The sequence below is a fragment of the Streptomyces sp. NPDC085944 genome, assembly GCF_040686295.1.
Lineage (GTDB): Bacteria > Actinomycetota > Actinomycetes > Streptomycetales > Streptomycetaceae > Streptomyces > Streptomyces salinarius.
Window position 1 is genome coordinate 95,381 of the sequence record NZ_JBFBJX010000004.1, and the last position, 57,671, is coordinate 153,051.

At 72.3% G+C, this 57,671-nt stretch carries 46 protein-coding genes and 2 pseudogenes (1 of these 48 cut by a window edge); 25 read left to right on the top strand and 23 right to left on the bottom strand.

Annotation, left to right across the window (positions count from 1 at the left end; translation table 11 throughout):
• Window positions 1–536: 536 nt before the first annotated feature.
• Window positions 537–1,784, top strand: a complete 1,248-nt coding sequence (locus tag AB0P07_RS09150; protein WP_365547276.1) for an aminotransferase class I/II-fold pyridoxal phosphate-dependent enzyme — start codon at window positions 537–539, stop codon at window positions 1,782–1,784.
• Window positions 1,781–2,842 (top strand): MBL fold metallo-hydrolase, encoded by a 1,062-nt coding sequence (locus AB0P07_RS09155; RefSeq protein ID WP_365547278.1) that lies wholly within the window; start codon window positions 1,781–1,783, stop codon window positions 2,840–2,842. The genes AB0P07_RS09150 and AB0P07_RS09155 overlap by 4 nt, the downstream gene beginning before the upstream one ends.
• A gap of 37 nt (window positions 2,843–2,879) precedes the next feature.
• On the opposite strand, the gene AB0P07_RS09160 is transcribed toward AB0P07_RS09155, so the two are convergent.
• Together AB0P07_RS09160 and AB0P07_RS09165 are read right to left on the bottom strand one after the other, a co-directional pair.
• Entirely contained in the window at window positions 2,880–3,506 is a 627-nt protein-coding gene (locus tag AB0P07_RS09160; protein ID WP_365547281.1) for a VTT domain-containing protein, read from the bottom strand.
• Window positions 3,503–4,276 (bottom strand): MBL fold metallo-hydrolase, encoded by a 774-nt coding sequence (locus AB0P07_RS09165; protein ID WP_365547284.1) that lies wholly within the window; start codon window positions 4,274–4,276, stop codon window positions 3,503–3,505. Before AB0P07_RS09165 ends, AB0P07_RS09160 begins: the two co-directional genes overlap by 4 nt.
• A 93-nt stretch (window positions 4,277–4,369) precedes the next feature.
• Here AB0P07_RS09165 and AB0P07_RS09170 point away from each other — a divergent pair, with 93 nt between their 5' ends.
• From AB0P07_RS09170 to AB0P07_RS09190, 5 genes are all read left to right on the top strand, one after another.
• On the top strand, window positions 4,370–4,771 hold the full coding sequence (locus tag AB0P07_RS09170; protein WP_365547287.1) for a hypothetical protein: 402 nt from the start codon (window positions 4,370–4,372) through the stop codon (window positions 4,769–4,771).
• A gap of 108 nt (window positions 4,772–4,879) precedes the next feature.
• Entirely contained in the window at window positions 4,880–7,021 is a 2,142-nt protein-coding gene (locus AB0P07_RS09175) for a phage holin family protein (protein ID WP_365547290.1), read from the top strand.
• Between the two features lie 81 nt (window positions 7,022–7,102).
• A complete protein-coding gene (locus AB0P07_RS09180; RefSeq protein WP_365547293.1) occupies window positions 7,103–8,503 on the top strand; it encodes an amino acid permease in 1,401 nt (466 codons plus the stop codon).
• Between the two features lie 80 nt (window positions 8,504–8,583).
• The gene (locus tag AB0P07_RS09185) at window positions 8,584–8,769 is read left to right on the top strand and encodes a hypothetical protein (protein WP_365548162.1); all 186 of its coding nucleotides are present in this window, start codon (window positions 8,584–8,586) and stop codon (window positions 8,767–8,769) included.
• A gap of 86 nt (window positions 8,770–8,855) precedes the next feature.
• The gene (locus AB0P07_RS09190) at window positions 8,856–9,281 is read left to right on the top strand and encodes an OsmC family protein (RefSeq protein ID WP_365547296.1); all 426 of its coding nucleotides are present in this window, start codon (window positions 8,856–8,858) and stop codon (window positions 9,279–9,281) included.
• Window positions 9,282–9,355: 74 nt separating this feature from the next.
• On the opposite strand, the gene AB0P07_RS09195 is transcribed toward AB0P07_RS09190, so the two are convergent.
• From AB0P07_RS09195 to AB0P07_RS09225, 7 genes are all read right to left on the bottom strand, one after another.
• The gene (locus tag AB0P07_RS09195; protein ID WP_365547298.1) at window positions 9,356–9,685 is read right to left on the bottom strand and encodes a hypothetical protein; all 330 of its coding nucleotides are present in this window, start codon (window positions 9,683–9,685) and stop codon (window positions 9,356–9,358) included.
• 117 nt (window positions 9,686–9,802) lie between these two features.
• Window positions 9,803–10,525 (bottom strand): respiratory nitrate reductase subunit gamma, encoded by a 723-nt coding sequence (gene narI / locus AB0P07_RS09200; protein ID WP_365547301.1) that lies wholly within the window; start codon window positions 10,523–10,525, stop codon window positions 9,803–9,805.
• Window positions 10,522–11,016: a nitrate reductase molybdenum cofactor assembly chaperone gene (narJ, locus tag AB0P07_RS09205; RefSeq protein ID WP_365547304.1), complete on the bottom strand. Its 495-nt coding sequence runs from the start codon at window positions 11,014–11,016 to the stop codon at window positions 10,522–10,524. The genes narI and narJ overlap by 4 nt, the downstream gene beginning before the upstream one ends.
• Window positions 11,017–11,020: 4 nt before the next feature.
• Complete coding sequence (narH, locus tag AB0P07_RS09210; RefSeq protein ID WP_365547306.1) at window positions 11,021–12,616, bottom strand: nitrate reductase subunit beta; 1,596 nt, start codon at window positions 12,614–12,616, stop codon at window positions 11,021–11,023.
• A complete protein-coding gene (locus AB0P07_RS09215) occupies window positions 12,616–16,311 on the bottom strand; it encodes a nitrate reductase subunit alpha (RefSeq protein ID WP_365547309.1) in 3,696 nt (1,231 codons plus the stop codon). The genes narH and AB0P07_RS09215 overlap by 1 nt, the downstream gene beginning before the upstream one ends.
• Window positions 16,312–16,414: 103 nt before the next feature.
• The gene (locus tag AB0P07_RS09220) at window positions 16,415–17,230 is read right to left on the bottom strand and encodes an SAM-dependent methyltransferase (RefSeq protein WP_365547312.1); all 816 of its coding nucleotides are present in this window, start codon (window positions 17,228–17,230) and stop codon (window positions 16,415–16,417) included.
• A gap of 71 nt (window positions 17,231–17,301) precedes the next feature.
• Complete coding sequence (locus AB0P07_RS09225) at window positions 17,302–18,165, bottom strand: helix-turn-helix transcriptional regulator (RefSeq protein WP_365547315.1); 864 nt, start codon at window positions 18,163–18,165, stop codon at window positions 17,302–17,304.
• A gap of 274 nt (window positions 18,166–18,439) precedes the next feature.
• On the opposite strand from AB0P07_RS09225, the pseudogene AB0P07_RS09230 reads away from it, so the two are divergent.
• Window positions 18,440–18,864, top strand: a pseudogene (locus tag AB0P07_RS09230) (hypothetical protein).
• Here AB0P07_RS09230 and AB0P07_RS09235 read toward each other — a convergent pair.
• Window positions 18,846–19,664, bottom strand: a complete 819-nt coding sequence (locus AB0P07_RS09235) for a helix-turn-helix transcriptional regulator (RefSeq protein WP_365547318.1) — start codon at window positions 19,662–19,664, stop codon at window positions 18,846–18,848. The pseudogene AB0P07_RS09230 and the gene AB0P07_RS09235 overlap by 19 nt on opposite strands.
• A gap of 102 nt (window positions 19,665–19,766) precedes the next feature.
• Here AB0P07_RS09235 and AB0P07_RS09240 point away from each other — a divergent pair, with 102 nt between their 5' ends.
• The 3 genes from AB0P07_RS09240 (at window position 19,767) to AB0P07_RS09250 (ending at window position 22,789) form a co-directional block, all read left to right on the top strand.
• A complete protein-coding gene (locus AB0P07_RS09240; RefSeq protein ID WP_365547321.1) occupies window positions 19,767–20,072 on the top strand; it encodes a 4a-hydroxytetrahydrobiopterin dehydratase in 306 nt (101 codons plus the stop codon).
• A 4-nt stretch (window positions 20,073–20,076) separates the two neighbouring features.
• Window positions 20,077–20,817, top strand: a complete 741-nt coding sequence (locus AB0P07_RS09245; protein WP_365547324.1) for a class I SAM-dependent methyltransferase — start codon at window positions 20,077–20,079, stop codon at window positions 20,815–20,817.
• 76 nt (window positions 20,818–20,893) lie between these two features.
• Window positions 20,894–22,789 carry a rhamnogalacturonan lyase gene (locus tag AB0P07_RS09250; protein ID WP_365547327.1) on the top strand — a complete coding sequence of 632 codons (1,896 nt, stop codon included), beginning with the start codon at window positions 20,894–20,896 and terminating at the stop codon, window positions 22,787–22,789.
• Between the two features lie 3 nt (window positions 22,790–22,792).
• On the opposite strand, the gene AB0P07_RS09255 is transcribed toward AB0P07_RS09250, so the two are convergent.
• From AB0P07_RS09255 to AB0P07_RS09265, 3 genes are all read right to left on the bottom strand, one after another.
• Complete coding sequence (locus AB0P07_RS09255; RefSeq protein ID WP_365547330.1) at window positions 22,793–23,038, bottom strand: hypothetical protein; 246 nt, start codon at window positions 23,036–23,038, stop codon at window positions 22,793–22,795.
• 138 nt (window positions 23,039–23,176) lie between these two features.
• A complete protein-coding gene (locus tag AB0P07_RS09260; RefSeq protein WP_365547333.1) occupies window positions 23,177–25,840 on the bottom strand; it encodes a cellulose binding domain-containing protein in 2,664 nt (887 codons plus the stop codon).
• 250 nt (window positions 25,841–26,090) lie between these two features.
• Window positions 26,091–29,012: a glycoside hydrolase family 48 protein gene (locus tag AB0P07_RS09265; RefSeq protein WP_365547336.1), complete on the bottom strand. Its 2,922-nt coding sequence runs from the start codon at window positions 29,010–29,012 to the stop codon at window positions 26,091–26,093.
• A gap of 522 nt (window positions 29,013–29,534) precedes the next feature.
• Between AB0P07_RS09265 and AB0P07_RS09270 the strand changes: the two genes are divergently transcribed.
• From AB0P07_RS09270 to AB0P07_RS09280, 3 genes are all read left to right on the top strand, one after another.
• Entirely contained in the window at window positions 29,535–31,286 is a 1,752-nt protein-coding gene (locus AB0P07_RS09270; protein ID WP_365547339.1) for a glycoside hydrolase family 6 protein, read from the top strand.
• Between the two features lie 160 nt (window positions 31,287–31,446).
• On the top strand, window positions 31,447–32,361 hold the full coding sequence (locus AB0P07_RS09275; RefSeq protein WP_365547342.1) for a methyltransferase: 915 nt from the start codon (window positions 31,447–31,449) through the stop codon (window positions 32,359–32,361).
• A 91-nt stretch (window positions 32,362–32,452) separates the two neighbouring features.
• On the top strand, window positions 32,453–33,154 hold the full coding sequence (locus AB0P07_RS09280; RefSeq protein WP_365547345.1) for an SDR family oxidoreductase: 702 nt from the start codon (window positions 32,453–32,455) through the stop codon (window positions 33,152–33,154).
• Window positions 33,155–33,213: 59 nt separating this feature from the next.
• On the opposite strand, the gene AB0P07_RS09285 is transcribed toward AB0P07_RS09280, so the two are convergent.
• The 3 genes from AB0P07_RS09285 to AB0P07_RS09295 form a co-directional block, all read right to left on the bottom strand.
• Window positions 33,214–34,044, bottom strand: coding sequence for an aldo/keto reductase (locus AB0P07_RS09285; RefSeq protein ID WP_365547348.1), 831 nt, complete (start codon window positions 34,042–34,044; stop codon window positions 33,214–33,216).
• Between the two features lie 82 nt (window positions 34,045–34,126).
• Window positions 34,127–35,953 (bottom strand): AMP-dependent synthetase/ligase, encoded by a 1,827-nt coding sequence (locus AB0P07_RS09290; RefSeq protein WP_365547350.1) that lies wholly within the window; start codon window positions 35,951–35,953, stop codon window positions 34,127–34,129.
• Window positions 35,954–36,178: 225 nt separating this feature from the next.
• Complete coding sequence (locus AB0P07_RS09295) at window positions 36,179–37,693, bottom strand: MFS transporter (protein ID WP_365547353.1); 1,515 nt, start codon at window positions 37,691–37,693, stop codon at window positions 36,179–36,181.
• A 117-nt stretch (window positions 37,694–37,810) separates the two neighbouring features.
• Here AB0P07_RS09295 and AB0P07_RS09300 point away from each other — a divergent pair, with 117 nt between their 5' ends.
• The gene (locus tag AB0P07_RS09300; protein ID WP_365547356.1) at window positions 37,811–38,794 is read left to right on the top strand and encodes an Lrp/AsnC family transcriptional regulator; all 984 of its coding nucleotides are present in this window, start codon (window positions 37,811–37,813) and stop codon (window positions 38,792–38,794) included.
• Here the strand turns inward: AB0P07_RS09300 and AB0P07_RS09305 are convergent.
• A complete protein-coding gene (locus AB0P07_RS09305; RefSeq protein ID WP_365547359.1) occupies window positions 38,773–39,654 on the bottom strand; it encodes a LysR substrate-binding domain-containing protein in 882 nt (293 codons plus the stop codon). The genes AB0P07_RS09300 and AB0P07_RS09305 overlap by 22 nt on opposite strands.
• 154 nt (window positions 39,655–39,808) lie before the next feature.
• Between AB0P07_RS09305 and AB0P07_RS09310 the strand changes: the two genes are divergently transcribed.
• Window positions 39,809–40,849, top strand: coding sequence for a bile acid:sodium symporter family protein (locus AB0P07_RS09310; protein WP_365547362.1), 1,041 nt, complete (start codon window positions 39,809–39,811; stop codon window positions 40,847–40,849).
• 93 nt (window positions 40,850–40,942) lie between these two features.
• Here the strand turns inward: AB0P07_RS09310 and AB0P07_RS09315 are convergent.
• From AB0P07_RS09315 to AB0P07_RS09340, 6 genes and pseudogenes are all read right to left on the bottom strand, one after another.
• A pseudogene (locus AB0P07_RS09315) lies at window positions 40,943–41,158 on the bottom strand (NADP-dependent oxidoreductase); the annotation flags it as partial.
• 133 nt (window positions 41,159–41,291) lie between these two features.
• On the bottom strand, window positions 41,292–42,140 hold the full coding sequence (gene fdhD, locus AB0P07_RS09320; protein ID WP_365547366.1) for a formate dehydrogenase accessory sulfurtransferase FdhD: 849 nt from the start codon (window positions 42,138–42,140) through the stop codon (window positions 41,292–41,294).
• A gap of 32 nt (window positions 42,141–42,172) precedes the next feature.
• Window positions 42,173–43,033, bottom strand: coding sequence for a 2Fe-2S iron-sulfur cluster-binding protein (locus AB0P07_RS09325; RefSeq protein WP_365547369.1), 861 nt, complete (start codon window positions 43,031–43,033; stop codon window positions 42,173–42,175).
• Window positions 43,030–45,015: an NAD(P)H-dependent oxidoreductase subunit E gene (locus AB0P07_RS09330; RefSeq protein WP_365547372.1), complete on the bottom strand. Its 1,986-nt coding sequence runs from the start codon at window positions 45,013–45,015 to the stop codon at window positions 43,030–43,032. Before AB0P07_RS09330 ends, AB0P07_RS09325 begins: the two co-directional genes overlap by 4 nt.
• Complete coding sequence (locus tag AB0P07_RS09335; protein ID WP_365547375.1) at window positions 44,996–46,924, bottom strand: molybdopterin-dependent oxidoreductase; 1,929 nt, start codon at window positions 46,922–46,924, stop codon at window positions 44,996–44,998. The genes AB0P07_RS09330 and AB0P07_RS09335 overlap by 20 nt, the downstream gene beginning before the upstream one ends.
• A complete protein-coding gene (locus AB0P07_RS09340; protein ID WP_365547378.1) occupies window positions 46,921–47,892 on the bottom strand; it encodes a 2-dehydropantoate 2-reductase in 972 nt (323 codons plus the stop codon). Before AB0P07_RS09340 ends, AB0P07_RS09335 begins: the two co-directional genes overlap by 4 nt.
• 220 nt (window positions 47,893–48,112) lie before the next feature.
• Here AB0P07_RS09340 and AB0P07_RS09345 point away from each other — a divergent pair, with 220 nt between their 5' ends.
• The 9 genes from AB0P07_RS09345 to AB0P07_RS09385 all read left to right on the top strand — a co-directional run.
• Window positions 48,113–49,468, top strand: coding sequence for an OFA family MFS transporter (locus AB0P07_RS09345; RefSeq protein WP_365547381.1), 1,356 nt, complete (start codon window positions 48,113–48,115; stop codon window positions 49,466–49,468).
• A complete protein-coding gene (locus tag AB0P07_RS09350) occupies window positions 49,437–49,589 on the top strand; it encodes a hypothetical protein (protein ID WP_164712728.1) in 153 nt (50 codons plus the stop codon). Before AB0P07_RS09345 ends, AB0P07_RS09350 begins: the two co-directional genes overlap by 32 nt.
• Before the next feature lie 160 nt (window positions 49,590–49,749).
• Entirely contained in the window at window positions 49,750–50,700 is a 951-nt protein-coding gene (locus AB0P07_RS09355) for a beta-ketoacyl-ACP synthase III (RefSeq protein WP_365547384.1), read from the top strand.
• 144 nt (window positions 50,701–50,844) lie between these two features.
• On the top strand, window positions 50,845–51,522 hold the full coding sequence (locus AB0P07_RS09360) for a GntR family transcriptional regulator (RefSeq protein ID WP_102929663.1): 678 nt from the start codon (window positions 50,845–50,847) through the stop codon (window positions 51,520–51,522).
• A gap of 263 nt (window positions 51,523–51,785) precedes the next feature.
• Window positions 51,786–52,967 (top strand): ROK family transcriptional regulator, encoded by a 1,182-nt coding sequence (locus tag AB0P07_RS09365; protein ID WP_365547387.1) that lies wholly within the window; start codon window positions 51,786–51,788, stop codon window positions 52,965–52,967.
• A gap of 162 nt (window positions 52,968–53,129) precedes the next feature.
• A complete protein-coding gene (locus tag AB0P07_RS09370; protein WP_365547390.1) occupies window positions 53,130–54,647 on the top strand; it encodes a sugar ABC transporter ATP-binding protein in 1,518 nt (505 codons plus the stop codon).
• The gene (locus AB0P07_RS09375; protein ID WP_061441382.1) at window positions 54,644–55,663 is read left to right on the top strand and encodes an ABC transporter permease; all 1,020 of its coding nucleotides are present in this window, start codon (window positions 54,644–54,646) and stop codon (window positions 55,661–55,663) included. The genes AB0P07_RS09370 and AB0P07_RS09375 overlap by 4 nt, the downstream gene beginning before the upstream one ends.
• A 17-nt stretch (window positions 55,664–55,680) precedes the next feature.
• Window positions 55,681–56,727 (top strand): substrate-binding domain-containing protein, encoded by a 1,047-nt coding sequence (locus tag AB0P07_RS09380; protein ID WP_365547393.1) that lies wholly within the window; start codon window positions 55,681–55,683, stop codon window positions 56,725–56,727.
• 87 nt (window positions 56,728–56,814) lie between these two features.
• Window positions 56,815–57,671: the 5' portion of a Gfo/Idh/MocA family oxidoreductase gene (locus AB0P07_RS09385; protein WP_365547396.1), read on the top strand. It continues 445 nt past the right edge of the window; the window shows 857 of its 1,302 coding nt (coding positions 1–857); it begins with the start codon at window positions 56,815–56,817; its stop codon lies off the right edge, out of view.

A 57,671-nucleotide genomic window follows, 5' to 3' on the forward strand; every position in this document is an offset into this window, starting at 1 on the left:
CCGAGGGATTCGGCGGTCCGGACCGGGGGGCTGGTTGTTCCCGCACGGGTGCCGGTGGCTCCGCTGTGTGTGCCGATGCCCCGGCGACGGGCTTTGGGGGTTCGGCCGCGGGGGCGAGCGGCTTGGTCGAGGGTTTGGTCGGGTCGGCCGAGGGATTCGGCGGTCCGGACCGGGGGGCTGGTTGTTCCCGCACGGGTGCCGGTGGCTCCGCTGTGTGTGCCGATGCCCCGGCGACGGGCTTTGGGAGTTCGGCCGCGAGGGCGAGCGGCTCGGCCGGAGGGGTGGGCGGTTCGGCCGGGGAGTCCGAAGGCTCGGCAGCGGAGGCCGATGCTTCGGCCGGAGGGCATGGTGGCTCGGCCGCCAGCCCCGGCGACTTTGCGACGGGTCCCGGCGGCTCTTCCCTTCAGCGCGGTGGCCCGGCGCTTCGGGGTGGCGTCGGGGCAGGGGCTTTCGGCGGGGCGGCCGGCGGACACGGCGGGTCGGGCAGCGGATCCGCAGGGCACGACCCCGGGGGTCGTTCCGGTAGTCCTTCCGGCGTGAGCCGGGCCGGCGCCGTGGGGCACGGGCCCGTTCGTTACGGCCCGCACTTTCCCGGGGACGGGCTGCCGGTGCTGCCCGAGCTGGCCGCCGTGCTCGCCGCCGCCGCGGGCCGCCCGCACGGCGAACCGGCCGGCGGCGCCCCCGCCCTCCTGGAGGCCGCGAGCGGCTACTGGGACCGGCGCGGTCTGACCACCGACCCGGGACACCTCGCCGCCGCCCCTGGCGCGGGCGCCCTGCTGCTGGCGCTGACCGCCGCGCTGGGCGGCGACGTCCTGGTGCCCCGCCCCTGCGCCGCCTGGTGGGCACCGTACGCGCGCCTGCTGGGCCGGCCCGTCTTCCACGTACCGACGCCGGCCGAGTCCGGGGGCGTACCCGACCCGTACGCCCTCCTGGAGACCGTGCGCCGGGTCCGCGCCGAGGGCGGCGACCCCCGCCTGCTCGTGCTGTCCGTCGCCGACGACCCGACCGGCACCGTCGCCCCGCCCGAGCTGCTGCACGAGACCGTCGAGGCCGCCGCCGGCGAGGGACTGCACCTGGTCAGCGACGAGACCTGGCGCGACACCCTGCACGACCCGCACGCCACCGTCGTCCTCAGCCCCGCCGAGATGCTGCCCGAGCGGGTCACCGTCGTCACCGACCTGGCCGGCGCGCTGCTCCCGCCCGCCTGGCCGGCCGCCGTCGCCCGCTTCCCCGCGTCCGCCGCCGGCAACGGCCTGCACGCGCGCGTGCTCGACGTGCTCACCGCGCTGGGCGCCCGCGTCGCGGCCCCCGTCGCCGCCGCGGCCGGGTACGCGCTCGACGAACCCGAACCGGTCACCACCCGTCGCGCGGCGGCCGTACGCCTGCACGCGCGCGTGGCCGCCGCCGTACACGCGGCCGTCGTCTCCGCCGGAGCCACCGCCCGGCCCCCGCAGGCCGGCCGCCACCTCTACGCCGATCTCGGCCCGCTGCGCGACGCGCTCGGCGCCGAGGGCGTCGGCGACGCCCAGGAACTGGAGGACTTCCTCACCGCCCGGCTCGGCGTCCCCGCCCCCGGCGGCCACCGCTTCGGCGACGACCTGCCCGCCCTGCGCGTCCGGATCGCCACCGGCCCCCTGCTCGACGCGGGCACCGACGAGCGGCGGGCGGAACGCCTTCTGTCGGCGGACCCGTTGGAACTGCCACACGTGCAACGCGCGTTGACCGGTCTGAAGACGGTCTTCGACGGTCTGCGCGACGCTCAGCGATGGGAGCCCCCTCGATGACGCAGCAGCCCCGGTCGACCACGAGCACCCCCTCGTCCGCCGAGAACACCCCCTCGTCCGCCGGGGAGACCGACGCGGCCCCCGCCCATCCGCCGCTCGCCGCACCCCGGCCGCCGGCCGAGCACCGGGTGTGGCCGCGGACCTTCCACGACCGGCTGACCGCACCGCTGCCCGGTCTGAAGGCCCTCGCCAGATTCGCCCGCGAGGGGGCGGTGAGACCCGGCCCCGCCGGACTCGCAGACGTCCCGCGGCTGCCCTGCGCCCCCGGGCCGCTGCCGCGCGTGGACGCCCGCACCGTCGCCGTCACCTGGGCCGGACACGCCAGCTGGGTGGTGCGGATCGGCGGCCTCACCGTGCTCACCGACCCGGTCTGGTCCCGTCGCATCCTCGGCACCCCGGCGCGGATCACCCCCGTCGGCGTCCCCTGGAGCGCCCTGCCCCGAGTGGACGCCGTCGTCATCAGCCACAACCACTACGACCACCTGGACGCCCCCACCCTGCGCAGGCTGCCGCGCGACACCCCCGTGCTCGTGCCCGCCGGTCTCGGCCGCTGGTTCCACCGCCGCCGCTTCACCCGCGTCACCGAGCTGGACTGGTGGGAGGCGACCGAGCTGAACGGGGTCAGGTTCGACTTCGTCCCGGCCCACCACTGGTCCAAGCGCAGCCTCACCGACACCTGCCGCACCCTGTGGGGCGGCTGGGTGCTCACCGACCCCGAGGGCCGGCGCGTCTACTTCGCCGGCGACACGGGATACGGGCACTGGTTCGGTCGCATCGGCCGCCGCTACCCCGGCATCGACCTCGCCCTGCTCCCCATCGGCGCCTACGACCCCCGCTGGTGGCTCAGCGACGTGCACTGCGACCCGGAGGAGGCGGTACGGGCCGCCCAGGACGTGGGCGCGCGCCACATGGCACCGATGCACTGGGGGACGTTCGTGCTCTCCGCGGAACCGGTGATGGAGCCCCTCACCCGGGTACGCGCCGCCTGGCAGCAGGCCGGCCTGCCCCGAGAGCGACTGTGGGACCTGCCGGTCGGCGCCTCCCGGGTGCTGGAATGACGTCCCCGGCCCGCGCCGTCGGGCCACCTCTGCCGGCCTACGCCTTCGCCGGCCCCCGGAACCGTCGCCACAGCCCCGGCGCCCCGCTGACCAGCACGGTCAGGGCGATCGCCGCCGCCACCCCCTCCCACGGCTTGCTGAACAGGGCGCCGCTGAGGACGCCGATCAGCTGATACGTCAGCGCCCAGGCAAGACAGGCGGGCAGATTGCCCCGGGCGAAGCGGCGCAGCGGCCACTTCGCCAGCAGGCAGGCCAGCATCACCGGTATCCGGCCGGCCGGCACCAGCCGGGAGAGCACCAGCACCCCCACGTCGTGCTCGGCGAGCTTCTCCTGCGCCTGCTCCAGGCGGTCCTCGGGCGCCCGGGACCGGATCGCCTCCAGCCAGCGCGAGCCGTTCTTCGAGCCGACCCCGCGCCGGCCCAGCCAGTACAGTGCCATGTCCCCGCAGAACGCGGCCAGCGACGCCGTCGCGAAGACCGTCAGCATGGCGAACGGCACCGGCTGGTGCATCGCCACCACCGCCGCCGAACTGACCAGCGCGCCCGTCGGCACCACCGGCACCAGCGCCCCGATCAGCACCAGCAGGAACAGCGACGGATAGCCGAGCGCCTGCTGCGTCGGCTCCGCCGGTATGTTCAGCGTCGCGGTCCCCAGCCAGCTCACCGCGCGACCTCCACCCGCACACTCTCGCCGTGCCCCAGCCGGTGCACCGCCACCCCCGGCGCGCGCAGCGCCGACAGGCGCACGAACTCCTGGCCCGGCGTGTGGAACTCGTGGGGGCGCACGGCGTCCATCCCGATCGGCCAGTACGTGCCGTAGTGCACCGGCACCGCAGTGCGCGGCGCCAGCCGGGCCAGCGCCTCGGCCGCCCGCCCCGCGTCCAGGTGCTCCGCACCCAGGTACGGGCCCCAGCCGCCCACCGGCAGCAGCGCCGCGTCGATGGGGCCGACCTCCTTCTCCATGCCGTCGAACAGAGCGGTGTCCCCTGCGAAGTACGTCCGTGCCTCGCCCTCGACGACATACCCGAGCGCGGGGGCGCGGTGTCGTCCGACCGGCAGCCGCCGCCCGTCGTGCCGCGCGGACACCGCCCGTATCCGCAGGTCGCCGACGGTCGTCTGGTCGCCCGGCGCCACCTCGGTCAGCTCCAGGTGCCCGAGCCGGCGCAGCCCCGGCACCGCCCGTCGTGCGCCCCGGGGCACGAGCAGGCGCGTGCCCGGCGCAAGCCGCGCGAGCGACGGCACGTGCAGGTGGTCGGCGTGCAGGTGGGACACGAGCGCCACGTCCGCACGCCAGGCCTCCGGCGGCGGCACCGCGCCCCGCCTGCGGCGCAGGTGGGCGAGCCGGCGTACGAACAAGGGGTCGGTGAGCACGCGGACGTCCGAGTCCTCGACCGTGCAGGTGGCGTGACCCCACCACGTGAGCTCCACCGGCACCTCTTTGCCTCCTTCGCGCGACTCCCCGAAGCCTACGTCCAGGAGTAGGGTCGGCGGCGAAAACGGGAGGTGAAGGGAGGCGAGGGGGACACCATGGGGCCGGTGCGGGTGACGGCGATCGCGAGTCTGACGCCACTGGAACAGCTGGACGACGATCCCTTCCTGGTCGACTCCCGCAGCCAGCACGCCATGTGCGCCCGCTGGGCCGCCGAGCACGGCTACGTCGTCGCCCGGCAGCTGCTGGTGCGCCGGCTGCGGCACGACCACGACGCCCTGTGGGACGGAGTGCGCCCCGGGGAGGACCTGTTCGTGGCGCCCAGCCGCCGGGTGCTGGAGAGCGCGCTGTCCTCCGTCGACGACTTCACCGCGGAGTGCGCGCGGCGCGGCGCCCGCGTGGAGACCGTGGGCCACGCCGAACCGTCGTACGACGCCCGGATGAAGGCGTGCGTGCACCGCAGACTGTCGATGCCGACGGCCGGGTACGACGGCCGCTGACCACCGGTGTGAACCGGACCCGGGGGGACAAACGGGCACTCCGGAGCGTTGTGGCAGGGTGGGGAGGCCCGCACGGACGACGGGCCGGGGACGTGAGGTGTGCGGGACGTGAGCGGAGGCCGTTGGCGCCGGGTCGCCAGCCAGATCGGGCGCAGTGTCGCGGTGTGGGCCGTGTCCACCCTCACCATGCTCGTGCTCGCCGGGATCCTGCCGGACTTCCGGCTCCAGTCGCCCGACGGCGACAGCGCGACCGACATCGCCATGACCGCCGCGGTCGGCGCCGGCGCCTTCGGTCTGCTCTCCGCCCTGGTCTGGCCGCTCATGGTCCGCCTGCTGCTCCTGGTGCCGGCCCTGGTCCTCGGCCTGCTGGTCTTCTTCCTCAACGGCGGGCTGCTGTTCCTCGCGATCGACGTCAACCCGGCCGGACGCGGCGGCGTCGCTCCCGAGACGGCGGTCGTGGTGGCCGCCGTCATGTCCGCCGTCGCCTCCGCCACCGGCGGCGCCCTGGCCGTGCGCGACGACGACGCCTACCGGCGCCGCCTCTACCGCCTCGCCGACCGCCGCCGCAGATCCCGGCCGCCCTGCCCGGCCGGACCCGGCACCGTCTTCCTGCAACTGGACGGCGTCGGCCACGAGGTCCTGCGGGACGCCGTCGACCGCGGCGTCATGCCCACCGTCGCCCGCTGGCTCGGCCGCGACGGCACCTCCGCCACCCACCGGCTCGACCCCTGGCGCACCGACTGGTCCAGCCAGACCGGCGCCAGCCAGCTCGGCATCCTGCACGGCAGCAACCACGACGTCCCCGCGTTCCGCTGGTACGAGAAGGACACCGGCGAGGTCATGGTCAGCAACCGCCCGACCAGCGCCGCCGAACTCCAGTACCGCGCCGTCAGGCGCACCGGCGACGGCGGCCTGCTCAGCCTCGACGGCGCCAGCCGCGGCAACCTGTTCGGCGGCGGCGCCGACGAACAGGCCCTCGTGCTGTCCATAGCAGCCCGCCGCCGCAGCCGCGAGACCCGCTCCCGGGCCGGCTACTTCGCCTACTTCTCCGACCCGGCCAACGCCGTGCGCACCGCGATGTCCTTCGTCGCCGAGGTGTGCCGGGAGATCAGCCAGTCCACCCGCGCCCGCCTCCACAAGGTCCGCCCGCGCGTCTCCCGCGGCGGCCTCTACCCCTTCGTCCGCGCCTTCGCGACCGTCGTCGAGCGCGACGTGGTCGTCGCCGCGGTGATGGGTGACATGCTCGCCGGCCGCACCTCCGTCTACGCCGACCTGGTGGCCTACGACGAGGTCGCCCACCACTCCGGACCGGGCAGCCGGGACGCCGCCAAGGTCCTCCAGCGGCTCGACCGGGCCCTCGCCCTGATCGAGAACGTCGCCGAGCACGCCCCCCGCTCCTACCGGATCGTGGTCCTCTCCGACCACGGCCAGAGCCCCGGCGAGACCTTCCGCGCCCGCTACGGCCTGACCCTCGCCGACCTGGTGCGGGCCGGCTGCGGACTGCCGGTGCCGCGCAGCGCCCGGCGCACCCGCAGCGGCGCCGAGGCGCGCAACACCGTACGGGCCGCCCTGCACCGCCCCGTCGAGGAGGGTGCCGAACAGCAGCGGCCCGCCGACACCCCCACCGGACGCCGCTCCGAACCGATCGTGCTGGCCTCCGGCAACCTGGGCCTGGTCTCCTTCCCGGACGTCCCGCACCGGATGACCCGGGAGGAGATCGACGCCCGGCACCCCGCCCTGCTGCCCACCCTCGCCAACCACCCCGGCATCGGCTTCCTGCTGGTGCGCAGCGAGGAACACGGGGGTGTCGTGCTCGGCGCCCGCGGCGCGGAGGTGCCCCTGGACCGGCTCGACGAGGACCCCGGCCCGCTCGCCCCCTTCGGCCCCGGCGCCGCAGACGCCGTACGCCGCACCCATTCCTTCCCGCACACCGCGGACATCATGGTCAACTCCTTCCACGACCCGGCCGACGGCGAGGTCCTCGCCTTCGAGGAGCAGATCGGCTCCCACGGCGGGCTCGGCGGCGCCCAGTCGCACGCCTTCCTGCTCTCCCCGACCGTGCTGTCCGCGCCGGCCGGCCAGGGCGAGGAACTCGTCGGCGCCGAGCGGATCCACCGGGTGCTGCGCCACTGGCTGCGCGAGTCGAACGGCCCCCAGGTGCCGGTGCAGGCGGAGGATCCACGGCCGAACGTCGTCGAAAGCGCACCTTTTCCGGTCACGGACGGGTTCGTACAGGACAAAAGCGCCTGATGTGGAACGGTATGGGACCGTGGCGGACCATGGGCGGGTCCGGCGATCCCGGGCCCCCTTCCATGAGAGGCGCACCACCCCATGCACGTCACCGGCACCGTCCCCCCACCGGCTCCGGAACCGCGGGAGACCCCCGCGGCCCCCGTGTCCGAGAGCACCCGGCACGCCCGTCGCTTCGGGCTCCCCGTCGCCACCGCCCTGGTCATGGGCAACATCATCGGCGGCGGCATCTTCCTGCTCCCGGCCTCCGTCGCCCCGTTCGGCACCGTCAGCCTGCTCGCCTTCGGCGTTTTGACCGTCGGCGCCGTCGCGCTCGCCCTGGTCTTCGGCCGCCTCGCGGCCCGCGACCCGCGTACCGGCGGCCCCTACGTCTACGCCCGCGGTGCCTTCGGCGACTTCGCCGGCTTCCTCGCCGCGTGGGCGTACTGGATCACCACGTGGGTGTCCAACGCGGCCCTCGCCGTCGCCGCCGTCGGCTACCTCGACGTCCTGATCCCGGTGAACGACCACCGCTGGACCGCCTGCCTGGCCGCCCTCGTCATCCAGTGGCTGCCCGCCCTCGCCAACTTCGCCGGCACCCGCTGGGTCGGCGCCGTCCAGCTCGTCTCCACCGTGCTGAAGTTCGCGCCGCTGCTGCTCGTCGCGGTCGGCGGGCTGTTCTTCTTCGACCCGGACAACCTCGGCCCCTTCAACGCGAGCGGCTCCAGCGGCATCGGCGCGGTCTCCGCCGCCGCCGCGATCCTGCTCTTCTCCTACCTGGGCGTGGAGTCCGCCGCCGTCAGCGCCGGCGAGGTCAAGGATCCGCGCCGCACCGTCGGCCGGGCCACCGTCATCGGCACCGCGGGCGCCGCCCTCGTCTACCTGCTGGGCACCCTCTCCGTCTTCGGCACCGTCGCCCACGACCGCCTGGTCACCTCCTCGGCGCCCTTCTCGGACGCCGTGAACGCCATGTTCGGCGGCGCCTGGGGCGGCTGGGCCGTCGCGCTGGCCGCCCTGGTCTCGATGACCGGCTGCCTCAACGGCTGGACCCTGCTCAGCGCCCAGACCCCGTACGCCGCGGCCAAGGACGGCCTCTTCCCGGCCGCCTTCGCCCGCAGGCGGCGCGGGGTGCCCACCGTCGGCGTCGGCGGCACCGTGGTCCTCGCCTCGCTGCTCACCGTCTACAACTACACGTCCGGCTCGGCGAAGGTCTTCGAGGTCCTCGTCCTCGTCACCACCTTCACCGCCACCGTGCCGTACCTGCTGGCCACGGCCGCCCAGCTGTTCCACCTGGTCTCCGGGCAGGGCGAGAAGGTCGACCGGGCGCGCCTGGTCCGGGACGGCGTGATCGCGTCGGTCGCGGCGGCCTTCTCCCTGTGGCTCGTCGCGGGCGCCGGTTACGCGGCGGTCTACCAGGGCGTGCTGTTCCTGTTCGCGGGCGTGCTCGTGTACGCCGTGATGGCGGCCCGCCGGCGGCGCGCGGAGACGCCCGACGCCCCGTAATCCGGCTGCGCGGCACCCCGGCGGGCACGCACACTGGGCCGGTCACCTCCCGCCCCCCTCTCCCGCCAAGGAGCCCCTGCGTGCAGGCAGCAGCCCGGCGTGGACCTGCTGCTGCGCGCCGACGCCTCCCGCCCACCGCGCCGGTCCTCGTCGTCACCGACGGCTGGTGCGACGCGCTGCTGGAGCGGCGCGAGAACGCCTACCTGATTCCGCAGGGCGCGCGGCTGCCGTTCACCGCCCGGGGGCCGGTCTTCCGGGTGAGCTGAGCCGGAGTGTGATCGGATGGGGGTGGGAACCCGGCCGCCGGGCTCCCACCGACCAGCTACAGCAAGAGAATTCGAGAGGAACCGCCGTGGCAACCACGCGCTCCGCACACACCGTCTGGGAAGGCAACCTGTTCGAGGGCAAGGGTGTCGTCACCTTCGACTCGTCCGGCATCGGCGAGCAGCCGGTGTCGTGGCCGTCGCGCGCCGAGCAGGCGAACGGCAGGACCAGCCCCGAGGAGCTGATCGCCGCCGCCCACTCCAGCTGCTTCTCCATGGCGCTGTCGAACGGCCTGGCCGGCGCCGGCACCCCGCCCACCAAGCTCACCACCTCCGCCGACGTCACCTTCCAGCCCGGTGAGGGCATCACGGGCATCCACCTCACCGTGGAGGGCGCCGTCCCCGGCCTCGACAACGACGCGTTCGTCGCCGCCGCCGAGGACGCCAAGAAGAACTGCCCGGTCAGCCAGGCCCTGACCGGCACGACCATCACCCTGTCGGCCAAGCTGGCCTGACTTCCTCGGCCCGCGCCCGCCAGCACGTGCACGTCCCGTGCCGGAGGGCGCGGGCGGTCCGGCGCGGCCGGGACTCAGCGCCCGCCGGTGGTCAGCAGCAACGGGCTGGGAAGACCCGTCGCCCCCTCCTCGTTGCCGACGGCGGTGACGCCCCGCGGGGTCCAGGCCACCGAGGTCAGGTACCGGCTGCCGTCCGTACCGCCCGGCGGCACGGACGGCCGGGACCACCGGCCGTGGCGCAGCCGCATCACGTACGGGGTGCCGTCCGGCTGCTCCCCGGCGACCCGCACACCGGCGGGTGCGAGGGTCAGGTCGTTCTCGCGACCGGCGCCGGCGGGCGTAGGCACCTGCTTCCAGGAGCGGCCGTCCCAGCGTGCGAGCAGTGCGTGGCCCGGGTCCTCCATGGTGGGCTCTCCCGCTGTGTTCTCGTGCCGGACGTCCGTACTCCTTTTCAATGCGGTGGCACGAGCGCGATGTTGCGGCGTCCGCTATTTTTCCCGGCCCCGGATTCGGCGGGCGGGTCAGGAGCCCGCGCGCTCCCAGCCGCGCCGCTCCGGGCGCGGCCCCAGCTGCCTGGGGTCGCGCGAGCGGTAGACCACGTACGGCCGGGTCAGGTACTGCAGGGGCGCGCTGAACATGTGCACGAGACGGGTGTAGGGCACCAGGGCGATCAGCACCATCCCGACCACCGCGTGCACGTGGTACAGCACCGGCACGCCCTCCATCAGCTCCGTCTTCGGGGTCAGCGTGAACAGGCTGCGCGACCAGGGGGCGATGGTGCTCCGGTAGTCGTAGCCGTTGCCGGAGGTGTCGGAGAGTTTGGCGATCATGCCCAGGAGCAGGGCGCCGAGCAGGAAGACGTACATGAGCTTGTCGTTGGCCGTGGTGGCGCGGAAGACCGGCGCGTTGGTGCGGCGCCGGTAGATCAGGACGCCGATCCCGGCGACCGCGAGGACCCCGGCGAAGGTGCCGCCGTAGAGCGAGAACAGGTGGTACGCGTGCTCGTCCATGCCGATGGCCTGTGTCCAGGACGCCGGAATGAACAGGCCGATCAGATGGCCCGCGAGCACGAACAGGATGCCGTAGTGGAAGACCGGTGAGGCGATGTTGAGCAGCTTGGACTCGTAGACCTGCGACGAACGCGTGGTCCAGCCGAAGCGGTCGTAGCGGTGCCGCCAGACCAGGCCCGCGATCAGCAGCGCGAAGGCGGCGTAGGGCAGGACGCCCCACAGGAAGACGTTCATCGGCGGGCTCCGGTGGGTGCGGGCGGCAGGGTGGCGCACACGGCGTCCAGGACGCAGGCGTAGGGCGTGCCGAAGGCGGTGAGCCGGGAGCGCAGCTCGGCGAGGGCGTCGCGGTGCTCGGTGAGCATGATCATGTCCCCGGTGCGGGAGACGAACTCCAGGACCGCCGGCAGGAAGTCCGGCAGCTCCTCGCCGGTGAACTCCAGGCCGTGCGCGCGGTACAGCTCCTTGAAGCGCACCAGGGACATCCCCCGGTTGCGGGTGTCGCCGTCGGTCCACCAGCTCAGGTACAGACTGTGCCGGTTCTTGAAGTCGAAGACCTCGACGTAGTGCGCCTGCAGTGCGCCCTGCTCGGTCGCCGCAGCGTGGTCGGTGAAACCGCGCAGTTGCGGTGCGGCCTCCCGCAGCAGGGGCAGCCGGGCGCGGAAGTCGTCGTCGGGATACGTCAGACAGAGCGCCGCCGCCTGGTACAGCACCTCGAAGCCTGGCATCGGATCAGACCTCCCTCTCGTCGTCGGCGGTCTGCCGCCTGCGCAGCATGTGGAAGTTCTCCACCGGCACCAGCGGCAACCGCCTGCGCCCCGAGTCCTGGCCGAAGGGCCCGTCCCCGCCCATGCCGGGCCCGCCGTCGGTGTCCAGGCTGCACGTGTCCGGCAGCGCGGACGCCTCCAGGCGGTGCGCGTCACCGACGGCCGCCGTCGGGATCACGTACCGCTCCTCGTACTTGGCGAGCGCCAGCAGCCGGTACATGTCCTCGATCTGGGCCGCCCGCATGCCGACCCCCTCGCACACGGCCGGATCGGGTTCCTCCCCGAGGTTGACCGACCGCATGTGGGCGCGCATAGCGGCCAGTTTCTCCAGCGAGGCGCGCACCGGTCCGGTGTCACCGGCCGTGAACAGCTCGGCCAGGTACTCCAGCGGGATGCGCAGCGTGTCGATCGCGCCGAACAGGTTGTCCGCGTCCTCGCCGTCGTGCCCCGTCTCCGTCAGCGCGTCGACGACCGGCGACAACGGCGGGATGTACCAGACCATCGGCATCGTGCGGTACTCCGGATGCAGCGGCAGCGCCACCTTGTACTTGCCGACCAGCGCGTGCACGGGGGAGCGCCGGGCCGCCTCGATCCAGTCGAACGGGATCCCCGCCTCCTCCGCGGCCCGCCGCACCCCGGCGTCCTCCGGGTCGAGGAAGACGCCCAACTGTGCTTCGTACAGATCGCGTTCGTTCGGGGTCTCGGCGGCCGCGGTCACCTTGTCGGCGTCGTACAGGACCACGCCCAGGTACCTCAGCCGGCCCACGCAGGTCTCGGAGCATACGGTGGGCTGGCCGACCTCGATGCGCGGATAGCAGAAGGTGCACTTCTCCGCCTTGCCGGTGCGGTGGTTGAAGTACACCTTCTTGTAGGGGCAGCCGGTCACGCACATCCGCCAGCCCCGGCAGCGGTCCTGGTCGACCAGGACGATGCCGTCCTCCGAGCGCTTGTACAGCGCCCCGGACGGGCACGACGCCACGCACGACGGGTTGAGGCAGTGCTCGCAGATGCGCGGCAGGTAGAACATGAAGGTCTCTTCGTATGCGAAGCGCACCTTCTGCGACGCCTGTTGGCGGGTGCGTTCCACCATCGGGTCGAGGTCGCCGTAGGCGGGGGCGCCGCCCAGGCTGTCGTCCCAGTTGGAGGACCAGCTGATCTTCATCGGCTTGCCGTCGAGCTGCGAGACGGGCCGGGCGACCGGGTAGTCGGTGCCGAGCGGAGCGTCGGTGAGGTTCTTGTAGTCGTACGTCCAGGGCTCGTAGTAGTCCTTGATCTCCGGGAGCCGTGGGTTGGAGAAGATCCCGGCGAGCTTCCTGAACCGGCCGCCCGCCTTCAGTCTCAGCGCGCCGCGCCGGTTCAGCTCCCAGCCGCCCCGCCACTTCTCCTGGTCCTCGTAGCGGCGCGGGTAGCCCTGTCCGGGGCGGGTCTCGACGTTGTTGAACCAGACGTACTCCATGCCCCGCCGGTTGGTCCACGCCTGCTTGCAGGTGACCGAACAGGTGTGGCAGCCGATGCACTTGTCGAGGTTCATGACCATCGCGACCTGGGCCATCGGGCGCATCAGTACTCGACCTCCTGGGAGCGGCGGCGGATCACGGTCACCTCGTCGCGCTGGTTGCCCGTCGGGCCCAGGTAGTTGAACGCCCAGGACAACTGGGCGTAGCCGCCGATGAGATGGGTCGGCTTGAGGAGGAGGCGGGTGAGGGAGTTGTGGACACCGCCGCGTTTCCCGGTCGTCTCCGTGAGCGGGACGTTGACCGTGCGTTCCTGGGCGTGGTGCATGAAGACCGTGCCCGGCGGCATGCGGTGCGAGACGATCGCGCGGGCCACGACGACGCCGTTGCGGTTGACCGCCTCGATCCAGTCGTCGTCCGCGACCCCGATGGCGGCCGCGTCCTCGGCGGACATCCAGATGGTCTGACCGCCCCGGGACAGCGCCAGCATGAACAGGTTGTCCTGGTACTCGGAGTGGATGGACCACTTGTTGTGCGGGGTGAGGTAGCGGACCGTCACCTCGCGGTGCCCGTCGGGGCCGAGCCGCGGTTCGCCGAACAGCCGGTGCATGTCCAGCGGCGGCCGGTACACGGGCAGCGCCTCGCCCAGCTCGTGCATCCAGTCGTGGTCGACGAAGAAGTGCTGCCGGCCGGTGAGGGTGTGCCACGGCTTGAGGTGCTCGGTGTTGAGCGTGAACGCCGTGTAGCGCCGCCCGCCGGCCTCGCTGCCCGACCACTCCGGCGAGGTGATCACCGGCACGGGCGCCGCCTGGGTGTCGGCGTACGTGATCCGTTTGCCCTCGTGCTCGGCGGCCAGGTGGGCCATCTCCCGCCCGGTCCTCGCCTCCAGCGTGTGGAAGCCCTGGGTGGCCAGGCGCCCGTTGGTGGTACCGGACAGGGCCAGGATGGTGTTGGCCGCCTTGACCGCCGTGTCCAGCGCCGGACGCCCGTCGGCCGGGCCGCCGCGCACCGTGCCGTTCAGGTCCCGCAGCCGCGCCACCTCCTCGTCCGGCCGCAGGGTGATGCCCTTGGCGGGCAGCCCCTCGGCCTCCACCAGCGGGCCCAGCGCCGCGAGCTTCGCCCCGACCGCCGTGTAGTCCCGCTCCACGACGACGAGGTTCGGCATCGTCTTCCCGGGCTCGGGATCGCACTCCCCGCGCCGCCAGTCCCGTACGACACCGCCCGGCTGGGCGATCTCGCCCGGGGTGTCGTGCTGGAGCGGAGCCGCCACCAGGTCCTTGCGCACCCCGAGATGGTCCTCGGCCAGCTCGCTCAGCTTCTCCGCGAGGAGTCTGAAGGTGTCGAAGTCGGTGCGCGCCTGCCACGGCGGGTTCACCGCCGGGGAGAAGGCGTGCACGTAGGGGTGCATGTCCGTGCTGGACAGGTCGTGCTTCTCGTACCAGGTCGCGGCAGGCAGCACCACGTCGGACAGCAGTGTGGACGAGGTGTGCCGGAAGTCCAGCGACAGCAGCAGGTCGAGCTTCCCCTGCGGTGCCTCCTCGTGCCAGACCACGTCCCGGGGCCGCTCGCCGGGCGCCGCCTCCTCGGCCCGCAGCGAGGACTGGGTGCCCAGTAGGTGCTTGGTGAAGTACTCGGCGCCCTTGCCGGAGGAACCGAGCAGGTTGGCCCGCCACAGGGTCACGATCCGCGGCCAGTTCTCGGGGGCGTCCGGGTCCTCGCCCGCGAACTTCAGCGTCCCCGCCTGCAGTTCCGCCACCGCGTTGGCCACCGGATCGCCGAAGGTCTCGCCCAGCTCCAGCGGATTGCGGTCGAAGGTCGGGTACGACGGCATCCAGCCCGTGCGCGCCGACAGGGCGAGACAGTCCGCCCCCGCCATTCCCGCGAGCCGCCCCTCGCCCAGCGGTGAGGCGAGGACGTCGGCGCGGAAGCGGTCGTAGCGCCACTGGTCGGTGTGCAGGTACCAGTACCCGGTGCCGATCGCCTGGCGCGGCGGGCGCGACCAGTCCGACGCGGCGGCCAGTGACGCCCAGCCCGTCACCGGACGGCACTTCTCCTGTCCCACGTAGTGCGCCCAGCCGCCGCCGTTGCGGCCCTGACAGCCGGTGAGCTGGAGCAGGGCCAGGAAACCCCGGTAGATCGTCTCGGAGTGGAACCAGTGGTTGGTCCCCGCGCCCATCAGGATCATGCAGCGGCCCTTGGAGCGCTCCGCCGTCCGCGCGAACTCCCGGGCGATGCGCACACAGGCCGCCGCCGGGACCGAGGTGTGCGTCTCCTGCCAGGCCGGGGTCGCGGGCGCGTCGGCGTCCTCGTACGACGCCGGCCAGTCGCCCGGCAGGTCCGGCCGGGTCACCCCGTACTGGGCCAGCATCAGGTCGAAGACCGTCGTCACCAGCGGACCGGTCGCCCCGCCGAGGCGCGTCGCCGGCACCCCCCGGCGCAGCACGTCCCCGCGCCCCTGGCCGTGCGGGCCGCCCTCGGTGTCGAAGCGGGGGAGCAGCACCTCCACGCCCGACGCCATCTCGTGGCCGTGCAGACTCAGCCGGGGGCGCACGTCGCCCAGGTCCAGGTTCCACTTACCCCGGTCGGCCTCGTTCCAGCGGAAGCCCAGCGAGCCGTTGGGGACGACCGCGCGGCCCGTCGCCTCGTCCAGGACGACGGTCTTCCACTGGGCGTCGTCGCCGACCTGCCCCAGGTCGGCGGCGCGCAGGAACTTGCCCGGGACGAACGCCCCGTCCCGCTCGGTCAGGGTCACCAGGAACGGCAGGTCGGTGAAGCGGCGCACGTAGTCGTCGAAGAACGGGGTCGTCCGGTCGACGAAGAACTCCCTGAGCACCACGTGCCCCATCGCCATCGCCAGCGCCGCGTCCGTCCCGGGGTGCGGGTGCAGCCACTGGTCGGCGAACTTGGTGTTGTCGGCGTAGTCGGGCGAGACCACGACCACTTTCTGACCCCGGTAGCGGGCCTCCGCCATCCAGTGCGCGTCCGGCGTGCGGGTCACCGGCACGTTGGTGCCCCACATGATCAGGTACGCCGCGTCCCACCAGTCGCCCGACTCCGGCACGTCCGTCTGGTCGCCGAAGACCTGCGGGGAGGCCACGGGCAGGTCGGCGTACCAGTCGTAGAACGACAGCATCGGCGCGCCGATCAGCGAGTGGAAGCGGGCGCCCGCCGCGTGCGACACCATCGACATCGCGGGGATGGGGGAGAAGCCCGCGATGCGGTCGGGGCCGTGGGTGCGGATGGTGTGCACATGGGCGGCGGCGACCATCTCGACCGCCTCGTCCCAGCTCGCCCGGACCAGGCCGCCCTTGCCGCGGGCCCGCTGGTACCGTCCGCGGCGCTCCGGGTCGCCCTGGATGTCGGCCCAGGCCAGCACCGGGTCCTTCAGCCGGGCCTTCGCCTCGCGGTACATCGTCAGCAGCACGCCGCGCACGTACGGGTAGCGCACCCGGGTCGGCGAGTACGTGTACCAGGAGAACGCAGCTCCCCGGGGACAGCCGCGCGGCTCGTACTCGGGGCGGTCCGGGCCGACCGACGGATAGTCCGTGGCCTGGGTCTCCCAGGTGATGATGCCGTCCTTGACGAACACGTTCCACCGGCACGAACCCGTGCAGTTCACGCCGTGCGTCGACGTCACGACCTTGTCGTGGCTCCAGCGGTCCCGGTAGAAGGCGTCCGACTCCCGCCCGCCGACCAGCCCGATGCTGTGCAGGTCGGGTGCGGCGGTGCCCGGCCGGAAGAACCGTCCCGCCCGCAGCAGCGCAGCGCCCGGCTCGGTGGGCGGTGTCCGCGTCTCGGTCACGTGCGCTCCCTTGCTCGCCCTGGTTCCCGAACCTAGGGGCGGGCGCGGGAGCGCACCCGTTCGCGGCGCCCGTACGGGTCAGGGCGGGGCCCCGACGTCCGGGTCAGGGCTTGCGGGCCACCCCCGCGTACACCGGCACGATGCCCTCGCTCTGGGCCGCCACGTCCTCCGGGTCCGGCCGCCAGCCGGTGACCGGGATGATGCCGGGGCCCAGCAGCTCCAGACCGTCGAAGAAGCGCGCGAAGTCGGGGAGGGAGCGCGGGTGGAACGGCGTGCCGCTCCGGGCGAAGAGCTCCGCGGCCCTGCCCACCGCCGCCGGGTTCAGGTCGGGCGTGACCTGGGAGAGGACCAGGAAGCTGCCCGGCGCGAGCCTGTCCGTGTACCGCTTGAGCAGGCCGTACACGTCGTCGCCGTCGGCCGCGTCGCCGAGGTAGTGGGTCAGGGCCACCAGCGACAGGGCGAGGGGCCGGTCGAAGTCCAGGGACTCGCCCGCCAGCCGCAGGATCGTCTCGGGGTCCCGCACGTCCGCGTGGACGTAGTCGGTGGCGCCCTGCGCCGAGCCGTGCAGCAGCGCCTCGGCGTGCCGGAGGACGATCGGGTCGTTGTCGGCGTAGACGATCCGTGCCTCCGGGGCCACCGCCTGGGCCACCTGGTGCAGGTTCGGCTCGGTGGGGATGCCGGTGCCCATGTCCAGGAACTGGCGGATCCCGGCCTCGGCGAGGGTACGGACCGCCCGGTGCATGAACCGGCGGTTCGCGCGCGCCCCGCGTACCGCCGTGCTGTCCGCCGCGAGGATCTTCCGCGCCAGTTCCTCGTCCACCGGGTAGTTGTCCTTGCCGCCCAGCCACCAGTCGTAGACCCGGGCCGGGTGCGGCCGGCTGGTGTCGAGGGGCGCGGGCACGGGCTCGGATCCGGTCACGCGGTGTCGTCTCCTCGGGGCTGCTGGGCGGACTGCACGGACTGCGGGCGCTGTGTGCGGGGCGTCGCCGGTCAGAAGTACTCGCGGTAGGCGCGCAGGATCTTCTCGGTGCGCTGGGTCGAGGCGGCGCGTGCCGTCATGTGGTCCAGGACCTCCAGGTGCGCCGAGACCTCGGCGCGGGAGTCCAGGTACAGGGCGCCCGTCAGGTACTCGGTGAAGACCATGTCGGGCAGCTCCGGTTCCGCGAACCGGAACAGCGTGAAGGGGGCGTACGTCCCGGGGTGCGGCCCGTCCTCGAACTCGGCGACCTGGAGCGTCACGCGGTCCCGGGCGGCGAACTCCAGCAGCTTGTCGAGCTGCTCGCGCATCACCCGGCCGTGGATGCTCACCGGGCGCTTCAGCACCGTCTCGTCCATCACCACCCACAGGTGGGGCGGGTCCGGGCGCTCGAGGAGGCGCTGCCGCTCCATGCGCAGGGACACGTGCCGCTCCACCGCGTCCCCGCCCGCGTTGCCGATCGTCCCGGCCTCCAGGACCGAGCGCGCGTAGTCCTCGGTCTGCAGCAGACCCGGGACGAAGTGCGGCTCGTACGAACGGACGATCCGCGCGGCGCCCTCCAGACTCACGTACAGGCTGAACCAGTCCGGCAGCACGTCGTGGTACCGCTGCCACCAGCCCGGCTGGTTCGCCTCCTCGGCGAGCGCGACGAATGCCGCGACCTCGTCGGCGCCGACCCCGTACGCCGTCAGCAGTATCTGGACGTACGGTATTTTCAGCGCGACCTCGGCCATCTCCATGCGCCGCACCGTCGCCGGGGCCACGCGGAGCACCTTGGCGGCCTCCTCGCGCTTGAGGCCCGCCGTCTCCCGCAGTTCCTGCAGTCGTCTGCCGAGGACCACCTGGCCCACGGTGGGTGCGGCCCGCCGCTCGCTCACGCCACGCCTCCCCAACGCGCCCAAGTCTCGTCGCAGTCTGTCATGTTCCTCTGTCAGTCTCACAGGGGTGTTCGTGGATCTTTCCCGGACCGGGCGGATCGGCCGGCCGGTACCGGGGCACTACCCGGCCGGTACCGGGGGCATTACCCGGCGGGTAATCGACCCCGCCCGCCGGGGGCGGGATGGTGGAGCCACCGGGTTCCGGTCCGGCGCACTCCGGTCCGGGGCCCGGGCCGCTCCCCAGCATGTCCGACCCGACGGAGGCCGACTCGTCATGTCCACACACCAGCTTGCCGCACTCGCCCGTACGGCCGAGCCGCGGCTGATGCTCCGCCGCTTCCTCGCCCTCGACGCGGCGGTGACCGGCGCCAACGCGCTCGCCTACCTCGCGCTCTCGGCCCGCTCGGCCGCTGGTTCGGCGCCGGCTCCGGGCTGCTCCTCGCCCTCGGCGCGTTCCTAGCTGTGTACGCCGGGGGCGTGGGCCTGCTGGCCGCCCGCCTCCGGCCGCCCGCGCTCGCGGTCCGGGCCGTCGTCGAGGCCAACCTGGCCTGGGCGGCCGTCAGTTTCGTCGCGCTCGCGCTCTGGCTCACGCCCACCACGGCCTAAGCGGTGTGGACGGTGCTCCAGGCCGTCGCCGTGGCCGGGTTCGCGCTGCTCCAGTACGCGGCCCTGAGACAGCTTCAGGACATCAGTGTGTGAAGGTACTCGACCGTCGCCGGGTCGGCCGGGAGCAGCGTCTCGATGGCCAGCTCGGCGACCGTCACGTCCATCGGGGTGTTGAAGGTGGAGATGGAGGAGATGAACGACAGGACGTGTCCCCGGTGCTCTATCTGCATCGGCAGCGCGAAGTACGGCACCGGTTCCTCCGGCTCGCCGTCCGGCGCGGTCTCGGGTACCGGGTAGGCCGCCACCTCGTCGTACAGCTCCCGCAGCGGCTGCGAGCGGTGCAGGGCGATCTGCCGCCCCATCTGTTCCAGCAGGTGGCCGCGCCACTCGCGCAGGTTGCGGATGCGCGGTGCCAGTCCCTGCGGGTGCAGCGTCAGCCGGATGGCGTTCAGCGGCGGCGCGAGCAGATGCTCCGCGACGCCTTCCAACAGCATCGTGATCCCCCGATTGGCCGCCAGCACCCGGTACGTCCCGTCGACGACCAGGGCCGGATACGGTTCGTGGCCCCGGATCAGCCGTTCCATGCCCTCGCGCAGGGCGCCGAGCGCGGGGTCGTCCAGCGGGGTCTCCGGGTAGCGCGGTGCGTAACCGGCCGCAAGCAGCAGCGCGTTGCGCTCGCGCACGGGGACGTCCAGGTGCTCGGCGAGGCGCAGCACCATCTCCTCGCTCGGCCGGGAGCGGCCGGTTTCGACGAAGCTGATGTGGCGGGCGGAGGAGTCGGCGCGCAGCGCCAGCTCCAGCTGGCTGACCCGGCGCCGCTCCCGCCAGGCCCGCAGCAGGGGGCCCACGCCCCGGTCGGTAGCGGGGGCGGTACCGGACATGAGTGCGGTCATGCCCAGCACGGTAGTCGACGCCGGGCCGCGCCGGAGCGGCCGCGCTGTGGCACGCTGGAGCCGATCCGTCCGTCGAGCGCCACCAGCGAAGGAGTGCAGCACATGCCCGTCGCACCGCTGTCGTCGCAGGAGGTCGAGGAGCGCCTGGCCGGGCTGCCCGGCTGGTCGCTCGACGCCGGCCGCCTCACCCGTTCCTACCGGCTCGGTTCCCACTTCGCGGCGACCGCGATGGTCGTCCACGTCGCGCAGGTGCAGGAGGAACTGGACCACCACTCCGACCTGACCCTCGGCTACAACACGGTCGCCCTCGCCGTGCACACCCACAGCGCGGGCGGCGCCGTCACCGAGAAGGACTTCGAGCTCGCCCGCAGGGTGGAGGACCTGGCCGCCGGTCACGGGGCACACTGACGGTGTGCTCGACTACGACAAGGAAGCGGAGCGGTACGACGAGTCCCGCGGCGGGGAGCCCCGGGCCGCGGCGGCCGCGCGGGCCGTACTGAGCCTGGTGCCGCGGCAGGCCCGCCGCCTGCTCGACGTGGGCTGCGGCACCGGCATCGTCACCCGGCGGATTGCGTCCGACCGCGACGGCCTCCGGGTGACCGGCGTCGACCTCGTCCCCGCCATGGCCCGCCGTGCCGACGCCCGGCTGCCCGGGGCCGTCGCGCTCGCCGACAGCCGCCGACTGCCCTTCGCGGGCGGGGAGTTCGATGCCGTCACCAGCGTCTGGCTGCTCCACCTCGCGGGCGGCGCCCACAACGCGCGGGCGATCGTAGGCGAGTGCGCCCGCGTGCTGCGGCCCGGCGGGGTGTATGTGACCACGGTGGGCAAAGGCGCCTCGCACAACGTGGGCAGCGACATCGACGCCGTGCTCGCCACCCGCCCGCCCAGCACCGCGCACGACGCCGCCCACCTGGTCGAGGCGTACGCCCACGAGCACGGCCTGCTCCCCGCGGGCTCGGCCCGCTTCACCGGCCACGGCCAGGGCCGCAGCCCCCGCCGGACGGTGGCGGACCTGCGGCGCGGCTGGTTCGTCACGCTGCCGCCGGGCGAGCCGCTCGCGGAGGAGTTCACCGCGCGGCTGGCCGCCCTGCCGGACCAGGACCGGCCGCGGCCCGACCCGGTCTTCACGCTCGCGGCGTTCCGAAAGCCGTAGGGCGAGGGCGGCAACCCGGCGGCCCCAGGCGGCGACTGGGAGAGGGAATCCGTCCGCCCTCCAGGAGGTTCGTCCCGTGAGGCACCCCCACACCCGCCCCCACGCCCGCCGCACCCACCGCAGACGCCCCCTCGCCGTGGCCGCCGCCCTCACAGCCGCCGGGCTCCTCGGCGCCGGCCTGACCACCCTGGCCCCCGACACCGCCGAGGCCGCCACAGCGCGCCAGGTGGAGGCCCTGGACCGGGGCGTCGTCAGCGTCCACACCGGCGACGGCAACCTGGTCAGCTGGCGCTGGCTGGGCACCGACCCGGACAACGTCGCGTTCAACGTCTACCGGGCCGGCACGAAGGTCAACTCCAGCCCCATCACTGGCTCCACCACCTACTTCCACTCCGGCGCCCCCTCCCACGCCGACTACACCGTCCGCGCGGTCGTGAACGGCACCGAACAGGGCGACTCCGTCCACGCCATCCAGTTCCGCGCCGGCTACAAGGACGTACCGATCAGCCCGCCCTCCGGCGGCACCACCCCCGACGGCGTCTCCTACACCTACGAGGCCAACGACGCCTCCGTCGGCGACCTCGACGGCGACGGCGCCCTCGACATCGTCCTCAAGTGGCAGCCGACCAACGCCAAGGACAACTCCCAGTCCGGCTACACCGGCAACACGATCGTGGACGGCATACGCCTCGACGGCACCCGCCTGTGGCGCGTCGACCTGGGCCGCAACATCCGCTCCGGCGCCCACTACACCCAGTTCCAGGTGTACGACTACGACGGCGACGGCGAGGCCGAGGTCGCCATGAAGACGGCCGACGGCACCAGGGACGGCACCGGCGCGGTCATCGGCAGCTCTTCCGCCGACTACCGCAACTCCGGCGGCTATGTCCTGTCGGGCCCCGAGTACCTCACCATGTTCAACGGCCGGACCGGCAGGGCCATGGGCACCGTCGACTACGTCCCCGCCCGCGGCTCGGTCTCCTCCTGGGGCGACTCCTACGGCAACCGCGTCGACCGCTTCCTGGCCGGCACGGCGTACCTGGACGGCTCCCGCCCCTCCGTGATCATGGCGCGCGGCTACTACACGCGCACGGTGATCGCGGCCTGGGACTGGCGCGACGGCCGGTTCACCCGCCGCTGGACCTTCGACACCAACTCCTCCACCAACAGCGGCAGGGGCTACGACGGCCAGGGCAACCACCAGCTCTCCGTCGCGGACGTCGACGGCGACGGCAGGGACGAGATCGTCTACGGCGCGATGGCCGTCGACGACAACGGCTACGCCCTGTGGACCACGAGGAACGGCCACGGCGACGCCATGCACGTCGGCGACCTCGACCCGTCCCGTCCGGGCCTGGAGGAGTTCAAGGTCGACGAGGACTCCTCGAAGCCCTCCTCCTGGATGGCGGACGCCCGCACGGGCCAGATCCTCTGGTCCACCGGCGCGAGCGGCGACAACGGCCGCGGTGTCTCCGGTGACATCTGGGCGGGCAGCGCGGGCGCCGAGTCCTGGTCGTCCGCCGAGAGCGGCATCCGCAACCCCAAGGGCACGGTGGTGAACGGCCGCAAGCCCTCCAGCGCCAACTTCCTGTCCTGGTGGGACGGCGACACCGTCCGCGAACTCCTCGACGGCACCCGCATCGACAAGTACGGCACGTCCGGCGACACCCGCCTGCTCACCGGCTCCGGAGTCGCGTCGAACAACGGCACCAAGGCCACCCCGGTCCTCGCCGGAGACATCCTCGGCGACTGGCGCGAGGAGGTCGTCTGGCGCACGTCGAACAACACGGCCCTGCGCATCTACTCCACCCCGTACGAAACGGACACCCGCATCACGACCCTCCTCCACGACACCCAGTACCGCACCGCCCTGGCCTGGCAGAACACGGCCTACAACGAGCCCCCGCACCCGAGCTTCTTCATGGGCGACGGCATGCCGACGGCTCCGCGCCCGTCGGTCTTCACGCCCTGACCCTCACGCGGCCTCGTCCACCGGCGGGGGTTTCCCGCCGGTGACCACCGTCCTGACCCACCTCTGCGTCAGCCGTGTCCGGGAGGCGAGCACCTCCACCGGTACGCCCCGCCGGAACGCGGCGCGCAGAGCGGCGTCCCGGCAGTGCTGGAGCCGCCGCTTCGCGGCCTTGCCCGTGACTGTCCGGTCCAGCAGCACCGCCAGCCCGAGCAGCAGCCGCCCTGCCGGACCCTCCCACCTTCGCGCCATACGACGCCCCCGGTCCTCGCCGACCACTCCCACTGACACAACGGTCGAAGAAGCGCAGCAGGGCCACAAGGGCGCGAAAACGGGCGCACTGGTCACGGAGCCGGGAGGGCGCGCCACCGGACGCGCCCTCCCGGACGTTCATGTCCGTCCGCAGACCTGGTCGCCCAGCGCGAACGAGGACGGCTCCGCGTTGGTCCCCGACCAGCTTGCCGTGAAGCCGAAGGCCACCGAGGCGCCGGGGGCCACGCCGGCGTTCCAGACGAGGTTCTTCGCCGTCACCGTGGCACCGGTGCGGGTGTGTTCGGCGTTCCACATCTGGGTCACCTCTTGGTCGCCGGGGAACGACCAGTCGAGGGACCAGCCGTTCCAGCCCGACGTGCCGGTGTTGGTGAGCCGGACGTCCGCCTGGAAGCCGCCCGACCACTGGTGGGTGACCGTGTACTCCACCTCGCAGGCTCCGGTGGGCGTCGGGTCGGGGCCCGGCCCCGGACCGGTGCCGCCGTCTCCTCCCGCCGTGTCGCCGTAGACGACGCCCCGGCCGTTGGTCGCCACGTACACCCGGCCGTAGACCCGCGGGTCGCCGGTGATGGCGGCGCCGGTCCAGCCCCACTGGTGGGCGTCGTCGTTGACGCGGGCCCAGGTCGCGCCCTCGTCCGTGGAGCGGAAGATGCCGCGCACGCCGCCGATCTCCGCACTGGTGAACAAGGTCTGGTAGGTGGCGTCCGGGGCCGCCTTGCCGAAGCCGACGGTGTCCGCCGCGTCGACACCGGGCAGCTTGGCGAAGGTCGCGCCGCCGTCCGTCGAGTGCCACAGACCGTACGGGCCGTCCGCCGCACCGCCCGCCAGCCAGACGTCGCCCTCCCCGCCCGGCAGCGCCTTGAAGCGGACGCTGTCACCGGCGGGCAGCCCGGTCGCCGCCGAGGCGGTGAAGGTCGCGCCGCCATCCGTACTGACGTAGAACTTCCCGGACTTGAAGCCGTAGAAGGTCGCGGGGTCCACCCGGTCGGACTCGACGATCGCGCCCGCCGGGATGCCGGCCGACGCCTGCCACGCGGTGCCGAAGCCCGTCGTGTACTGGACGCCCGTGCCCTGCGGGCTCCACACGAAGCGGCTGCCGTCCGCGCCGGCCGCGACCGTGCCGCCGCCGCTGACCCCCGACGGGTCGGTGCCCCCGAACCAGTTGGCGCCGTTGTCCGTGGAGAAGGCGATGTGGGGGCCCGCGTCGAGGTTGCCCGACCGGACGACGACGTCCGGGTTCTCCTCCGCGAAGTCGAGGCTCGTCGTGGTGGTGAAGTTCGGCGAGGTGTACATCATCGACGGGACCTCGGTCAGGCTGGTGTGCCGGAAGCCGCCGACGTCACCCAGCGCGCTGAGGAGCGGCGCACCGGACGGCGGAGACACCAGGTCGTTGACCGCGGTCTCCTCCAGGCCGCGCACCATCGGTTCGATGGCGAACTTGCCGCCGGAGTCCCAGTTCGTGAGGTTCTCCGTGCCGTAGATCGTCGCTCCCGTGCCGTACATCATCCGGTCCGGGTCGAACGGGTCGATCTCCAGCGCCTCCGTCATCCAGCCCAGCTTCGGCGTCTGCTCGGGCGGCGCCGGGTTCGCACCCCAGGTGAGCCACGGGGAGGAGGACACGTCCATCGTGTAGCGGTTCTCGCGGTCCGGGTAGGACGTGTAGCTCCAGGCCTGCGTCCACGTGCCGCCGCTGTCCGTCGTGCGGAAGATCTGCGTGTCCGGCCACCACGAGCTGTACGCGGTCGCCATCACCGTCCCCGGGTGCTGCCGGTCGACGGTCAGGCCGCTGAAGCCGAAGTAGGTGTCCGCCTCCGCGACCGGGCTGATGTCCGTCCAGGTGCCGGTCGCCGTCGCGTACCGGTACAGCCGGCCCTTGCCGCCGTCGTACGGACCGCCCGTGTCGCTGTACGCGAGGTACAGGTAGCCGTTCTCGGCGTCCAGGACGCCCTTGTGCGCCAGGTAGCCCGTGGGCTGCCCGGCGAGCCGCTCCCACGTCGCGCCCGCGTCGGTCGAGCGGTAGACCGCGTTCTCCTTGTCGGCCACCCCGACGTACACCGTCTTGGTGGCCGTACCCGCACCGCCCGTCGACTCGTCGAAGGTGACCCAGGTGATGCCCTGGTTGTCGGAGGCGTAGCCGGACGTGTCGCCCGGGTCCTGCGCGTAGTTCCCCGGGTTCGGAAAGGCCGTCACCTCGGACCAGGTGACGCCTGCGTCGGTGGACCGCCACAGGCCGTGGCCGCTGGGGGCGCCCAGGTACAGCACGTCGTTGTCGTGCGGGTCGACGGCCAGGCGCTCGCCCATCCCACGGCCGGGCATGTTGCCGCCCAGCTTGAACGGCAGGTCCGTCTTCTCCCAGGTCGCGCCGCGGTCTGCGGAGCGCAGCACCGCGCCGTTCGTCGGGTCCCAGTCGTTGGTGTACGTGCCCACCGCCGCGTACACCCGGTCCGGGTCGACGGAGTCGGAGGCGAGACCGACCACGCCCGTGTGACCCCAGTCGTCCCAGCCGACGTGGTCGAGCAGCGGCGTCCAGGTGTGGGAGGACTCCTGCCAGCGGTAGGCGCCGCCGATGTCGGTGCGGGCGTAGGCCAGGTCCTTCTCGGTCCGGTTGAAGACGATGCCGGGGACGAAGCCGCCGCCGTCGACGCGGGCGTTCTTCCAGGTGTAGCTGTCGGCGGCGAAGGCCGCCCGCGGCGCCGGCTCGGCGGCCAGAGCCGTGGGCGGGCTGCCCGCCAGCAGACCGGCCGCGAGGGCCAGCAGCACGGTGAGTGTCCGGATTCTTCGCACGGTGGGGAGCCGTCCTTCCGTCAGGAACAGAACACATGCGAGGACCGGGCGGCCCCGGCGTGGTCGGGGCCGCCCGGTCAGGTGGTCTCGTCGTCCGGTGACAAGACCGTGCACACGGAGCCGTCAAGCGCACCGAGGAAGGAGCGGTGCCCCCAGCGACCCCGACAGGGGCGCGGGGAACTGCGAGACCAGCCACACACGGCCCGCAGCCGAAATCGAACCGCCCAACCCGCGGAGCGCCCCGCGGGGGCTATTCCAGTAGCTCCGCGTACGAACCCATGGCGAGGGCTATGTCCGCCTGGGCCCAGAACCGGTGGTACGTGAACGTGGGCGCGGCACCGCCCTGGAGGTAGCTCTCGATCTTCGACCAGGCAGGATCGTCCTGGTAGAAGGAGCGGATCGAGGCGAAGGTCGACGACGCGTCGATCGTGTCGCCGTTCGGCATGGTGCCGCTCCAGCCGCTCGGGACGTAGACGCCGTCGTCGAAGCGGTTGTAGTCGGCGCGGGTCTCCGGGACGGCGATGCCGAGCGCGTCCTGGTTGTTCTCCCACATGCCGTCGAGCAGCGCCTTGGCGGTCGAGGCCGCCTCGGTGTCGCCCGAGCGGTCGGCGTAGTACGTCAGGGTCTTGGCGTACGCCGCCGCCACACCGACGTCGTTGGTGTAGTCCGCGACCGTGACGTGCAGGTCGCCGTTGTCACCCGGGGACGCGGCGTTCCAGGTGTCGGGCTGTCCCGACCACTCGAGCGTCGACGGGATCCGGAAGGTGCCGTCCGGGTTGACCGTCGTCTCCGACAGCGCCCAGTCGACCCACTTGTCCAGGACCGCCTTGGCGTCGGCGTCGCCGCTCTGCTGGTAGTACTCGGCGACCCGCTCCATGGACCACGCCTGGAAGCCGAACCACTGGTTGGACGGCGGGTCGTGGTACACCGGCGCTTCGTCGTAGTACATGCCGTAGAACGTCGGCGTCCCGGCCGGCGGGGTCGCGTAGCGGCCCTTCCAGCTGTTGGTCGCGCCGCCGGCGATGGCGCCCTCGTCGGACTGCAGCCAGCGGTAGAACTCCAGCTGCCGGTCGAGGGACTTGGCCCAGTCGGCCACGCCGGTCGCCGACTTCGGCTTCAGGTCGGCGTCGGTGCTCAGCGCGTAGGCCGCCAGCGGGTTCTGGTAGCCGCCGTGGGTGTGGCTGGAGCCGATGCGCCAGGCCCAGCCGGCCGAGGTGTCCACCGCGCCGCCCCAGGCGTAGTACCAGGACAGCAGGTAGTGCGAGGAGTCCTTGCCGTTGCCGGCCGGGCAGCTCGTCGGCCCCGCGCAGTTGCCGATCTTCTTGAAGTACTTGTCGTACATGGCGTAGCGCAGGTAGTCGCCCATCTTCGCGGCCTTGTCGAGGGTCGCGGAGATCTCGTCGCTCCTGCCCTGCTCACCGGCCCAGATGTCGGCCCAGTACGCGGCCTGCACGGCGCGCGCGTCGGCGTCCGGGGCGTTGGTGAACTTCCACTGCTTCGCGTAGGAGGAGTCACCGGTGAACAGGTCCAGGTAGCCGTTCGTGCCGCCGTACTTGAAGGCGTCGCAGGTCGGCTGCGGCACCGTCTCCCACACCGACTCCTGCACGCCGCGCTGGAAGGTGTTGATGTAGGACGGGCCGGTGTCGGAGGGCCCCGCCTCGCACTTGCCGGGCGAGTTGCCGTAGCCGTAGGTGTTGTCGACGTCCTGGAGCCAGTGCATGCCGTAGACGTCGTCCGTGCCGTACGCCGACTTCAGCTCACCGGCGATCGGGTCCGAACCCACCGACACGGTGCCGTCCAGCGGCGCCGGGTACTCGTTCGGCGTGTCCAGCTCGGGCGCGTAGGTCGCCGGCTTCGAGGCGTTGTAGGACGAGTTGGTCGGCTGGTCGGCGTGGGTGGGGATCATGTACGTCTCCATGATCTCCCAGGCGTTGTTGAACTTCTCCCAGTCGCCGGTCACCTTGCCGTACATGGCCTGGAGCCACAGCAGATAGCTGTACGCCTCGGACGTGGTCTCGTGCCCGTGGTCCGGTGCCTCGACGATCAGCGTCTCGACCGAGTGGTACGGGATGCCCTCGGGCGAGAAGTAGCCGTTCGCCGGGTCGGTGATCTTGCCGTACAGCTCCAGGAAGCGGGCGTCGTAGTCCTTCGCCGCCGCCAGCTGGGTCACGGTGACCGTGGCCTTGCCGTGGCCGGGGGCGGTCGACTCGAAGACCGCCGAACCGCTGCCGGAGGCGTCCGCCGAGACGGTCACCTCCTGTGCGGTGTCCCAGTTCGACGGGGTGAAGGTGAGGCTCGCGCCGCCGGTGAGGGTCAGGCCCGTGTTGCCGCTGGCGCGGGAGGTCGTGACGGTCACGTTCGCGGTCGGCTGCTCCGACAGCTTGACGTCGTACGATCCCGACTCGCCCTGCTGGACGCCCAGTTGGCTCGGCGAGGCGACCACGGTCGGTCCCGAGGCGACCGTGATGCCGACCGGTGTCGAGTCCGCGGAGGCGCCCATGCTGTCGTAGGCCTTCGCCACCAGGGAATGACTGCCCACGGTCAAGCCGGAGGCCGAGTACGTGTAGGGCGAGCTCGTGTCGGTGCCCAGCAGGGTGGTGTCGTCGTAGAACTCCACCTTGCTGATCGTGGCGCCGTCGGCCGCGGCCGACGTGGCGGCCAGCGGGACCGCCTCGCCCTGCGAGTACACCGCGCCCGCCTCCGGGCTGGTCAGCACCGTGATCGGCGGCTGGTGGGCGCCCACGCAGGAGGTGCCGTTGACCGCGAAGTCCGTCGGCGCGGCGTTGCTGCCGCTGTACGTGAACTGTCCGCCGGTGGAGACGGCGGCCCCGGCGGCGATCCGCGCGTTGTACGACGCGTTCTTCACGGTGACGTTCTGCCCCGACTGGGACCAGGTGCCGTTCCAGCCGTTGCTGAGCTTCTGGTTGCCCGCGTACGAGTACGTCAGGGTCCAGCCGTCGATGGCGTCGGAGCCCCGGTTGGTCAGCGTCAGCTCGGCGGTGAAGCCGGAGCCCCAGTCGTTGGTCTTGTAGTCCACGCTGCACTGAAGCGCGGCCGCCTGAGCGGGAGTCGAACCGGTGCCCAGCATGGTGAGGGGGAGTGCGAGGGCCGCCAGCGCGGCGGTCCACCAGCGCCGCGCGGTGCGGCGTCTGCGTCTGTGTCCGGGGTGCATGGTGCTGGTTCCTCCTTGCGGCTCGGGGAGGGGGAGTGAGGGAGGAGCAACAAGCCTTGAACCAGTGGGAGCGCTCCCATAGTGGGGAGGGTGCCCGGTGCGGTCAAGATGTGTGAACAGTCGAAAAGATTCGACGGGTTCCGCCGGCAGAAAGTCGGTAACTCCTCTGTTCTTTGCCGTCACTTGGCGCTACCTTCGCTGCACCAGTGGGAGCGGTTCCACCAGTCGACGCGTCCGTCACGGCGCGTCCGAACTGCAAGGAGTCGCTCATGCGCCACCCCCCGCTCCACCCTCCGCGTTCAGGACTTTTAGCCGCTGCGACAGCCGTGGCCGCCATGTGTCCGACGCTTCGCCGGCCCGTGTGCCGGATCGCTCACCCCCCGGGCTGTTCCACTGTGCCCGTGGGCCGTTCCTGACGACCGATCACGACGGCACCCCCAGGCCGATCGGCAGCGGGCCGCGCCGAGCAGCGCGCGGCCCCGGACGACAGCAGCACCCCCACGAAAGAAGGAACCCGCACTCATGACCCGTACCAGAACCGCGATGCTCGCCGCCCTGACTCTGGTCGCCGGCGCCTCCGGCACGGCACTGGCCGCCCAGTCCGCGAGCGCCGGAGCCGCGGCCGCCGCCTGCACCGTCGACTACCAGGTGCAGAACGACTGGGGAAGCGGATTCACCGCCGCGGTGACCGTCACCAACAACGGTGCCGCCACGTCCAGTTGGTCACTGGGATGGACGTTCGCCGGCAGTCAGAAGGTCACCAACGGCTGGAACGCGAAGGTGAGTCAGAGCGGCGCCGCCGTCACCGCGGCCAACGAGTCCTACAACGGAACGCTCGCCACGGGCGGCTCGGCGAGCTTCGGCTTCCAGGGCACCTACAGCGGCAGCAACGCGATCCCGGCGACCTTCACCCTCAACGGCGTGACCTGCAACGTCGACGGCGGGACCGACCCCACGGACCCGCCGACGGACCCGACCGACCCGCCGACCGATCCGACCGACCCGCCCACCGACCCGTCCGGCCGCGTGGACAACCCCTACGAGGGTGCCCAGGTCTACGTGAACCCCGAGTGGTCGGCGAACGCAGCCGCCGAGCCCGGCGGCGACCGTGTCGCCGACGAGCCGACCGGCGTCTGGCTCGACCGGATCGCCGCCATCGAGGGCGCCAACGGCGGCATGGGCCTGCGCGACCACCTGGACGCCGCGCTGGAGCAGAAGGGCTCCGGCGAGATGGTCGTCCAGCTCGTCATCTACAACCTGCCGGGACGCGACTGCTCCGCCCTCGCCTCCAACGGCGAGCTGGGCCCGACCGAGATCGACCGGTACAAGACCGAGTACATCGACCCGATCGCCGAGATCCTCGGCGACTCGAAGTACGCGGACCTCCGGATCGTCACCACGGTCGAGATCGACTCGCTGCCCAACCTGGTCACCAACGTCTCCGGGCGGGACACCGTCACGGAGAACTGCGACGTGATGAAGGCCAACGGCAACTACCAGAAGGGCGTCGGCTACGCCCTGAACAAGCTCGGCGACATCGGCAACGTCTACAACTACGTCGACGCCGGCCACCACGGCTGGCTCGGCTGGGACAGCAACTTCGGCCCCTCCGCCGAGATCTTCAAGACCGCCGCCACCACCGAGGGGGCGACCGTCGACGACGTGCAGGGCTTCATCGTCAACACCGCCAACTACAGCGCCCTGAAGGAGGAGAACTTCAAGATCACGGACTCGGTGAACGGTACCTCGGTGCGCCAGTCCGACTGGGTCGACTGGAACCAGTACACCGACGAACTCTCCTACGCCCAGGCCATGCGCGACAAGCTGGTCTCGATCGGCTTCGACCAGAACATCGGCATGCTCATCGACACCTCCCGCAACGGCTGGGGCGGCGCCGACCGGCCCACCGGACCGGGCGCGACGACCGACGTGAACACCTACGTGGACGGCGGGCGCTACGACCGTCGCATCCACCCCGGCAACTGGTGCAACCAGTCCGGGGCGGGCCTCGGCGAACGGCCGCAGGCCAACCCCGAGCCGGGCATCGACGCCTACGTGTGGATGAAGCCGCCGGGCGAGTCGGACGGTGCGAGCAAGGAGATCCCGAACGACGAGGGCAAGGGATTCGACCGGATGTGCGACCCGACGTACACCGGCAACGTCCGCAACGGGAACAGCATGTCCGGTGCCCTCCCGGACGCCCCGATCTCCGGAAAGTGGTTCTCCGCGCAGTTCCAGGAGCTCATGAAGAACGCCTACCCGCCCCTGTCGTGAGCGGATTCCCGCGCACCTCGCGCGGGTGAGCCGTCGGGGTCCGGTCCTTGCGCGCCGGGCCCCGACGGGCTTCCCTCTGTTGCGAAACCGGCAACATCGATTGCCTCCGGGCGGCGAGTCGTCGCACCCTGGCGGCACCGCGAACGGGAGGCTGACCAGCATGGCGCACGACCACCACCAGGACACGCACGGCTCCGCCCACGAGCAGGGCCACGGACACGCGCACGACCACGGCGACATCGACTGGGCCGAGATGGCCCCGCATCTCGAGGCGCAGGCCGAGCTGTACACGCCGCTGTACCGGCAGGCCCTGGCCTGGCTCGCCCGGGAGGTGACCGATCCGGGCCTGGTCGTCGATGTCGGCAGCGGACCCGGCGTCGTCTCCTGCCTGTTCGCCGACACCTTCCCGGGCGCCCGCGTCGTCGCCGCCGACGGCGCCGCACCGCTGCTCGAGCGGGCCCACGCCCGTGCCGAAGGGCTCGGTTTCGCCGACCGCTTCGGCACCCTCGCCGGCGACCTGCCCGGTGCACTGGCCGAACTGGACTACCCGGCCGACCTGATGTGGGCCAGCCAGAGCCTGCACCACCTCCCCGACCAGCGCGCGGCCCTCGCCGCCCTCGGCGGACACCTCGCACCCGGCGGCACGCTGGCGATCCTGGAGGGCGGACTGCCCGCCCGCTTCCTGCCCCGCGACATCGGGATCGGGCGCCCCGGGCTCCAGGCCAGGCTCCGTGCCGTGGAGGAGGACGCGTTCGCCGAGATGCGCGCCGACCTGCCGGACTCCGTGGCCGAGGCCGAGGACTGGCCCGCGATGCTGACCGCCGCCGGACTGAAGCACACCGGCACCCGCAGCTTCCTGCTCGACCTGCCCGCGCCCGTCTCCGACGCGGCCCGCGACTACGTCACCACGTCCCTGTCCCGGCTGCGCGAGCGGATCGGCGACCGACTGGACGGCGGCGACCTCGCCACCCTGGACCGGCTGCTCGACCCCGCCGACGAGGCGGGCGTGCACCGCCGCCAGGACCTGTTCGTGCTGGTGGCGCACACCGTGTACACGGCGGTGCGGCCGGTCTGAAGGCCGGTCGGCACGAGGGCTTGACTTCGAGAGCGCTCCAAGTGATGGACTCCCCGCGTCCATGAGAAACAGGTGCAGACAAGGGGGAACCATGACCGACACACCGGTCACGCTGATCACCGGTGGCGGGAGCGGCATCGGAGCCGCCGTCGCCCGGCGGTTGCTGGACGCCGGGCAGCGGGTGGCCGTCACGGGACGCGGCGAGGCGAGGCTGCGGGCGTTCCGCGCGGAACTCGGCGACCCCGGGGACCTGCTGACGATCCGGGGCAGCGCCGCCGAGCACGACCAGGTGGCCGCCGCCGTCGAGACCACCCTGAAGGAGTTCGGCCGCCTCGACACGGTCGTCGCCAACGCCGGCTTCGCCACCCACGACTCGGTCGCCGAGGGCGACCCGGCGGGCTGGACGGAGATGGTGCTGACCAACGTGCTGGGCCCGGCGCTGCTGATCAGGGCGTCCATCGACGCGCTCAAGGAGACCCGCGGGCGGATCGTGCTCGTGGGCAGTGTCGCCGGCTTCGTGAACACGCCGGGCAACATTTACGGCGCCACCAAGTGGGCGGTGACCGGCCTCGCCGAGAACACCCGTCGGGAGGTGACGCAGTGGGGCGTGGGCGTGACCCTGGTCGCGCCCGGCCGGGTGGAGACCCCGTTCTGGGAGGCCACCGGCGGCCTGCCGCCCGGCGAACTGCTCACCGCCGACCAGATCGCCGACTCGGTCGTCTGGGCCATGACCCAGCCCGCCGGGGTCGACGTCAACACCGTGGTCGTCCGGCCGATCGGGCAGCCCACCTGACACGTGGAAGAGGGGTCCGGTCGCCGGCGCGGCCGGGCCCTCTTCCATGCGGTCACCGCTCAGTTGAGGGTCGCCGGGTCGGGACCGAGCCGACGGTCCTCGTTGAGTGCGCTGATCGCCGCGAGGTCCTCGGTGTCCAGGGTGAAGCCGAACACGTCGATGTTCTCCTTGATCCGGGACGGGGTCACGGACTTGGGGATCACCACGTTGCCCAGCTGGAGGTGCCAGCGCAGCACGACCTGGGCCGGGGTGCGCCCGTGCTTCTGGGCGATCGCGACGATCGCGGGGACGTCCAGGATGCCCTTGCCGGAACCGAGCGGGGACCAGGCCTCGGTGGCGATGCCCTGCTCCGCGTGCGCCTCGCGCGCGGCGTGCTGCTGGAGGTGGGGGTGCAGCTCGATCTGGTTGACGGCCGGGATCACCGACGTCTCGGCGGTCAGCCGCGCCAGGTGCTCCGGCAGGAAGTTGGACACGCCGATGGCCCGGACCCGGCCGTCGGCGAGCAGCTTTTCGAACGCCTTGTAGGTGTCGACGTACGTGTCCTTGGCCGGGGTGGGCCAGTGGATCAGGTAGAGGTCGAGGTAGTCCAGGCCGAGCTTGGCCAGCGAGGTGTCGAAGGCGCGGAGCGTGGCGTCGTACCCCTGGTCGCTGTTCCAGAGCTTGGTGGTGACGAAGAGGTCCTCGCGATCCAGACCGCAGGCGGCGATCGCCCGGCCGGTGCCCTCTTCATTGCCGTAGATCGCCGCTGTGTCGATGCTGCGGTACCCGGCCTCCAGCGCCTGGGCGACGGCCGTCTCGGCCTCGTCGTCCGGCACCTGCCAGACGCCGAAGCCCAGCTGGGGCATCTCGACGCCGTTGTTCAGGATGATCGGGGGGACCTTGCTGCTCACGAGCTCTTGATCCTTCGGTTGTGGTCAGGTGGTACTCATATCGTCAACGATCACGAGCCCCGACGCATTCCTGACCGTGTCCTCACGCTCGGTAAAGTGCCTCGACCTCGGTGCCGTAGGCGTTCTCGATGGCCTTGCGCTTCAGCTTCAGCGAGGGCGTGAGCAGCCCGTGCTCCTCGGTGAACGGCTGGGCGAGGATGCGGAAGGTGCGGATGGACTCGGCCTGGGACACCAGCGTGTTCGCCGCGACGACCGCGCGCCGCACCTCCGTCTCCAGATCGGCGTCGTGCACCAGCTCGGCCGGGGACATCTGCGGCTTGTTGCGCATCGTCAGCCAGTGCTCGACCGCTTCCTGGTCGAGGGTGATGAGGGCGGCGACGTAGGGACGGTCGTTGCCGACGACGATGCACTGGTTGACCAGCGGGTGGTCGCGCACCCGCTCCTCCAGCAGACCGGGCGAGACGCTCTTGCCGCCGGAGGTCACCAGGATTTCCTTCTTGCGGCCGGTGATGGTGAGGTAGCCGTCCTCGTCCAGGGCGCCCAGGTCGCCGGTGGCCAGCCAGCCGTCGTGCAGGGTCTCGTCAGTGGCCTTCGGGTTGTTCAGGTAGCCCTCGAAGACGTTGCCGCCGTTCAGCCAGATCTCGCCGTCGTCCGCGATGTGCACGGTGACGCCGGGAACGGGCTGCCCGACGGTGCCGTAGCGGGTGCGCTCGGGCGGGTTGGCGGTGGCGGCCGCCGTGGACTCGGTCAGGCCGTAGCCCTCGTAGATCTGCACGCCCGCGCCCGCGAAGAACAGCCCGAGCCGCCGGTCCATGGCCGAACCGCCCGACATGGCGTTGCGGATGCGGCCGCCCATCGCGGCCCGGACCTTGGAGTAGACGAGCTTGTCGAAGAACTGGTGCTGCATGCGCAGGCCCGCCGACGGGCCGGGGCCGTCGCCCCAGGCCCTCGCCTCCACCGCCTCCGCGTACTTCACGGCCACGTCGACGGCCTTCTCGAAGGGACCGGCCTTCCCCTCCTTCTCGGCCTTGCGTCGCGCCGCGTTGAACACCTTCTCGAAGATGTAGGGCACGGCCAGGATGAACGTCGGCCGGAAGGCCGCCAGGTCGGGCAGGAGTGCCGCGGCGTTGAGCTGGGGCTGGTGGCCGAAGCGGACCCGGCCGCGGATCGCCGCGACCTCCACCATCCGCCCGAAGACGTGCGCGAGCGGCAGGAACAGCAGGGTCGCCGCCTCGTCGCCCCGCCTGGAGTGGAACACCGGCTCCCAGCGCTCGATGACGGTGTCCGCCTCGTACATGAAGTTGCCGTGGGTCAGCACGCAGCCCTTGGGCCGGCCGGTGGTGCCCGAGGTGTAGATGACGGTGGCCACCGACTCCGGCGTGACCGCCTTGCGGTGCCGGTGGACCACCTCGTCGTCGAGGTGCGCGCCCGCGTCGTACAGCTCCTGGACGGCGCCGGAGTCAAGCTGCCACAGCCCGCGCAGGTGCGGCAGCCGGTCGATGACCGTGGCGATCGTCATCGCGTGGTCCTCGTGCTCCACGACCGCCGCCGTCACCTCGGCGTCGTACAGCATCCACATGCACTGCTCGGCCGAGGAGGTCGGATAGACGGGCACCACCTGGGCGCCGATCGTCCACAGGGCGAAGTCGAAGAGGGTCCACTCGTAGCGGGTGCGGGACATGATGGCGACGCGGTCGCCGAAGCGGATGCCCTGGGCGAGGAGCCCCTTGGCGAGGGCCAGCACCTCGTCGCGGAAGGCGCCGGCGGTGACGTCCCGCCACTGCCCGCCCTCGTCCTTGCGGCCGAGCGCGATGTGCCGCGGGTCCTCCTGGGCATGCTCGAAGACGACGTCGGCCAGACCGCCCACCGGTGGTGCCGACGTCGACGGAGGACTGGTGAACTCGCGCAAACCCCGCTCCCCGCTTTTCGATCCCCGCTTCGATGACGCCCCCGCACAGCGCGGTGAAAGCTACCCCACCCGGCGTGGGGACGGGAGGGGCGCCGAAATCGAACAGGGCTCATGTTCACGCTGGTCAGCGGGAGGAAATGCGCTCACATGGGGAAGGGTCGGACAGATTCCTGACCGTTCGGCAAGTTTCGGTGCCGTAATCTCCACCGAATCTGTACGACCCGCTTACCGCCGGTACGGGGCTGCCGGAACGACCTCTTCCTCTTTCAGCGCGGGCGCCGCGGAATCCGTCACACCGGCACCCCGGCCGCCGCGATCGGCCCTCACCAGGACGAGCGCCAGCGCCCCGGCGACCGCCGCGACCGCGCCCGCGGCCACCGCCGCCGCGTTCAGTCCCGAGGCGAACGCGGCCCGCAGCACGTGCTCGCCGAACGCGCCCCGCAGGGCACCCGCCGCACCGCCCGCCAGACCGTGCGCCGCGTCGTGCGGCAGGGTGTCCGCCATCCGCGAGGTCAGCACCGTGCCGAACACGGCGATGCCGAGCGCGTACCCGAGCTGCCGGAACGTGTTGACCGCACCCCCGGCCATACCGGCCCGCTCCGGCGGGACCGCCGCCAGCGCCGCACCCGCGATGCCGGGCGACACCAGCCCCGTCCCGACGCCCACCAGGAGCAGTCCCGGCACCAGGGCGGACGCCGTGGACCCCGCGTCCAGGAACGCCATGCAGAACTGCCCCGCCGCGATCAGCAGCAGCCCGCCCCCGATGGTCAGCCGCGCCGGCACCCCGTGCAGCAGCCGGCCGCCCACCGCGGCCACCAGGAAGGACGCCAGCGACAGCCACACGAACACGAGGCCGCCCCGCACCGGGCTCATCCCGAGCAGCGTCTGCAGCCATATGGAGGTGTACGCCATCACGCCGAACGCCGCCGCGTTGAAGGCCAGCCCGCCCAGCATCACGCCCGAGAAGGCGGGGCGCAGGAACAGCCGCGGGTCGAGCAGCGGATCGGCGACCCGGCGCTCCACGGCGACGAACGCGCCCAGCGCCACCGCCGCGAGCACGAAGGAGGCGAGCGTGCCGCCCTCCGTCCAGCCGTGCGACCCGGCCCGCACCGCCCCGTACGTCAGCGCCCCGGCGAACGCCGCGAAGCCCGCCGTACCCGCCCAGTCCACGCGGCGCCCGGCCGCCCCGCGGGACTCCGGCACCACGCGCAGCGTCAGCCAGACCGCCGCCACGCTCACCGGCAGGTTCACCCAGAAGATCCACCGCCAGCCCGGACCGTCGGTGAGCAGTCCGCCCAGCACGGGCCCCACGGCCGCCGCCGCGCCGCTGACCGCGCCCCACACGCCGAGCGCCATCGACCGCCGGCGCCCCTGGTAGACCGAGCCGAGCAGCGGCAGCGTGGTCGCGAACATCGCCGCCGCGCCCACCCCCTGCAGCCCGCGCGCGGCGACCAGCATCCCCGGCCCGGTGGCCAGCCCGCACAGCAGCGACGCCGCCGCGAACAGCACCACACCCGCCACGTGCACCCGGCGCCGTCCCAGGACGTCGGCCGCGGCCCCCAGCCCCAGCATCAGCGCGGCCAGCGCCAGCGCGTAGCCGTCCATCACCCATTGCAGGTCGCTCAGCGAGGCGTGCAGCCCCCTGGCCATGTCCGGCAGCGCGACGACCGCGATCGTCACGTCCAGCAACAGCATGAACGTCCCCAGACACACCGCCGTGAGCGGCCCCCATGTACGCATGATCCGTCTTCTCTCCCGTGTCGTACGTGATTCCGTGCCTCCGTACGATGGGCATCGCCCGGCCGATCGCACCGATCTTCGGTGGTGAGGCGGCGGAATCCGACGGGAGGGACCGCCATGCGGATGGAATCCGACACCTTCGACGAACTCGACCTGCGTCTGCTGGACGCCCTGGAGGTGAACGGCCGCGCCTCCTTCAGCCGCATCGGTGCGGTCCTCGGCGTCTCCGACCAGACCGTCGCCCGCCGCTACCGCAGGCTGTGCGCCGAGGGCGGGCTGCGCGTGGTCGCCGTCCGTGACGCGGCGGCGCTCGGCCAGGACCAGTGGACGTTGCGGCTGCGCTGCGTCCCCGACAGCGCCCTGGCCATCGCCGACGCCCTCGCCAAGCGGTCCGACACCAGCTGGATCGGGCTGGCGGCCGGCGGCACCGAGGTCATCTTCGGCACCCGGCCGCGCAGCCCCGGCGACCGGGACGACCTGCTCCTGGGCAAGCTGCCGCGCACCCCGCGCGTCCTGGAGATCCACGCCCACCAGATCCTGCACCGCTTCTACGGCGGACCCAACGGCTGGCTCCGCAAGTTCCGGGTGCTCAGTGACGACCAGGTCGCGGCGCTGCGGCCCGACCACGGTCCGGCCTCACCCGGACCGGCCCGCATCGACCCCGAGGACGAGCCGCTGCTCGCCGTCCTGGAGCGCGACGGGCGGGCCGGCCATCCCGAGCTGCAACGCGCCACCGGCCGCTCCGAGTCCGCGGTCAGACGCCGGCTGTCCGCGCTGCTCGCCTCCGGCGCCGTGTACATCGACGTGGAGTACCACTCCGAGATCCTGGGCTACCCCACCGCCGCCGTCCTGTGGCTCACCACCGGCCCGGCCGAGCTGCACCGGGTCGGCGAGGCCCTCGCCGCGCACGACGAGATCGCCCACGCCGCCGCCACCGCGGGCCCGTCCAACATCGTCGCCACCGCCGTCGTGCGCAGCACCGCCCACCTCTACGCCTATCTCAGCGGTCCGCTCGGCCGGCTGGAGGGCGTCCAGCACGTGGAGGCGTCGCCGTTCCTGCGCCGGGTGAAGCAGCTCACCTATCCGAGGCCCGTGCGCTGAGGCCGGTGCAGCCGGTCGCCGCCCGCCAGGACCGCCGCCGCCAGCGCGTCCGCCGCGCCCTGGGCCGAGGAACGGCGCCGGCCGTGCACCAGCACGAAGTCGACACCGCCCAGCTCGGGCAGGCCGGCCCGGTCCGGCACCCGGACGAGACCGGGCGGGACGAGACCGCGCGAGTGCGCCATCACGCCCAGGCCCGCACGGGCGGCCGCGATCAGGCCGTTGAGGCTGCCGCTGGTGCACGCGATGCGCCATGCGCGGCCCTCCCGCTGCAACGCGTCCAGGGCGAGCGCACGGGTGATACCGGGCGGCGGGTAGACGATGAGCGGCACCGGGCGGTCCGGTTCGAGGCGCAGCCGCTCCGCGCCGATCCACACCAGCCGGTCGCTCCACACGGGCTCGCCCCGCGGGTCCTCGGGCCGCCGCTTGGCCAGCACCAGGTCCAGCTTCCCGGCCGTCAGCTGCTCGTGCAGTGTGCCCGACAGCTCCACCGTCAGCTCCAGGTCCACCTCGGGGTGGTCGTGCCGGAAGCCCTCCAGGATCTCCGGCAGCCGGGTCAGCACGAAGTCCTCGGACGCCCCGAACCGCAGCCGTCCACGCAGCCGGGTGCCCGTGAAGAACGCCGTCGCCTGCTCGTGCACCTCCAGGATCCGGCGCGCGAACCCCAGCATCGCCTCCCCGTCCTCCGTCAGCTCCACGGAGTGCGTGTCCCGGCTGAACAGCTGCCGTCCGGTGGCGTCCTCGAGCCGCCGCACGTGCTGGCTCACCGTCGACTGGCGCAGGCCGAGCCGCCGGGCGGCCTGCGTGAAACTCAGGGTCTGGGCCACCGACAGGAACGTGCGCAGGTGCGAGGGGTCGTACATGACGCCAGGCTAGCGCCGCTCATCGGTGATCGTGATGACAGTCAGAGCGGTATGCCGGATTCCCGATCGCCGGGCGGGGGAGCACGATGGAGCGGGGTCCCGTGACCCCACCGCAACGAGCGAGAACGAGTAAGCAGCGAGCAAGTGGAGCACCGTGAAACGCCTGCGCTGGCCGAGTCGGATGCCGATCGACCCGTACATCCTGCTGCTGCTCGGCACGGTGGGCCTCGCGGCGCTGCTGCCGGCCCGCGGCACGGGCGCGGACGTCGCCTCCGGCGCCTCCACCGGCGCGATCGCGTTCCTCTTCTTCCTCTACGGTGCCCGGCTCTCCACCCGTGAGGCGATGGACGGCGTACGGCACTGGCGACTCCACGTCACCGTGCTGGCCTGCACCTTCCTCGTCTTCCCGCTGCTCGGCCTCGCGTCGCGCGGTCTGGTCCCGGTGTTCCTGACCGACCCCCTGTACCAGGGCCTGCTCTTCGTCACCCTGGTCCCGTCGACCGTCCAGTCGTCGATCGCCTTCACCTCCATCGCCCGCGGCAATGTGCCCGCCGCCATCTGTGCCGGGTCCTTCTCCTCGCTGGTCGGCATCGTCGTCACACCGCTGCTGGCCGCGGCCCTGCTGGGCGGCAGCGGGGGCGGGTTCTCCGCCGACTCGGTGGTGAAGATCGTGCTGCAACTCCTGGTGCCGTTCGTGGCCGGGCAACTGCTGCGCCGGTGGATCGGGGGCTTCGTCGCCCGGCGCAAGAAGGTGCTCGGGCTCGTCGACCGGGGCTCGATCCTCCTGGTCGTCTACACGGCGTTCAGCGAGGGCATGGTGCAGGGCATCTGGCACCAGGTGAGCCCGGTGCGGCTGGCCGGGCTGCTGGCCGTCGAGGCGGTGCTGCTGGCGGTGATGCTGGTCCTGACCTGGTACGGGGCGAAGGGGCTCGGCTTCGGGCGCCAGGACCGGATCGCGATCCAGTTCGCCGGGTCCAAGAAGTCGCTCGCCGCCGGGCTGCCCATGGCCGGCGTCCTGTTCGGTGCCCAGGCCTCGCTCGCGGTGCTGCCGCTGATGCTCTTCCACCAGATGCAGCTGATGGTGTGCGCGGTGATCGCCAAGCGGCGGTCGCACGACCCCGAGGCGGTCCCGTCCCGGGAACGGCCGGCCGGCCCGGAGCCCACCGGGGTCGGCACCTCCGGCCGGTCCGCGTGACGTGTCCGTACCCGGTGTTCCGTACCCGGGTGTCCCGGGCCCGCCGGGAGCGCGCCGCTGCCCACGCGTCGGGGGCGGGGGCCCGGACCGGTCTCACGGGACGAGTACGGCCTTTCCGAGGTTGCCGCGCGAGGTGACGGCCTCGTGCGCCGTCGCCGCGTCCTCCAGCGCGAAGGGTCCGTGCACGGCGGGCCGGAACCCTTCCTCCGCGTACAGCCGCCACCCCTCGTACACGTCCGGCGTCTCCCGGGCGATCCGTGCGATCTGGAACCCGGTCACCGTCCTGGCCCCGGCCAGCAGGTCGTACGCCGGACCGGAGGCGGACGGCTGAGGGCGACGGTCGGCGCGGTCGGCCGGCGCGGTCGAGGCGGGGCCCCAGGGGCGCAGGGGGCGCTCCCCGCCCGGCAGGGGCCCCGCCGCCGTGTCGCGGGGAGGGGTGAGGTCAGCCCTGGGCGGCCGCGGCCCGCAGGGCGACGCGGTCCTCGCCCGCGTACACGTTCATGGAGCTGCCGCGCAGGAAGCCCACCAGCGTCAGGCCGGTCTCGGCGGCGAGGTCCACCGCGAGCGAGGACGGCGCGGACACCGCGGCCAGCACCGGGACGCCCGCCATCACGGCCTTCTGCGCCAGCTCGAAGGAGGCCCGGCCCGACACCAGCAGGACGGAGCGCGACAGCGGCAGCTCGCCGTTCTGCAGGGCGCGCCCGACGAGTTTGTCGACCGCGTTGTGCCGGCCCACGTCCTCCCGCACGTCCACCAGCTCACCGTCCTCGGTGAACAGCGCCGCCGCGTGCAGCCCGCCGGTCCGGTCGAAGACCCGCTGGGACGCGCGCAGCCGGTCGGGCAGGTCCGCCAGCAGCTCCGGTGCGACGCGCACCGGGGGAGTGTCGGCGATGGGCCAGCGGGCCGTCGTGCGCACCGCGTCCAGGCTCGCCTTGCCGCACAGCCCGCAGGACGAGGTGGTGTAGACGTTCCGCTCCAGGGTGATGTCCGGGACGCGCACGCCCGGGGCGGTCCGCACGTCGACCACGTTGTACGTGTTCGACCCGTCGACCGTGGCGCCCGCGCAGTACACGATGTTCTGCAGGTCGCCCTGCTCGGCGAGCACGCCCTCGCTGACCAGGAACCCCGCGGCGAGGGCGAAGTCGTCGCCCGGGGTGCGCATCGTGATCGCGAGGGGTTTGCCGTTCAGCCGGATCTCCAGCGGCTCCTCGGCGACGAGCGTGTCCGGCCGGGTGGAGACCGCGCCGCCCCGTACGCGGATCACCTTGCGTCGTTCCGTGACTCGTCCCATGTTCGTGCCCCTTGCGCCGGTCGGTGTGCCGGTCAGTCCCGGTTCTGTACGTGCTGGTAGCCGAAGCGGCCCTTGATGCACAGGTTGCCGTGGGTCACCGGGTTGTCGTGCGGAGAGGTGACCTTGACGATCTCATTGTCCTGCACATGGAGCGTGAGGTTGCAGCCCACACCGCAGTAGGCGCACACCGTCGTCGTCTCCGTCTGCCGCTCTTCGTCCCAGGTGCCCGCCGCCCGCATGTCGTACTCCGACTTGAAGGACAGGGCGCCCGTGGGGCACACCTCGATGCAGTTGCCGCAGTACACGCACGCCGAAGCGGTCAGCGGGCCGTCGTGCTCGACCGAGATCCGGGCGTCGAAGCCGCGGCCGGAGACCGCGATGGCGAAGCTGTTCTGCCACTGGTCGCCGCAGGCGTCCACGCACTTGTAGCAGAGGATGCACTTGCCGTAGTCGCGTACGTAGAGGTCGTTGTCGACACGTGGTTCCTCGTCGACGCGGGCCGCGTCCGGGCCGAAGCGATCCGGTTTCGCCTCGTAATCCTTGATCCACCGACCGGCGTGGGGGGTCGTGGAGAGGTCGACCGAGGAGGCGAGGAGTTCCAGGACGACCTTGCGGCTGTGCCGGGCGCGCTCGGTGTCCGTGCGCACCACCATGCCGGGCTCCGCCCTGCGCGAGCAGGCGGGTGCGAGAGTCCTGGCGCCCTCGACGTCCACGACGCAGACCCTGCAGGCGTTCTTCGGGGTGAGCGTGTCGCCCTCGCACAGGGTCGGGACGTCCTTCCCGGCGGCCCGGCAGGCGTCCAGGATCGTGGACCCCTCCGGGACCCTGGCCTCCTGCCCGTCGAGGGTGAACTCCACCAGACGGCGCGGCACTCCGAGCGGTATCGCGGTCATTCGTACGCCCCCAGACGGTCGATGGCGGATTCCACGGCGTTCCACGCGGTCTGCCCGAGACCGCAGATCGAGGCGTCCCGCATCGCGCGGCCGACCTCGCGCAGCAGGGCGATGTCGTCGGCCGCCGCGGCGCCCGTGCGGTCGGCGATCCGGTGCAGCGCCTCCTCCTGGCGCACGGTCCCGACCCGGCACGGCACGCACTGCCCGCACGACTCGTCGCGGAAGAACTCGGCGATGCGCAGCAGGAGGCGGGGGAGCGGGACCGTGTCGTCGAAGGCCATGACGACGCCGGAGCCCAGGGTCGTGCCCGCCGCGCGCGTGCCTTCGAAGGTGAGCGGGATCTCCAGCTCGTCGGGGCGGACGAAACCGCCGGCCGCGCCGCCGAGCAGCACCGCGCGCAGGCTGTCGCGGACGCCGGCGAGGGTGAGCAGCTCGCCGAGCGTCGCGCCGAAGGGGAGTTCGTAGACACCGGGGCGGGCCACGGTGCCGGACACGCAGAACAGCTTCGGGCCGGTGGATGTCGGCGTGCCGATCGCGGCGTACGCCTCGGCGCCCATCGTCAGAATCGGCAGGACGTTGACCAGCGTCTCGACGTTGTTCTCCACCGTGGGTTTGCCGAACAGGCCCTTCTCGACCGGGAACGGCGGCTTGGAGCGGGGCTCGCCGCGGTGGCCCTCGATGGAGTTGAACAGGGCCGTCTCCTCGCCGCAGATGTACGCGCCGGCGCCGCGCCGGATCTCGATGTCGAAGGCGTAGCCCTGGCCGAGGACGTCGTCGCCGAGCAGGCCGCGGGCGCGGGCCTGCTCGACGGCATGGGTGAGGCGGGCCAGCGCGCGGGGGTACTCGCCACGGAGGTAGAGGTAGCCCTGGTGGGCGCCGGTCGCGTAGGCCGCGATCGTCATCGCCTCGACGAGGGCGTACGGGTCGCCCTCCATGAGAACGCGGTCCTTGAAGGTGCCCGGTTCGGACTCGTCGGCGTTGCAGACGAGGTAGTGCGGATGGTCGGGCTGGGCGGCCGTCGCCTGCCACTTGCGGCCGGTGGGGAAGGCGGCGCCGCCGCGGCCGACCAGGCCGGCGTCCGTGACCTCGCGGATGACGGCGGCGGGGCCGAGGGCGAAGGCGCGGCGGAGGGCGGTGTAGCCGCCGTGGGCGCGGTAGTCGTCCAGGGAGGCGGGGTCTGTGGTGCCGATGCGGTGGAGGAGGGTGAGGGTGGGGTCGCCGGACTGGGGGACCGCCAGGGAGGGGGCGGGTTCGGTGGGGGCGGTTTCGGGGCCGGTGGCGGTTCGGACCGCCGTGCCGGGGGTCGCGGGGGCGCATACGGCCGTCGCGTGGAGGGCGGGCCGCCCCCGCCGCCCCTTCCCTGTCCCGTCCCCGGAGGCTGCCGCCCCCGGACCCCCGCTTTCGGCCTGGACGGCCTCGTCCTCAAACGCCGGACGGGCTGAAGTGTCCTCCTGCGCCGGAGCGGTTGAAGTGTCCTCCTGCGCCGGACCGGCCAGGGCACCCGCCCGGATCGTCAAGGTTGCCGGGGCCCGTTCGCACAGGCCCAGGCACGGTGAGCGCTCGACCTTCACGCCGCTCCGGGGGCCCAGCCGTGACTCCACGGCCGCGCACAACTCGCTCGCCCCCGCCGCCGCGCACGCCAGGTCCGTGCAGACGTGCAGGACCGTGGCCGGGCGGGGGCGGACCGAGAACATGGCGTAGAAGGTGGCCACCCCGTACGCCTCGGCCGGAGGGACGGTCAGGCGGCGGCACACGTAGTCCAGGGCGCCCTCGCTGATCCACCCGACCCGGTCGTTGAGCGCGTGCAGGGCCGGCAGGAGCTGGTCGCGGCGGTCCCGGGCCCCGCGGCCGCCGCGCGCCCATCTGAGGTCGGCGTCGGAGCGGTCCGCGCCCTCCCAGGGGGACTCGGGCGGCCCCAGCAGGGCGTCGACGGCGGCGCGTTCCTCGTCCGTCGGTTTGCTGTCACCGAAGCGCAGGTCCACCGGTGCTCACCTTCTCGATCCGGATCGCCGAGGCCTTGAACTCCGCCGTCCCGGCGATCGGGCAGTTGGCCTCGATCGTCAGCTGGTTGGTGTCCACCTCGTCGGGAAAGTGGAAGCTCATGAAGGCCAGTCCGGGGCGCAGGGCCGTGTCGACCCAGACGGGCGCGAGCAGTGAACCGCGCCGGGAGGTGACCCGGACCTCCTCGCCGACGACGACCCCGTAGCGTTCGGCGTCCTCCGGACAGAGTTCGACGGACTCCCCGCGGCGCAGGGGAGAGGAGTAACCGCCGCTCTGCACCCCCGTGTTGTAGGAGTCGAGGCGGCGTCCGGTGGTCAGGCGGATCGGGTACTGCTCGTCGGTCAGGTCCACCGGCGGGTCGTGCCGGACGAGACCGAAGGGGGCCCGGCGGCCCCGGTCGACAGGATCCGGGGCCCACAGCCTGCCGTGCAGGTACGTCGGTTCCAGGTCCTCCGTGCTCGGGCACGGCCACTGGATGCCCTGGTGCTCCTCCAGGCGGGCGTACGTCATGCCGTGGTGGTCGGGGGAGAGGGAACGCAGCTCGTTCCAGACCGCCTCCGCGTCGGCGTACTTCCAGTCGTGACCCAGGCGGGCCGCGAGGTCGCAGAGGATGTCGATGTCCTCGCGGGCCTCACCCGGCGGCGTGACCGCCCTGCGGACGCGTTGTACGCGCCGTTCGCTGTTGGTGGTGGTGCCCTCGGTCTCCGCCCAGCCGGCGGTCGCCGGGAGGACCACGTCGGCCAGTTCGGCGGTCTTCGTGAGGAAGATGTCCTGGACGACGAGGAAGTCCAGGGCGCGCAGGCGGCGTACCGCCTGTTCGGCGTCGGCCTCGGACTGGGCAGGGTTCTCCCCGATGCAGTAGACGGCGCGGAGGGTGCCGTCGTCCATGGCCTCGAACATCTCGGTCAGGGTGAGGCCGTGGTGGGGCTCGACCACCGTGTCCCAGGCCGTCTCGAACTTCCGGCGGACCTCCGGATCGAGCACGTCCTGGAAGCCGGGGAGGCGGTTGGGGATGGCGCCCATGTCGCCGCCGCCCTGCACGTTGTTCTGGCCGCGCAGCGGCTGCAGGCCGGAGCCGTAGCGGCCGACGTGGCCGGTGAGCAGGGAGAGGTTGATCAGGGCGCGCACGTTGTCCGTGCCGTTGTGGTGTTCGGTGATGCCGAGGGTCCAGCACAGCTGGGCGCGCTCGGCGCGGGCGTAGGCGTGCGCCAGTTCGCGGATGGCGCCGGCCGGTACGCCCGTCACCTTCTCGGCGAGAGAGAGGGTCCAGGGTTCGACCAGGGCCTTGTAGTCGTCGTAGCCCGTGGTCGCGCGGTCGATGAACGCCTCGTTGGACAGGCCGGCGTGGATGATCTCGCGGCCGACCGCGTGCGCCAGCGGGATGTCGGTGCCGACGTTCGGGCCGAGCCAGCTCTCCGCCCACTCGGCGGTCGACGTGCGGCGCGGGTCCACCGCGTACATGCGGGCGCCGCCCCGGATGCCCTTCAGGACGTGCTGGAAGAAGATCGGGTGCGCGAAGCGGGCGTTGGAGCCCCACATCACGATGACGTCGGTGTGCTCGACCTCCTCGTAGGAGGAGGTGCCGCCGCCCGAGCCGAAGGCGGCGGACAGGCCCGCGACGCTCGGGGCGTGGCAGGTGCGGTTGCAGGAGTCGACGTTGTGGGTGCCCATCACCACCCGGGCGAACTTCTGCGCCACGTAGTTCATCTCGTTGGTCGCCCGCGCGCAGGAGAACATTCCGAACGCGCCGCGCGCCGCGGCCAGGCCCCGCGCCGTGCGGTCCAGGGCCTCCTCCCAGGTCGCCCGGCGGAAGGGCTCGTCGCGCGAGTCCCGGACCAGGGGGTGGGTGAGCCGGGTGTAGGTCTTGGGGGTTCGGTCGTGTTTCCTCATGCGGCGCTCCTCAGCGCGAGCAGGTCCGACAGGGCGTGCACGGTGCGCAGGGTGGGCACCGGGACCCCGGTGATCTCCGCCAGCTCGACGACGGCCGCGAGCAGTACGTCGAGTTCGAGCGGCTTGCCGCGCTCCAGGTCCTGGAGCGTGGAGGTGCGGTGGTCGCCGACCTTCTCGGCACCCGCGAGCCGGCGTTCGATGGAGACGCCGACCTCGCAGCCGAGGGCCGCGGCGACCGCCAGCGTCTCGGCCATCATGGTCTCGATGACCTCGCGGGTGCCGCCGTGCCGGCACATCTGGCGCATGGTGGCCCGGGCCAGGGCGCTGATCGGATTGAAGGAGATGTTGCCCAGCAGCTTCAGCCAGATGTCGGCGCGCAGGTCGGGTTCGACCGGGCACTTCAGGCCGCCCGAGCGCATCGCCTCGCTGAACGCCAGACACCGCGCCGACACCTCCCGGCCGGGCTCGCCGATCGAGAACCGGGTGCCTTCCACATGCCGTACGACGCCCGGCTGTTCCAGTTCGGTGGCCGCGTACACGACGCAGCCGACGGCCCGTTCGGGCGCGAGCACCGCACTGACCGCGCCGGCCGGGTCCACGCTTTCGAGACGGCGCCCGTCCCAGGGACCGCCGTGCCGGTGGAAGTACCACCAGGGGATGCCGTTCTGAGCGGCCACGACCGCCGTGGAGTCGTGCAGGAGCGGCTCGACCAGCGGCCCGCACGCCGCGTACGAGTTCGCCTTCAGACCCAGGAACACGTAGTCGACCGGGCCGACCTCGGCCGGGTCGTCGGTGGCGCGCGGGTGCGCGGTGAAGTCGCCGCGCGGGCTGCGCACCCGTACTCCGTACTGCCTCATGGCCGCCAAATGCGGTCCACGGGCGATGAGATGCACGTCGGCGCCCGCACGGTGGAGCGCGGCGCCGACGTAGGCGCCGATCGCCCCGGCGCCGAGGACTGCGACTTTCATGGCGGGAGAGCTCCGTTCGGTCGAGGGATACCGAGGAACCGGGAGTGAAGGTCGACGGAGTCTCGATGATGTCGACGAAATATTGTCTACAGTATGGAGGTTGGGGGCGGCAAGGCCTTGTGCAGCAGTGGTGGTGGTCCGTAGTCGCGTGTTCGGCTTCTGTAGTTGTCCGCTCAACAGTCTTCTCAAGCGCTTTCCGGATGCCTACGGTTGGGGACCCATGAGTCCCCCCGTCGCACCCCCGGGCTGGAGCCGCTGGCTCGTTCCCCCGGCCGCTCTCTCGGTCCACCTCTCCATCGGGCAGGCCTACGCCTGGTCCGTGTTCAAACCGCCCCTGGAGTCCGCGCTCGGCCTCAGCGGCACGCAGAGCGCGCTGCCCTTCCAGCTCGGCATCGTCATGCTCGGTCTGTCCGCCGCGTTCGGCGGCACGCTCGTGGAACGGCACGGGCCGCGCTGGGCGATGACCGTCGCCCTGGTCTGCTTCTCGTCCGGTTTCCTGCTCTCCGCGCTCGGTGCGGCGGTGGAGCAGTACTGGCTGATCGTCCTCGGCTACGGCTTCGTCGGCGGGATCGGCCTCGGTATCGGTTACATCTCGCCCGTCTCCACGCTGATCAAGTGGTTCCCGGACCGGCCCGGCATGGCCACCGGCGTCGCCATCATGGGCTTCGGCGGTGGCGCGCTCATCGCCTCGCCCTGGTCGGCGCAGATGCTGAAGTCCTTCGGCACCGACAACTCGGGCATCGCCCTCGCCTTCCTCGTCCACGGACTGACGTACGCCGTCTTCATGCTGCTCGGCGTGCTGCTGGTGCGGGTGCCGCGGCCAAGGGAACGGGCGGACGGGCGGCCCGCGCCGCTCGAAGGCGTCCAGGTCTCGGCGCGCTCGGCCGTGCGCACCCCGCAGTTCTGGCTGCTGTGGATCGTGCTCTGCATGAACGTCACGGCCGGCATCGGCATCCTGGAGAAGGCCGCGCCGATGATCCGGGACTTCTTCGCCGACACCTCCACACCGGTGTCGGCCACCGCGGCGGCCGGTTTCGTGGCGCTGCTGTCGGCGGCCAACATGGCGGGCCGCCTCGGCTGGTCGTCCGCCTCAGACCTGATCGGACGCAAGAACATCTACCGCGTGTACCTCGGCGTCGGCGCGCTGATGTACACCCTGATCGCACTGTTCGGCGACTCCTCCAAGCCGCTGTTCGTCCTGTGCGCACTGGTCGTCCTGTCCTTCTACGGCGGCGGCTTCTCCACCGCCCCTGCCTACCTCAAGGACCTCTTCGGCACCTACCAGGTCGGCGCGATCCACGGACGGCTGCTCACCGCCTGGTCGCTGGCCGGCGTCCTCGGGCCGCTCATCGTGAACTGGATCGCCGACCACCAGGAGGAGGCCGGACGGCACGGCTCGGCGCTGTACGGCACGTCCTTCCTCATCATGATCGGGCTGCTGGTCGTCGGCTTCGTCGCCAACGAACTGATCCGGCCCGTGCACGCCCGGCACCACGAACCCGCCGCCACCGTCCCCGCGCAGCCCGCGCAGAAGGAGGGCAACGATGTCAGCCGACAGCAGCCAGAGTCCGCCTGACGCGGCCGGACCGGCCGACCGGCGGCCGCTGATCGCCTTCACCTGGCTCTGGGTGGGCGCGCCGCTCGCCTACGGGCTGTACGAACTCGTCCGGAAGGCGACCCAGCTCTTCACCGGATGAGGGCGGGGCAGGAAAGCGGCCACGGCCGACGGCGGCGGAGGATGCTGACCGAAGCCGACAAGCCGGGCGCCGGTTTCCTGTCGCAACACCTGCCGTCGTACCCGTCGGTCACTGATCACACTGGTGGATCCCGTACCCCGAGGCAGCGAGGACTCCACCCATGCACCACGGCTCCCGCATCACCGCCGTCGGCCACTACCAGCCCGCCAGGATTCTCACCAACGAGGATCTGGCGGGCACGGTCGACACCAGCGACGAGTGGATCACAAGCCGGGTGGGCATCCGTACGCGCCGGATCGCCGGACCCGACGAGCCGGTCGACGAGCTGGCCGGCCACGCCGCCGCGAAGGCGCTCGCGGCGGCCGGGCTGACCCCCGCCGACGTGGACTTGGTCGTGGTCGCCACCTCCACCGCGATCGACCGCTCCCCGAACACCGCCGCCCGCGTCGCGGCCCGCCTCGGCATCCCCGGGCCCGCCGCGCTGGACCTCAACGTCGTGTGCGCCGGCTTCACCCACGCCCTGGCCACCGCCGACCACGCGGTACGGGCCGGATCCTCGAGCCGGGCCCTGGTCGTCGGCGCGGACAAGATGTCCGAGGTCGTCGACTGGACCGACCGCAGCACCTGTGTGCTGGTCGGCGACGGGGCGGGGGCCGCCGTCGTCGAGGCGTGCACGCCGGGCGAGGAGGCCGGGATCGGGCCGGTGCTGTGGGGGTCGGTGCCCGAGATGGGCAACGCCGTCCGCATCGAGGGGACACCGCCGCGGTTCGCGCAGGAGGGACAGAGCGTCTACCGCTGGGCGACCACCCGGCTGCCCGCCATCGCGCGCCAGGCCTGCGAGCGGTCCGGCCTCGCGCCGGCCGATCTCGCCGCGGTCGTCCTGCACCAGGCCAACCTGCGCATCATCGAACCCCTCGCCGCGAAGATCGGCGCCGTGAACGCCGTCGTCGCCCGCGACGTGGTGGAGTCCGGCAACACGTCGGCGGCGAGCATCCCCCTCGCCCTGTCCAAGCTGGTCGAACGGGGCGAGATCACCAGCGGGGACCCGGTGCTGCTCTTCGGTTTCGGCGGCAACCTCTCCTACGCGGGACAGGTCGTCCGCTGCCCCTGATCGCCCCGGCCACCCCCGCGATGTGTCGCGGTCTACACACCGGCACGGCCGGAGTGCGCCGTAGACTGTAGACGAAAGACAATCAATACTGCGCGTACGAGTGTTGCGCGTACTGGTTGTGTGCCGGCCGTCGAGGGGGGACAGATGTTGTCCGCAGGACTGCCGCAGGGCGCGGTGCCCAAGCTGGAGCGGCCCGGCCCGTTGCGGGACCGTGTCTACGAGGCGCTGCTCGAACTCATCACCACGCGGGCCCTCCAGCCGGGCCAGCACCTCGTGGAGAGCGAACTCGCCGGCCACCTCGGGGTCTCGAGGCAGCCGGTGCGCGAGGCGCTGCAGCGACTCAACACCGAGGGCTGGGTCGATCTGCGCCCCGCGCAGGGCGCGTTCGTGCACGAGCCGACGGAGGCGGAGGCCGACCAGCTCCTGACCGTACGCACGCTCCTGGAGGCCGAGGCGGCGCGGCTCGCCGCGGCCAACGCCTCCAGCGCCGGCATCGCCGCGCTGGAGGAGCTGTGCGCGGAGGGGGAGCGGGCCGTCGCCGCCGAGGACGTGGACGCCGCGGTCGCCTTCAACGCCCGGTTCCACCGCAAGGTCATGGAGCTGGCGGGCAACACCGTCCTCGCCGAACTCGCCGCACAGGTCGACCGCCGGGTCCGCTGGTACTACACCCCGGTCGCCCGGCAGCGCGGCCGGCAGTCCTGGATCGAGCACCGCAAGCTGATCGCCGCCATCACCGAGCGGGACGAGCAGGCGGCGACCCGGCTGATGCGCGAGCACACGGAACACACCCGGCGTTCGTACCACGCCCGCGGGGAATCCTGAGGTCGGAGCCCGTTCAGGGCTCGTTCGGAGCTTGTGCGCAGGCCGCCCGGCAGGTTCGCCGGGCGGCCTTGTCGTGTGCGGGCCTGTCCGACGCCGCACCCTTCTTTGTCCACTCAGTGGAGAAAGTTCGCGGCAATTACTGCGTAACTTCTTCCCACACCCGGCGCCCACTGCTACGTTCCCTCCGAAAGCAAGCCACTGGACGAGGCCGGAGGACCGGCACACTCACAGCCGATTGAGGCGGGGAGGGGCTCGTGAGACGCATGACCGCACGACCCGCGAACGCCCACCAAGCGCGACTTCTTCAGCTGTTGCGCGACGGTGGGCCCAACTCCCGCGCCCAGCTCGGCGACCAGGTCGACCTCTCGCGGTCGAAACTGGCCGTCGAGGTGGACCGGCTGCTGGAGACCGGACTCGTCGTCGCCGACGGACTCGCCGCCTCGCGCGGCGGGCGCCGCAGCCACAACGTCCGGCTCAATCCCGAACTGCGGTTCCTCGGCGTCGACATCGGCGCGACCTCGGTCGACGTCGCCGTCACCAACGCCGAGCTGGAGATCCTCGGGCACATCAACCAGCCCCTGGACGTGCGCGAGGGTCCGGTCGCGGTCTTCGAGCAGGTGTTGTCGATGGCCGCCAAGCTGCGGGCCTCCGGGCTCGCGGAGGGCTTCGACGGCGCCGGCATCGGCGTCCCGGGACCGGTCCGCTTCCCCGAGGGCGTGCCGGTGGCGCCGCCGATCATGCCGGGCTGGGACGGCTTCCCCGTGCGGGAGGCACTCAGCCAGGAACTCGGCTGCCCCGTCATGGTCGACAACGACGTGAACCTGATGGCGCTGGGCGAGCAGCACGCGGGCGTCGCCCGCACCCAGCACGACTTCCTCGTCGTCAAGATCGGTACCGGCATCGGCTGCGGCATCGTCGTCGGCGGGGACGTGTACCGCGGGACCACGGGCAGTGCGGGCGACATCGGGCACATCCAGGCCGTGCCCGACGGACGTCAGTGCGCCTGCGGCAACCGCGGCTGCCTGGAGGCCCACTTCAGCGGCGCGGCCCTGGCCCGCGACGCCACGGAGGCCGCCCAGCAGGGGCAGTCGGCCGAACTCGCGAACCGGCTGGAGGCGAACGGCGGCCTCAGTGCCGCCGACGTCGCCGCCGCGGCCGCCGCGGGCGACGCCACCGCGCTGGAGCTGATCAGGGAGGGCGGCCGCAGCACCGGCCAGGTCATCGCCGGCCTAGTCAGCTTCTTCAACCCCGGCCTGGTGGTGATCGGCGGCGGGGTGACCGGCCTCGGCCACAACCTGCTCGCCGCGATCCGCACCCAGGTCTACCGCCAGTCGCTGCCCCTGGCGACCGGCAACCTGCCCATCGTCCTGGGGGAGTTGGGCCCCACCGCCGGAGTCATCGGCGCGGCCCGGCTGATCAGCGACCACCTGTTCTCACCCGCGTAGCGCTCGGTTTCTCACTCGCGTAGCACCCGTTCGGTTCCGCAGCTCCACCAGCACGGCGCTCTACCCCGTCATGCCCTGTTCCGCATCACCGTCACCCGCTTCGCCACGCCCTGCTCCGCTCTGCCCTGACACCGGCCCGCAAGCCCGCCGAGGGGATCTCACATGGCACCAGAACCACCGCTGCTCAGCATGTCCGGCATCACCAAGTCGTTCCCCGGAGTCCGGGCCCTCGACGGCGTCGACCTCGACGTCCAGGCCGGCGAGGTGCACTGCCTCCTCGGCCAGAACGGCGCCGGGAAGTCCACCCTCATCAAGGTGCTGGCCGGCGCCCACCAGCCCGACACCGGCACCATCCGCTGGCGCGGGGAGGACGTCACCCTGCGCTCGCCGATCGCCGCCATGCGCCTGGGCATCGCCACCATCTACCAGGAACTCGACCTGGTCGAGCACCTGTCGGTCGCCGAGAACGTCCACCTCGGCCACGAACCGACCGCCGCCGGCTTCGTCGTACGGGGCAGGGCGGCCAAGGCGTCGACGGCCGCGCTGCTCAAGCGACTCGGGCATCCCGAGGTCGACCCCGGGCGGCTGGTCGGGGAACTGCCGGCGGCGCAGCAGCAGATCGTCTCCATGGCGCGGGCGCTGTCGCACGACGTACGGCTGATCGTGATGGACGAGCCGTCCGCCGCGCTCGACCCGGACGAGGTCGACAACCTCTTCCGCATCGTCGCGGACCTCACCGCCGACGGAGTCGCCGTCGTCTACATCTCGCACCGTCTGGAGGAGATCCGCCGCATCGGCGACCGGGTCACCGTCCTCAAGGACGGCCGGGCCGTCGCCGGCGGACTGCCCGCCGAGTCCACGCCCACTCGCGAGGTGGTGGCGCTGATGACCGGACGCAACGTCGAGTACGTCTTCCCCGAGCGGCCGGCCGAACCACCCGTGGCCGAAGCCGTGCTGAAGGTCGAAGGGCTTTCCCGCGAGGGCGAGTTCGCACCGCTCGACCTCGAAGTGCGGCCCGGTGAGATCGTCGGCCTCGCAGGGCTCGTCGGCTCCGGCCGCTCCGAGATCCTGGAGACGGTCTACGGCGCACGCAAGGCGACCACCGGACGGGTCCTCGTCGGCGGGCAGCCGCTCAGGCCCGGCAGCGTCCGGGCCGCCGTACGGGCCGGGCTCGGGCTCGCCCCCGAGGAACGCAAGGCCCAGGCCCTGCTGATGCTCGAGTCCGTCACCCGCAACGTGTCGGTCTCCGCCATGTCCCGCTTCTCGCGCGGCGGCTGGATCGACCACGGCGCCGAACTCGGCGCGGCCCGAGAGGCCACCCGCGAGCTGTCGCTGCGGCCCGACAACCCGGCCGTGCCCGTGCGCACCCTGTCCGGCGGCAACCAGCAGAAAGCGGTGCTCGCCCGCTGGCTGCTCCGCGGCTGCCGGGTCCTGCTGCTCGACGAGCCCACCCGCGGCGTCGACGTGGGCGCCCGCGCCGAGCTGTACGCCGTCGTCCGGCGCCTCGCCGACGAGGGCCTCGCCGTGCTGCTGGTCTCCAGCGAGGTGCCCGAGGTGCTGGGGCTGGCCGACCGCGTACTGGTGCTGCGGGAGGGCCGCGTCGTGCACGAGGCCCCCGCCCGCGAACTCGACGAACCCCGCGTACTCGACCTCGTGATGGAAGGAAGCCCGGCGTCATGACGCAGCACGTGTCCCCGCCACGGGGCGGCACCGACAAGGCGGCACCGGTGGAAGGGCCGCCCGCCTGGCGGGTCCGGTTGGGCCGCGCCGACGTCCGCACCCTCACCCTGCTCGGCGTGCTCGCCGTCCTGGTCCTCATCGGCGGCATCACCCAGCCCGACTCGTTCCTCGACACCCGCAACCTCCAGCTGGTGCTCACCCAGGCGTCCGTGATCGGCGTCGTCACCGTCGGCATGACCTTCGTCATCGTCTCCGGCGGCATCGACCTGTCCGTCGGCGCCATCGTCGCCCTCTCCTCGGTGTGGGCGACCACGGTCGCCACCCAGGAGTACGGGTTCTTCGGCATCCTCTTCACGGCGGTCGTGGTGGGCGTGGGCTGCGGACTGGTCAACGGGGTGCTGATCGCCTTCGGCCAGATGGTCCCGTTCATCGCCACCCTCGCCATGCTCGCCTCGGCGCGCGGCCTCGCCCTGCAGATCACCGACGGCCGCACCCAGGTCGTCACGGTCCCGGGCGTCCTCGACCTCGCCGAGCGCGACTCGTACGTGCTCGGCATACCTCCGCTGGTCATGGTCTTCGCGGCCGTCACCGTCATCGGCTGGCTGGTGCTCAACCGCACCACCTTCGGACGGCGCACCGTCGCCGTCGGCGGCAACGCCGAGGCAGCCCGGCTGGCCGGCATCGACGTCCGCCGCCAGCGCCTCTACCTCTACCTGCTGTCCGGGCTGTGCTGCGGCATCGCCGCCTTCCTGCTGATCGCCCTCGCCGGCTCCGGCCAGAACACCAACGGCAACCTCTACGAACTCGACGCCATCGCCGCCGCGATCATCGGCGGAACGCTGCTGACCGGCGGCCGGGGCCACATCCTCGGCTCCGTGCTCGGCGTCCTTATCTTCACCACGATCACCAACATCTTCGCCCTGAACAACCTGCAGACCGACGTGCAGCAGATCGCCAAGGGCGCGATCATCGTCGCCGCCGTGCTGGTCCAGCGCCGTACCGCAAGCACGCATTGAGGAAAGGGTTCACCGTCATGACGAAGCTCACGAGTCGCAGAGGGCTGCTCTTCTCAGCCGCCGCCGTGTCGGCCGGTGCCGTCCTCACGGGGTGCACCAGCAACGACCCCGACGGCGGCGACGACAAGGCCGCCGCGGACACCCAGCCGGCCGCCGACGACAAGCCCGGCAAGCCCGTCACCATCGGCTACGCCGGTCCGCAGGCCGACCACGGCTGGCTCAACGCCGTCAACGACCAGGCCAAGAAGCGCGCCGAGAAGTACTCCGAGGTCACCCTGGAGGTCACCGAGGGCTCCAACGACACCGCGCAGCAGATCGGCCAGATCGAGACCCTCATCAACAAGAAGGTCGACGTCCTGGTCATCCTGCCGGCCGACGGCAAGGCCCTCACCCAGGTCGGTCTGAAGGCGATGCGGGCGGGCATCCCCGTCATCAACCTCGACCGGATCTTCAACAGCCCCCAGGCCTACCGCTGCTGGGTCGGCGGCGACAACTACGGCATGGGACTCAACGCCGCCCATTACATCGGCGAGAAGCTCAAGGACAAGTCGGACGCCAAGGTCATCGAGCTGGCCGGCATCGACAACCTGGAACTGACCCAGCAGCGCACCCAGGGCTTCGACGACGGCCTGAAGAACTACCCGAACATCAAGAAGGTGGCCCGCCAGGCCGCCGAGTTCACCGTCGAGTCCGGCCAGGCCAAGATGGCCCAGCTGCTGCAGGCCCAGTCGGACTTCGACGCCCTGTGGAACCACGACGACGACCAGGGTGTGGGCGCCCTGCGCGCCATCGAGCAGGCCGGCCGCGACGACTTCCTGATGGTCGGCGGCGCGGGCGCGCTCTCCGCCTTCCAGGCCATCAAGGCGGACAGCGGCGTCCTGAAGGCGACGGTGCTCTACCCGCCGACCATGGCCGCCTCCGCGATCGACCTGGCCCGCGCCCTCGGCCAGGGCAAGGGCGTCAGCGGCCTCGCCGAGTTCGAGATCCCCTCGACCGTCACCTGCTACTCGGCCGTCGTCGACAAGGACAACGTCGACCAGTACATGCCCACGGGCTTCAAGTGAGGGCCGCCGTCCCGGCGGCGGCCCGACCAGCCGCCGCCGGGACGGGGCCCACCCCCACCGCGCCACCACGACGAGGAGGACATCCGCATGGGACAGCCGCAGCAGCCCGAGGGGGCCGGCAGCGAGGAGGCAGCCGCCGGGACCGGCAGCGGGACCGATACCGGGACCACTGCCGGGACCGGTGCGGCGACGGGGGCGTCCGCGACCAGACCGCCCCTGCGCGTCGGCATGGTCGGCTACGCCTTCATGGGTGCCGCCCACTCCCAGGGCTGGCGCACCGCGGGCCGGGTCTTCGACCTGCCGCTGAACCCCGTACTGGCCGCGGTCTGCGGGCGGGACGCCGACGCCGTCCGCCTCGCGGCCGACCGGCACGGCTGGGCGAGCACCGAGACCGACTGGCGGACCCTGGTCGAACGGGACGACATCGACCTCGTCGACATCTGCACCCCCGGCGACAGTCACGCCGAGATCGCCCTGGCCGCACTCGCCGCCGGCAAACACGTCCTGTGCGAGAAGCCGCTGGCCAACACCGTCGAGGAGGCGCAGGAGATGACCCGCGCCGCCGAGCAGGCCGGGGCACGCGGACAGCTGGCCATGGTCGGGTTCAACTACCGCCGGGTGCCGGCCACCGCGCTGGCCCGGCGGATGGTCGCCGAAGGACGTGTCGGCCGGCTGCGGCACCTCAGGGTGACGTACCTCCAGGACTGGCTGGTGGACCCGAAGGCCCCGCTCACCTGGCGGCTGCGCAAGGAACTGGCAGGATCGGGCGCGCTCGGCGACCTGGGCGCCCACATCGTCGACCTCGCCCAGTACCTGTCCGGCCAGCGGATCGCGGGCGTCTCCGCCCTCACCGAGACCTTCGTACGGGAACGCCCGCTGCCCGCCGGTGCCCCCCGGGGCCTGTCCGCGGGCTCGGCGGACGGGGTGACGGGACGGGTGACGGT

Bases quoted from the DNA above. Each gene is read 5' to 3' on its own strand.
- AB0P07_RS09155 (WP_365547278.1), top strand. From the start codon at position 1,781: ATGACGCAGCAGCCCCGGTCGACCACGAGCACCCCCTCGTCCGCCGAG.
- AB0P07_RS09170 (WP_365547287.1), top strand. From the start codon at position 4,370: ATGGGGCCGGTGCGGGTGACGGCGATCGCGAGTCTGACGCCACTGGAA.
- AB0P07_RS09180 (WP_365547293.1), top strand. From the start codon at position 7,103: ATGCACGTCACCGGCACCGTCCCCCCACCGGCTCCGGAACCGCGGGAG.
- AB0P07_RS09195 (WP_365547298.1), bottom strand. From the start codon at position 9,685: ATGGAGGACCCGGGCCACGCACTGCTCGCACGCTGGGACGGCCGCTCC.
- narI (WP_365547301.1), bottom strand. From the start codon at position 10,525: ATGAACGTCTTCCTGTGGGGCGTCCTGCCCTACGCCGCCTTCGCGCTG.
- narJ (WP_365547304.1), bottom strand. From the start codon at position 11,016: ATGCCAGGCTTCGAGGTGCTGTACCAGGCGGCGGCGCTCTGTCTGACG.
- narH (WP_365547306.1), bottom strand. From the start codon at position 12,616: ATGCGCCCGATGGCCCAGGTCGCGATGGTCATGAACCTCGACAAGTGC.
- AB0P07_RS09235 (WP_365547318.1), bottom strand. From the start codon at position 19,664: ATGACCGCACTCATGTCCGGTACCGCCCCCGCTACCGACCGGGGCGTG.
- AB0P07_RS09240 (WP_365547321.1), top strand. From the start codon at position 19,767: ATGCCCGTCGCACCGCTGTCGTCGCAGGAGGTCGAGGAGCGCCTGGCC.
- AB0P07_RS09255 (WP_365547330.1), bottom strand. From the start codon at position 23,038: ATGGCGCGAAGGTGGGAGGGTCCGGCAGGGCGGCTGCTGCTCGGGCTG.
- AB0P07_RS09265 (WP_365547336.1), bottom strand. From the start codon at position 29,012: ATGCACCCCGGACACAGACGCAGACGCCGCACCGCGCGGCGCTGGTGG.
- AB0P07_RS09270 (WP_365547339.1), top strand. From the start codon at position 29,535: ATGACCCGTACCAGAACCGCGATGCTCGCCGCCCTGACTCTGGTCGCC.
- AB0P07_RS09275 (WP_365547342.1), top strand. From the start codon at position 31,447: ATGGCGCACGACCACCACCAGGACACGCACGGCTCCGCCCACGAGCAG.
- AB0P07_RS09280 (WP_365547345.1), top strand. From the start codon at position 32,453: ATGACCGACACACCGGTCACGCTGATCACCGGTGGCGGGAGCGGCATC.
- AB0P07_RS09295 (WP_365547353.1), bottom strand. From the start codon at position 37,693: ATGCGTACATGGGGGCCGCTCACGGCGGTGTGTCTGGGGACGTTCATG.
- AB0P07_RS09300 (WP_365547356.1), top strand. From the start codon at position 37,811: ATGCGGATGGAATCCGACACCTTCGACGAACTCGACCTGCGTCTGCTG.
- AB0P07_RS09305 (WP_365547359.1), bottom strand. From the start codon at position 39,654: ATGTACGACCCCTCGCACCTGCGCACGTTCCTGTCGGTGGCCCAGACC.
- fdhD (WP_365547366.1), bottom strand. From the start codon at position 42,140: ATGGGACGAGTCACGGAACGACGCAAGGTGATCCGCGTACGGGGCGGC.
- AB0P07_RS09325 (WP_365547369.1), bottom strand. From the start codon at position 43,033: ATGACCGCGATACCGCTCGGAGTGCCGCGCCGTCTGGTGGAGTTCACC.
- AB0P07_RS09335 (WP_365547375.1), bottom strand. From the start codon at position 46,924: ATGAGGAAACACGACCGAACCCCCAAGACCTACACCCGGCTCACCCAC.
- AB0P07_RS09340 (WP_365547378.1), bottom strand. From the start codon at position 47,892: ATGAAAGTCGCAGTCCTCGGCGCCGGGGCGATCGGCGCCTACGTCGGC.
- AB0P07_RS09345 (WP_365547381.1), top strand. From the start codon at position 48,113: ATGAGTCCCCCCGTCGCACCCCCGGGCTGGAGCCGCTGGCTCGTTCCC.
- AB0P07_RS09350 (WP_164712728.1), top strand. From the start codon at position 49,437: ATGTCAGCCGACAGCAGCCAGAGTCCGCCTGACGCGGCCGGACCGGCC.
- AB0P07_RS09355 (WP_365547384.1), top strand. From the start codon at position 49,750: ATGCACCACGGCTCCCGCATCACCGCCGTCGGCCACTACCAGCCCGCC.
- AB0P07_RS09360 (WP_102929663.1), top strand. From the start codon at position 50,845: ATGTTGTCCGCAGGACTGCCGCAGGGCGCGGTGCCCAAGCTGGAGCGG.
- AB0P07_RS09365 (WP_365547387.1), top strand. From the start codon at position 51,786: ATGACCGCACGACCCGCGAACGCCCACCAAGCGCGACTTCTTCAGCTG.
- AB0P07_RS09370 (WP_365547390.1), top strand. From the start codon at position 53,130: ATGGCACCAGAACCACCGCTGCTCAGCATGTCCGGCATCACCAAGTCG.
- AB0P07_RS09375 (WP_061441382.1), top strand. From the start codon at position 54,644: ATGACGCAGCACGTGTCCCCGCCACGGGGCGGCACCGACAAGGCGGCA.
- AB0P07_RS09380 (WP_365547393.1), top strand. From the start codon at position 55,681: ATGACGAAGCTCACGAGTCGCAGAGGGCTGCTCTTCTCAGCCGCCGCC.